Annotated in this window: 50 protein-coding genes and 1 pseudogene (2 of these 51 only partly in view); 16 read left to right on the forward strand and 35 right to left on the reverse strand. The window is 40.9% G+C overall.

Annotated elements, in window-relative coordinates; genetic code table 11:
* The 5 genes and pseudogenes from F955_RS11540 to F955_RS11560 all read right to left on the reverse strand — a co-directional run.
* Positions 1-859 carry the 5' portion of an IS30-like element ISAba125 family transposase gene (locus F955_RS11540; RefSeq protein WP_004994718.1) on the reverse strand. The gene continues 167 nt to the left of window position 1, outside the view, so the window shows 859 of its 1,026 coding nt (coding positions 1-859); its start codon is at positions 857-859; its stop codon lies off the left edge, out of view.
* Positions 860-896: 37 nt separating this feature from the next.
* Complete coding sequence (locus F955_RS11545) at positions 897-3,068, reverse strand: hypothetical protein (protein ID WP_228127686.1); 2,172 nt, start codon at positions 3,066-3,068, stop codon at positions 897-899.
* A gap of 2 nt (positions 3,069-3,070) precedes the next feature.
* Entirely contained in the window at positions 3,071-5,287 is a 2,217-nt protein-coding gene (locus tag F955_RS11550) for an McrB family protein (protein ID WP_004894687.1), read from the reverse strand.
* Positions 5,288-5,763: 476 nt separating this feature from the next.
* Positions 5,764-6,060 (reverse strand): annotated as a pseudogene (locus F955_RS11555) (Y-family DNA polymerase); the annotation flags it as partial.
* Positions 6,061-6,128: 68 nt separating this feature from the next.
* Entirely contained in the window at positions 6,129-6,758 is a 630-nt protein-coding gene (locus tag F955_RS11560) for a TetR/AcrR family transcriptional regulator (protein ID WP_004894693.1), read from the reverse strand.
* Between the two features lie 182 nt (positions 6,759-6,940).
* Here F955_RS11560 and F955_RS11565 point away from each other — a divergent pair, with 182 nt between their 5' ends.
* Genes F955_RS11565 through F955_RS11575 form a run of 3 tightly spaced genes read left to right on the forward strand, consistent with a single transcriptional unit; the run spans position 6,941 to position 10,997 of the window.
* On the forward strand, positions 6,941-8,413 hold the full coding sequence (locus F955_RS11565) for an efflux transporter outer membrane subunit (protein ID WP_004894696.1): 1,473 nt from the start codon (positions 6,941-6,943) through the stop codon (positions 8,411-8,413).
* Positions 8,410-9,942, forward strand: a complete 1,533-nt coding sequence (locus F955_RS11570; RefSeq protein WP_004894703.1) for an MFS transporter — start codon at positions 8,410-8,412, stop codon at positions 9,940-9,942. Before F955_RS11565 ends, F955_RS11570 begins: the two co-directional genes overlap by 4 nt.
* Positions 9,943-9,962: 20 nt before the next feature.
* Positions 9,963-10,997 (forward strand): HlyD family secretion protein, encoded by a 1,035-nt coding sequence (locus F955_RS11575; RefSeq protein WP_004894705.1) that lies wholly within the window; start codon positions 9,963-9,965, stop codon positions 10,995-10,997.
* An 855-nt stretch (positions 10,998-11,852) separates the two neighbouring features.
* Here the strand turns inward: F955_RS11575 and F955_RS11580 are convergent.
* Positions 11,853-13,079: a type II toxin-antitoxin system HipA family toxin gene (locus F955_RS11580; RefSeq protein ID WP_004894711.1), complete on the reverse strand. Its 1,227-nt coding sequence runs from the start codon at positions 13,077-13,079 to the stop codon at positions 11,853-11,855.
* On the reverse strand, positions 13,079-13,336 hold the full coding sequence (locus F955_RS11585; RefSeq protein WP_004894712.1) for a helix-turn-helix transcriptional regulator: 258 nt from the start codon (positions 13,334-13,336) through the stop codon (positions 13,079-13,081). Before F955_RS11585 ends, F955_RS11580 begins: the two co-directional genes overlap by 1 nt.
* Positions 13,337-13,539: 203 nt before the next feature.
* Between F955_RS11585 and F955_RS11590 the strand changes: the two genes are divergently transcribed.
* The 5 genes from F955_RS11590 (at position 13,540) to F955_RS11610 (ending at position 17,882) form a co-directional block, all read left to right on the forward strand.
* Positions 13,540-13,725 carry a hypothetical protein gene (locus F955_RS11590; protein ID WP_004894715.1) on the forward strand — a complete coding sequence of 62 codons (186 nt, stop codon included), beginning with the start codon at positions 13,540-13,542 and terminating at the stop codon, positions 13,723-13,725.
* 242 nt (positions 13,726-13,967) lie between these two features.
* Positions 13,968-14,186 carry a Sec-independent protein translocase subunit TatA gene (locus tag F955_RS11595; RefSeq protein WP_004894723.1) on the forward strand — a complete coding sequence of 73 codons (219 nt, stop codon included), beginning with the start codon at positions 13,968-13,970 and terminating at the stop codon, positions 14,184-14,186.
* Positions 14,187-14,195: 9 nt separating this feature from the next.
* The gene (tatB, locus tag F955_RS11600) at positions 14,196-14,612 is read left to right on the forward strand and encodes a Sec-independent protein translocase protein TatB (protein WP_004894727.1); all 417 of its coding nucleotides are present in this window, start codon (positions 14,196-14,198) and stop codon (positions 14,610-14,612) included.
* A complete protein-coding gene (tatC, locus tag F955_RS11605; RefSeq protein WP_004894729.1) occupies positions 14,609-15,385 on the forward strand; it encodes a twin-arginine translocase subunit TatC in 777 nt (258 codons plus the stop codon). Before tatB ends, tatC begins: the two co-directional genes overlap by 4 nt.
* 166 nt (positions 15,386-15,551) lie before the next feature.
* Positions 15,552-17,882 carry a PhoX family protein gene (locus F955_RS11610; protein WP_004894732.1) on the forward strand — a complete coding sequence of 777 codons (2,331 nt, stop codon included), beginning with the start codon at positions 15,552-15,554 and terminating at the stop codon, positions 17,880-17,882.
* Positions 17,883-18,220: 338 nt separating this feature from the next.
* On the opposite strand, the gene F955_RS11615 is transcribed toward F955_RS11610, so the two are convergent.
* Positions 18,221-19,030 (reverse strand): SDR family NAD(P)-dependent oxidoreductase, encoded by an 810-nt coding sequence (locus F955_RS11615; RefSeq protein WP_004894740.1) that lies wholly within the window; start codon positions 19,028-19,030, stop codon positions 18,221-18,223.
* Positions 19,031-19,270: 240 nt separating this feature from the next.
* Here F955_RS11615 and F955_RS11620 point away from each other — a divergent pair, with 240 nt between their 5' ends.
* Positions 19,271-19,657, forward strand: coding sequence for a diacylglycerol kinase (locus tag F955_RS11620; protein WP_004894742.1), 387 nt, complete (start codon positions 19,271-19,273; stop codon positions 19,655-19,657).
* Between the two features lie 39 nt (positions 19,658-19,696).
* A complete protein-coding gene (locus F955_RS11625; RefSeq protein WP_004894744.1) occupies positions 19,697-20,404 on the forward strand; it encodes a phosphatase PAP2 family protein in 708 nt (235 codons plus the stop codon).
* Between the two features lie 25 nt (positions 20,405-20,429).
* Here the strand turns inward: F955_RS11625 and F955_RS11630 are convergent, their stop codons facing one another.
* The 8 genes from F955_RS11630 to F955_RS11665 form a co-directional block, all read right to left on the reverse strand.
* Complete coding sequence (locus tag F955_RS11630; protein ID WP_004894747.1) at positions 20,430-21,749, reverse strand: ATP-binding protein; 1,320 nt, start codon at positions 21,747-21,749, stop codon at positions 20,430-20,432.
* 5 nt (positions 21,750-21,754) lie between these two features.
* Complete coding sequence (locus F955_RS11635) at positions 21,755-22,426, reverse strand: response regulator transcription factor (RefSeq protein WP_004894748.1); 672 nt, start codon at positions 22,424-22,426, stop codon at positions 21,755-21,757.
* Between the two features lies 1 nt (position 22,427).
* Positions 22,428-24,104, reverse strand: a complete 1,677-nt coding sequence (locus tag F955_RS11640) for a phosphoethanolamine transferase (protein ID WP_004894750.1) — start codon at positions 24,102-24,104, stop codon at positions 22,428-22,430.
* Between the two features lie 188 nt (positions 24,105-24,292).
* On the reverse strand, positions 24,293-24,994 hold the full coding sequence (locus tag F955_RS11645; RefSeq protein ID WP_004809323.1) for a VIT1/CCC1 transporter family protein: 702 nt from the start codon (positions 24,992-24,994) through the stop codon (positions 24,293-24,295).
* A gap of 235 nt (positions 24,995-25,229) precedes the next feature.
* Positions 25,230-25,901 (reverse strand): DUF1345 domain-containing protein, encoded by a 672-nt coding sequence (locus F955_RS11650; protein WP_004894751.1) that lies wholly within the window; start codon positions 25,899-25,901, stop codon positions 25,230-25,232.
* 424 nt (positions 25,902-26,325) lie between these two features.
* Positions 26,326-26,820, reverse strand: coding sequence for a flavin reductase (locus F955_RS11655; protein ID WP_004894754.1), 495 nt, complete (start codon positions 26,818-26,820; stop codon positions 26,326-26,328).
* A gap of 97 nt (positions 26,821-26,917) precedes the next feature.
* Positions 26,918-27,961 (reverse strand): methionine synthase, encoded by a 1,044-nt coding sequence (locus F955_RS11660; RefSeq protein ID WP_004894755.1) that lies wholly within the window; start codon positions 27,959-27,961, stop codon positions 26,918-26,920.
* Positions 27,962-28,003: 42 nt separating this feature from the next.
* Positions 28,004-29,002 (reverse strand): putative oxygenase MesX, encoded by a 999-nt coding sequence (locus F955_RS11665; protein ID WP_004894756.1) that lies wholly within the window; start codon positions 29,000-29,002, stop codon positions 28,004-28,006.
* Between the two features lie 259 nt (positions 29,003-29,261).
* Between F955_RS11665 and F955_RS11670 the strand changes: the two genes are divergently transcribed.
* Positions 29,262-29,960, forward strand: coding sequence for a DUF1826 domain-containing protein (locus F955_RS11670; protein ID WP_004894757.1), 699 nt, complete (start codon positions 29,262-29,264; stop codon positions 29,958-29,960).
* Positions 29,961-30,461: 501 nt separating this feature from the next.
* Here the strand turns inward: F955_RS11670 and F955_RS11675 are convergent.
* The 3 genes from F955_RS11675 to F955_RS11685 form a co-directional block, all read right to left on the reverse strand.
* A complete protein-coding gene (locus F955_RS11675) occupies positions 30,462-31,787 on the reverse strand; it encodes a PQQ-dependent sugar dehydrogenase (protein WP_004894758.1) in 1,326 nt (441 codons plus the stop codon).
* 187 nt (positions 31,788-31,974) lie between these two features.
* The gene (locus tag F955_RS11680; RefSeq protein ID WP_004894761.1) at positions 31,975-33,699 is read right to left on the reverse strand and encodes a bifunctional protein-serine/threonine kinase/phosphatase; all 1,725 of its coding nucleotides are present in this window, start codon (positions 33,697-33,699) and stop codon (positions 31,975-31,977) included.
* 50 nt (positions 33,700-33,749) lie between these two features.
* A complete protein-coding gene (locus F955_RS11685) occupies positions 33,750-34,559 on the reverse strand; it encodes a formate/nitrite transporter family protein (RefSeq protein ID WP_000323725.1) in 810 nt (269 codons plus the stop codon).
* Positions 34,560-34,843: 284 nt separating this feature from the next.
* Here F955_RS11685 and cynS point away from each other — a divergent pair, with 284 nt between their 5' ends.
* Positions 34,844-35,293 carry a cyanase gene (gene cynS, locus F955_RS11690; protein WP_004894766.1) on the forward strand — a complete coding sequence of 150 codons (450 nt, stop codon included), beginning with the start codon at positions 34,844-34,846 and terminating at the stop codon, positions 35,291-35,293.
* A gap of 79 nt (positions 35,294-35,372) precedes the next feature.
* Here cynS and F955_RS11695 read toward each other — a convergent pair whose 3' ends face one another.
* The 8 genes from F955_RS11695 to F955_RS11730 form a co-directional block, all read right to left on the reverse strand.
* Entirely contained in the window at positions 35,373-36,056 is a 684-nt protein-coding gene (locus F955_RS11695; protein ID WP_004894767.1) for a metallophosphoesterase, read from the reverse strand.
* A 119-nt stretch (positions 36,057-36,175) separates the two neighbouring features.
* Positions 36,176-37,561, reverse strand: a complete 1,386-nt coding sequence (locus F955_RS11700; protein WP_004894769.1) for an amidohydrolase family protein — start codon at positions 37,559-37,561, stop codon at positions 36,176-36,178.
* A gap of 32 nt (positions 37,562-37,593) precedes the next feature.
* On the reverse strand, positions 37,594-38,514 hold the full coding sequence (locus F955_RS11705) for an ABC transporter permease (RefSeq protein WP_004894771.1): 921 nt from the start codon (positions 38,512-38,514) through the stop codon (positions 37,594-37,596).
* A gap of 21 nt (positions 38,515-38,535) precedes the next feature.
* Positions 38,536-39,633, reverse strand: coding sequence for an ABC transporter permease (locus F955_RS11710; protein WP_004894772.1), 1,098 nt, complete (start codon positions 39,631-39,633; stop codon positions 38,536-38,538).
* Between the two features lie 41 nt (positions 39,634-39,674).
* Positions 39,675-41,279, reverse strand: coding sequence for an ABC transporter ATP-binding protein (locus F955_RS11715; RefSeq protein WP_026056750.1), 1,605 nt, complete (start codon positions 41,277-41,279; stop codon positions 39,675-39,677).
* Between the two features lie 106 nt (positions 41,280-41,385).
* Entirely contained in the window at positions 41,386-42,477 is a 1,092-nt protein-coding gene (locus tag F955_RS11720; protein ID WP_004894776.1) for a BMP family ABC transporter substrate-binding protein, read from the reverse strand.
* A 327-nt stretch (positions 42,478-42,804) separates the two neighbouring features.
* Entirely contained in the window at positions 42,805-43,290 is a 486-nt protein-coding gene (locus F955_RS11725) for a nucleoside deaminase (protein ID WP_004894778.1), read from the reverse strand.
* 121 nt (positions 43,291-43,411) lie between these two features.
* A complete protein-coding gene (locus tag F955_RS11730) occupies positions 43,412-44,467 on the reverse strand; it encodes an aromatic ring-hydroxylating oxygenase subunit alpha (protein ID WP_004894780.1) in 1,056 nt (351 codons plus the stop codon).
* A 268-nt stretch (positions 44,468-44,735) separates the two neighbouring features.
* Between F955_RS11730 and F955_RS11735 the strand changes: the two genes are divergently transcribed.
* Together F955_RS11735 and F955_RS11740 are read left to right on the forward strand one after the other, a co-directional pair.
* Positions 44,736-45,665, forward strand: a complete 930-nt coding sequence (locus F955_RS11735) for a LysR family transcriptional regulator (RefSeq protein ID WP_026056751.1) — start codon at positions 44,736-44,738, stop codon at positions 45,663-45,665.
* Between the two features lie 192 nt (positions 45,666-45,857).
* The gene (locus F955_RS11740; RefSeq protein ID WP_004894784.1) at positions 45,858-46,910 is read left to right on the forward strand and encodes an aromatic ring-hydroxylating oxygenase subunit alpha; all 1,053 of its coding nucleotides are present in this window, start codon (positions 45,858-45,860) and stop codon (positions 46,908-46,910) included.
* Between the two features lie 109 nt (positions 46,911-47,019).
* On the opposite strand, the gene F955_RS11745 is transcribed toward F955_RS11740, so the two are convergent.
* Both F955_RS11745 and F955_RS11750 read right to left on the reverse strand, forming a co-directional pair.
* A complete protein-coding gene (locus F955_RS11745; RefSeq protein WP_004894786.1) occupies positions 47,020-47,937 on the reverse strand; it encodes a LysR family transcriptional regulator in 918 nt (305 codons plus the stop codon).
* 160 nt (positions 47,938-48,097) lie between these two features.
* Positions 48,098-48,892 carry a CocE/NonD family hydrolase gene (locus F955_RS11750; protein WP_004894789.1) on the reverse strand — a complete coding sequence of 265 codons (795 nt, stop codon included), beginning with the start codon at positions 48,890-48,892 and terminating at the stop codon, positions 48,098-48,100.
* Between the two features lie 567 nt (positions 48,893-49,459).
* Here F955_RS11750 and otsB point away from each other — a divergent pair.
* Both otsB and F955_RS11760 read left to right on the forward strand, forming a co-directional pair.
* A complete protein-coding gene (otsB, locus tag F955_RS11755) occupies positions 49,460-50,311 on the forward strand; it encodes a trehalose-phosphatase (protein ID WP_228127687.1) in 852 nt (283 codons plus the stop codon).
* Complete coding sequence (locus F955_RS11760; protein WP_004894793.1) at positions 50,278-51,708, forward strand: alpha,alpha-trehalose-phosphate synthase (UDP-forming); 1,431 nt, start codon at positions 50,278-50,280, stop codon at positions 51,706-51,708. The genes otsB and F955_RS11760 overlap by 34 nt, the downstream gene beginning before the upstream one ends.
* Positions 51,709-51,739: 31 nt before the next feature.
* Here F955_RS11760 and F955_RS11765 read toward each other — a convergent pair whose 3' ends face one another.
* The 6 genes from F955_RS11765 to F955_RS11790 form a co-directional block, all read right to left on the reverse strand.
* Complete coding sequence (locus F955_RS11765; protein ID WP_017401496.1) at positions 51,740-52,972, reverse strand: MFS transporter; 1,233 nt, start codon at positions 52,970-52,972, stop codon at positions 51,740-51,742.
* A gap of 210 nt (positions 52,973-53,182) precedes the next feature.
* The gene (locus tag F955_RS11770; protein ID WP_004894797.1) at positions 53,183-53,905 is read right to left on the reverse strand and encodes a glycosyltransferase family 2 protein; all 723 of its coding nucleotides are present in this window, start codon (positions 53,903-53,905) and stop codon (positions 53,183-53,185) included.
* The gene (locus F955_RS11775; protein WP_004894799.1) at positions 53,902-54,510 is read right to left on the reverse strand and encodes a class I SAM-dependent DNA methyltransferase; all 609 of its coding nucleotides are present in this window, start codon (positions 54,508-54,510) and stop codon (positions 53,902-53,904) included. The genes F955_RS11770 and F955_RS11775 overlap by 4 nt, the downstream gene beginning before the upstream one ends.
* Entirely contained in the window at positions 54,491-55,285 is a 795-nt protein-coding gene (locus F955_RS11780) for a PIG-L deacetylase family protein (RefSeq protein WP_004894801.1), read from the reverse strand. Before F955_RS11780 ends, F955_RS11775 begins: the two co-directional genes overlap by 20 nt.
* Positions 55,273-56,271, reverse strand: a complete 999-nt coding sequence (locus tag F955_RS11785; protein WP_004894805.1) for a hypothetical protein — start codon at positions 56,269-56,271, stop codon at positions 55,273-55,275. Before F955_RS11785 ends, F955_RS11780 begins: the two co-directional genes overlap by 13 nt.
* 242 nt (positions 56,272-56,513) lie before the next feature.
* A protein-coding gene (locus F955_RS11790; protein WP_004894810.1) for an OsmC domain/YcaO domain-containing protein crosses the window boundary here: on the reverse strand, positions 56,514-57,671 show its 3' portion. It continues 1,044 nt past the right edge of the window; 1,158 of the gene's 2,202 nt are visible here — the last part of the coding sequence; its start codon lies beyond the right edge, outside the window — the gene reads right to left on this strand; its stop codon occupies positions 56,514-56,516.

Consider the following 57,671-nt stretch of genomic DNA (forward strand, 5'->3'; position numbering starts at 1 on the left):
GTAAATATTGCCTAATTAAACCATTCATATTTTCGCATGTGCCTTTTTGCCAAGGTGAATGTGGGTCACAGAAATATACATCTATGCCTAAATCTTCTTCGAGTATTTTATGTTCTGACATCTCGCGTCCACGGTCATAGGTCAACGTTTTACGCAGTTCTGCAGGTAAATATTTCAGAGCTTCAGTTAAAGCCTTGCGCACTGATTCTGCCTTTGCATCAGGTAATGTTGCCAAGATACAGAGCCGTGTATTTCGTTCAATAAGTGTTGCTATCGAACTTTTATTGTCTTTACCTTTAATTAAATCAGCTTCCCAATGACCCGGTATTTTTCTTTCTTGAACTTCGGCTGGGCGCTCATGAATAGTTTTAATATCCTGTAATATAGAATCTTTTTTAGGTTCACCGTTAGCTTTTCGCTTTTTATTTTCATGACGCAGACAGGATAATAAGTCTTTTTTCAACTCACCCTTTGGTAATGCTCGTATCGTTGAATAAATCGTTGTATGGCTTACATTCATTGTTTGATCCAAATCAGGAAATGTCTTTAAACGCTTTGCTATTTGCTGAGGAGACCATAAACAACGGATCGCTTCAACAATAAATTTCCAGAGGATTGAATCGATTTTGAGTTTTCTGTGACCACGTCTACGTCTAGCGAAGGTGTTATCAGAAGCATATCGAGCTTGATAAACGTCATTGATGCTATTTCTTTTAAGCTCACGATAGATCGTACTAGGATGTCTTTTAATGAGTTCAGCAAATTTTCTGGCTGAAAAGCCTTCTTTTCTTGACTCAAGCATTAATGCAGTACGATCTTCAAAGTTAAGATGATGGTATGACAATTTTATATACTCCATAAACCCTTTAAATTAATTAGGTGGTTTATGTCGCACTTCAAGTTTTACTCTGCCCCCATATTTGCGCAGTCCGTTGTGTATCAATTAAGTTTTGACAAGGATGAATCAAAAAAACAGGGTTGTTACCGTCTTCACTATAATTCTTCTGTTCATAGAGTTCATCAATTTTAGACATCATACCACCTGCTTTAATGAAGGTGATTTTGTCATAAAATTTTGCATCTAATACAAATCTTTTGTATTGTGGACGCTCAAAATTATAATCATTTTGATTAAACCATGTTAAATCTAGAATAAAGTCAGGTCTTTTATGATTTGGCAGTTTTTTTTCATACCATAAAGTTATATATCGTTTAGCATGATCATTTGAAAGATGAATAGAAATTTCTTCTTGATTACCTTTAATCGCCTCAATCACTTTATATTTCCAATTTTCTTGAAGAGAAAATCGAAATACACCTTTAAGTACAAGAATAATTTGCAGAAGTGTCCAACGCTCATAAAGTAAAGGCATATTTACCAAACCAATTTCTTCAATTTCTTCAAGACTGATTAAAAGGTTCTCATCATGTAAATGGGTAATATCACGTAAGGCTTTATAATGATTATGAATGCCCTGATAATTTTGATTTTGTACAAAAGTCATTGAGTTTGGAAAATAAGATGAAGCCTTAATTCCTAAACGTTTAAATTTTTGGATAATTTCTTTTAATAAGCGAAATTTTGGTTGTACTTTTTCAAATACATAGGCACAAAGTTCCTGATTTTTCGTATAATATTGAATACGGTTACGCAAAGCAGTTTTTTCTTTTTCTTGCTCATCTAATTCTTTCTTTGAGAGAGGTTTTAACCAATCATTAGCACCTAATACAATGCCTTTATTTTTCTCTTTTTCATAGTTCTCTAGTGCTTTATGTGTTTCAGGACACTCAAGTAATTCAATTGAATGAATATCATTAAAGTAAAATTGTACAGACTTTGGGGTTGTATTATATGTATATTTCCCATTCATTCTTAAGACCATTCCTGATCTGAAACAATGCACTAAATTAGAAAATTTTTTATGAAATTTTAAAATACCACTTTTATTTTCTGGTTTTATCCAATTATTTCCATCCCATACATATGTAAAGAAACCATCTGATTCATTGTTTGAAAAATTCGTTGTTGTATTCTCAAGTTTGAAATACACATCTTTATAAGGGTCTGAGCAAAATTGAACACCAGATTCAATTATTTTTTGACTAAGTTGAACTTTCCAATATTCTAAACTCGTTCTTTTCTCAATTTTTCTAAACTCCGAAACAAACAAAGCACGGTCAACTTTTACATAATCTTGAAAAGCATCATGCTGAGTCTTTAACTTTTCCATTGTGTGTTGCAGACGCTGTTTTTTATTTTCAGCAAGAATGACTATCTGTTTAATAATGCGATAACAACGTTCAAGCGCAAAAAGTACATAACGGTTTTCAGCAACATTATAAGAAGGTTCTGTTGCACGACTGGTTAAAAACCGTTGATTGGTTTTTGTTGCAAGTTCCATAAAGGTACGATTAACCGGCTTTACGGATTTTCGTGGTTTTAAGCTTTGAACTTCACGCAGTTCAACTTTAGGATTATTTAAAACTTTTTCAGCATGATCCACGAGTTTATCGATACAAGCAATGACCTCTTCACCAAACCCGATGCCTTCACCTTCTTTTGAAGCTTGAACAACATTATTATCATCTAAAATGAGTTCCCATAAGTCATTTTTAAACGAGCGTAAATATTGTTCCAATTGCTCTAAAGTAAAGTCACAACCATTAATTGCAACTTCACACACTTCCCCTCGCAAAATTAGACGTAGTGTTCCAACACTATTATGCGTTGTGCTCGACCATTGATTCTGCTCTTTTATCCATTGCTCTTTGACAATCCACCAGGTGAACCCTGTTTCAGGATCTTGGATCGAACTTAAATATTTCTTTTCACCATTCGTTATTTCAATGTATGGCTGATCCATGTGTTGATCTAAAAAACGAACAGCCAATACACCTTTAGAAATTCCAACCATTTTAGGATAAATGGTCGTTTCAATCTGAAAAAGCTGACGTTGCTCTTCATATTCCATATCGAGAGCAAGCAATGATTCCGTGACTTTGGTTAAGGTCTCTTGGTCATACCATTTGAGTTCCAAATATTTAATTTCAAAGAATGGATTCATCATCATTATGACCAGAAGTTAACAATACCATCATTTGATTTCGCATTACTGACAACATTTTCAAGTGCATGGATTGCAGAAAATATTTCACTATAATTCTCATATTTTGGTAATTGTTGCTTTAATCGTTGCACAAATACACGCTCTACAAGTTCAAGCTTTGACTGTTCGCCAACATGCTTGTTTCCATCAAAAGTTAACTTTGGCAAAACCTTATGTAATAAGAAATTGTTAATTGCCAATTCTTCATCACTATTCACATCATGGAATAACGCTAAATAGTTCAGTCCCTGACGAATCGTTCTCATACCAAATTCAATCCCTAACTTATGAAAGAACTCTTTATTAAGATCGATAAAAAGTTTACAGAATGGATTGTTGCGATCGAATTTAGGATAATTTTCTCGATAACCTAAAGCATTCACATCAAAAATAAGGGGTTTAGAAACATCATCAAATTCATATCCTGCAACTTCTTCTAAAATTTCATCCCAATCAGACAATAAAGGTGATTCAAATCGCATGATATGTGCACGATCTAATATTTTTGGAGAAAGATAATGAGTTGTTTCATCAATATTAATCGCACCAATAATATGCACATTCGCGGGCATTTTAATACTCGATGGCATGGTCATGACCGCCGAAAGCATACGGCGAATTTCGCTATGGTATTTAATGAGTGAATCCTTATCACTAAATCCAAATGCTAATCGCAATTGACTATTGAGCTTCTCATCTTTTAAAAGCTCAATAAAATTAATCACACCTTCTTGGCTATATTTTTCTTTTGTTGATTGAATAATATCAACAACAGCTTTTAGTTCAGATAATACATGTGCAGATTCATCTTCAGCATAAAGCGAAATTTCAGGATCTTCATCACGTGTTTCAAGAAGCGATAAAAAATCAGCGAAATAGTATTCAACTCGTGCAAGATTCATTTCATCTAAACAAATAAAATATGGAATTTCAGGATGTTGTTGTGCTTCGAGTAATGCTTCTAAAAAAGGCGTTGCTAAATACTTTTTTTCCAGTGGATTATAATAACCCAATAAATCTTCTGAACTCGTCCAGTTTGGTTTAACAGGCACAATAATAGATTTACCACCTACCGCCTTTGCAAATGATTTAACTAAATTGGTTTTTCCTGAACCTGAGTCACCCGCTAGAATAATCAGGTCTTTAGTGCGTAGAAGTGTTAAATAATTTTCAATAATATGACGAGGATATAAAATATCTTTTTCAACCAAATGTGCTTGAATATAAGAAACCGATTTATGATAGTCACCGTTTAGTTCATCACTAAATGAAATGCCCTCCATGCGTTGAGATTGATTTTTTGATTCTACAAGAAAAAGCTCTAAATCATCTTCATCAACAAATTCAAACGTTTTTAAAAATTGGGCCTTGTCGGCTACATAACTTTTTAGTCGTTGAATTTTATTGTTCATTTCACCCTCTATCTGTTCAAATCTTTTGGTTAGATTCTGTAGTTCATTTTGTCTAAGTTGCTTATCTTGAGATAATTTCTCATTAATATTCTCTAGCTCTTGCTTTTGAGAATTCAATTTATCAAGCAGATTTTTTGCAATATCCCGCTGCTTTTCAGTTTGCTTTAACTCAGCTATGCCATTTTCATTTAATTGCTGCAGCTCAGATTTTTTTTCAGCTATTTGAGTCTCAATGTCATCTTCTCTCTGCTTAATTTCTTTATCCATGTCTCCCATTGCTTTTTCAAAATAAAAGTCATAAATAGATTTCGAGATAAATAGTGAGCGCTCATTTTCTGCATGTGGATCAATTAAAATTTCTTGGGGAATCTCTTTAGGTAAAAAGCGTAGATTTTCCCCTGATCCTTTTTTGACACATAAACCCATAGGATTTTTATGTTTGAGTCTTTCCGATTTTGGTGATAATTCTAATTCACAACGCACGAATCGCTGTTTTGTTTTTGATCCCAAACGTGAAGCATCATTTGGGGCTACAAAAAAACTGCATGGCTCTAGTTCATGCCCTAGTATTGGGTAATAAAGCCTTTCACCAGTTTTAACTAAATAAGGATTCCTTAAAAATCCAAATGAGGTATCGCCTAAAGGAGGCAATTGGCCCCAAACCTCAAATTTACCATCATCAATACCCCAAGATTTAGCTAATATACCTAAAAGCTCTTGATCTGAATAATCATTCAGCTCATCTTCTGTATAAATTACTTCATTCATAAATTAACTTTAAAAAAATCTACTTATAGAGTTAGGAGGAAAATCTAATTAATAGGTAGGTAAATTAGTGAACCGGATAATTAAATTTTATTTTAATATATAAATTAGCTATTTATATCAAAGTTATTCGATTTTTTGTTTTTATATTAGACACTTGACGAATAAGAATGAACAACGCTCTTTAATTTTTTGTGACAAGTTCATGAACTGATAAAATTTCTCACATATAATTAATCATGATAACTATTTAATTATTATTAATAATTTTTGTATTTAAAATTGTGAAGTCAATTTTAGGTAAACATAAGTTAAATTGGTTACATGATACATTTACTTCATAACTCCCTGTGTCCATAAAAGTTAATTTTGAAATTTTCAGTAGAAATTAAAGCTAAAAATGAAATCGGCAAAAAATAAAGCTAATTATGAAATAAAACCCATTTGTGCAAAATTTCATAATTAGCTTTATAAAATGAATATGTATTTTTCTTCACAATATGGTTAGCAAGTTTTGCCTCCGTTTTGGTTCGACCAATGCCGATACATACTGCTAGATCAAGCCAAGATAAAATGCGCTGAAGCATTTGTTGCGCATATCCAGTCAAATCATATTTTTCAGCATAAGGCGTCAGATCTAAAAAACACTCATTAATGGAATACACCTCCTGTTCTTTGGGAGATACAAATTCTGAAAGTATTTTCATGAATCTGCGTTACACCTCAGCATATAAAGCATAGTTGCTAGACAGTACTTGTATGTTATTTTGTTCCACAGTGCATACGAGGACTTACTAACGCCTGTTATATAAAATAAATAAGTAGATTTTTTAGAAACAAGAAATCATTTTGACTGTTCGCACCCATAAGCACGCATAAAAGTTGTTACAGCGATATTGACCCATTGATCAACCTGTATGTCAGAGGGAGCAGCATTTGGATGAGTAAGACATTGTAGTTGGGGTTCACTTCTAACCAGATTGATAAATAAGCTAGCAGCGTTATCACAGCCCAATTCACTTAAATCGATCTCTCCTGCTGCTGCTGCATGAGTGAGTTGCTCGGCAATCATGTTAATCATGACTTGTGGACCAGCTAGATAAAATACTCGTGCAAGATTAGGGAACCGTATTCCCTCTGCGATTACCACACGAAAAACTGCAAGCCCCTCAGGTGAAAGCACAATCTTAAGATAAGCATGTGCCAATAAAGTTAGAGTTTCTCTTAATTTTCCATTTTCAAATTGAATATCACGGACAGTATCCGTAAATGTGGTACATTCAGCCTCAATAACTGCGGTGAATAGCATTTCTTTGTTAGGGAAATGCGCATACATTGTTGATTTAGAAACCCCTGCCTCTTGTTGAATCATGTCCGTGGTCGCTGCGGCAAAACCATGTGTTAAAAAAACATGACGGGCCGCCTGAAGAATTTGTAGCGCTTTACCAGTAAATTCATGATTCATCTGCTGCATCAAAGATATCCAAATATTAAAAGAACTATTTATAGCATATTGACATTATATCAAACCGATCGGTACACTTCAATCATGCCAACATTTTAACTAAGTCACCCATTCTTATGGATGTAGTGAGATTTCTGGTATTTTTCTCCACAAATTAAACCGAGCGGTACGGTACAAAACAGGATTTATAGATGTCTATGAAGTTACAGTCACTACTACAAAATGCAGGTACAGCATTTTGTATAATTTCACTGTGTGGATGTACCGTCGGTCCTGATTTTGCAAAACCCCGCAGTGAAATCACGCAGCTCCCACAGGCATCTCGCCCAGATGATATTTACAGGAACTACCTTTCATCAGTGGCGAAAACTCCTGATGAGTGGTGGTTGATATTTAATGATAAAGTTTTGATTGAGCTGCAGTCACGTGCCAAGTTAAATAATCTTGATTTGCAAATGGCAGCAGAACGTATTGAACAAAGTCGGGCTCAACTCGGCATTACCTCCTCACAGCTTTTACCTACGATTGATAGTTCAGCAAGTTATTCCCGTGAGAAGTTGAGCCAAAATGGCAAGTTTGCAGCTCTGGGGGCTCCGACAAACGCCAGCGATTTTTGGCAATTAGGCTTTGATGCCAGTTGGGAACTAGATTTATGGGGACGTACTAGACGGATGCGTGAAGGGGCAACCGCTTCTTTTGAAGCAACCCTTTATGATCGTGAAGCAGCTCAAGTGGCATTGACTGCGGAAGTGGCAAAAACTTATCTGCAGTTACGTGGTATACAGGCACAGCTTGCAATTGCCCAACAAAATCTGGACATTGCTAATCGTCTGGTCAAATTGACTGAAAGCCGTGAACGTAATGGCGTAGCAACACGGTTTGAAACTGCATCTGCTTTGGCACAACATGCTAGTATCAAGGCTATGCTGCCTGACCTAATGCAGCAGCGTAATCAATTAATGAATGCACTTGCTTTATTGATAGGTGAACAACCAAAAGCATTGGATGCACAATTAAGTCAGGCTTTGACTTTACCTGAATTACCACAGAATATTCCGGTCGGTCTGTCTTCTGAATTAGCACATCAACGTCCTGATATACAACGCGCAGAGGCAAAATTGCATGCAGCAACCGCAGCGATTGGGGTTGCCAAAGCTGATTTTTATCCTCGTATTGGTTTAAGGGGACGTATTGGTGTAGAAGCATTTGAACTGGACGATTTGGCTAGTTGGGATTCCCATTTATTTTCTGTTGGTCCAACGGTTTATTTACCTATTTTTCAGGGTGGGAAACTAACACAACGTTTAGCATTGAATGAATCCCGTCAAAAAGAAGCGGCTCTCGCCTATCGTCAAACTGTGCTACGTGCTTGGCATGAAGTAGATAATGCTATTGATACATGGTCAGCTCAACGTAGTCATCATGCTGAATTGGTAATTGCTTATCAGCAAAATAAAGAGGCTTTCCAAACAGCTAAACGAAGTTATCAGCAAGGTGTGGCGGATTATATGACGGTACTCACCGCACAACGTCAATTACTTGCTGCACAAAATCAGTTAAATACCAGTTCTACCAATGCAGCGATAAGTGTGGTTAATCTGTATAAGGCATTGGGTGGCGGTTGGGATGTCACCACGTTTCATAATTCTTTGGTGACACCATGAGTAGTACATCATCATCACCAGCTACAGGAAATCGTCCACCGAAACGTGCCATTTTGGGATTACTCGGTATTTTGATAGCTGCCATGATGGCAGGGCTGAATAATCGTGTTGGTGCGTTGGCGTTAGCTAATATTCGTGGGGCTTTGGGTTATGGCCTAGATGATGCCTCTTGGCTGACAACGGTATATAGTGCAGGTGAATTGATTGCAATGCCTTTTGCTGCATGGTTTGCAATTACTTTATCGATGCGTCGCTTTGAATTATGGATGATTAGTCTATGTGCCTTTTTGGCACTGATCCTACCCTTTATTCATCAGCTTAATTTACTGTTATTTTTCCGTTTTATACAGGGTATTGCCAGTGGAACAATGATTCCATTATTGATGATGGCAGCTCTAAAATTTCTACCACCCCATATTCGTTTGCATGGATTGGCACTGTATGCGCTGACTGCAACATTTACCCCAAATCTCTCTATTTGGTTAACCGGCTTCTGGACTGATGGCATTGTGGATTGGCGTTGGGCATATTGGCAGATTATTCCACTTGCCTTGATTTCGGGTGGATTGATTGCTTGGGGTTTGCCAAAAGATAAAATCCAAATGGAACGTTTTCCGCAGGCCAACTGGTTCGGGATGGCTTTGGGTGTTCCTGCGCTAGGTTTAATTGCCGTTGCCCTTGACCAGGGTATTCGTCTGGACTGGTTTAATTCCCCACTTATTGTGATGTCACTTGTGGCAGGTTTAACCTTATTGGCAGTTTATCTGCTAACAGAATGGTATCACCCATCGCCCTTTATCAAATTGCAAATTCTCAGTCGTCGCAATCTTGGATTAGGTTTTAGTCTATTTGTATTTCTGTTGATTGTCTTGACCTCAGGGGCATTATTACCAATGCGTTATCTTGAGGCTATACAGAATTATCGTCCACAGCAGATGGCATCTATCGGATTGATGATTGCCTTGCCACAACTGATATTAGGTTCAGTGGTTGCTATTTTCCTATATAAAAAATGGATTGATGCACGCTGGATTTTTGCAAGTGGATTATTGCTAATCGCCCTGTCCTGTTTTTTAGGCATGCATCTTAACTCTGAATGGAATAGAGACCAATTTGTGCTGATTCAAAGCCTGCAAGCCTTTGGGCAGCCGATGGCAATCGTGTCCATGTTATTCCTTTGTACTAGCGTTGTTCAACCAGCCGAAGGTCCTTATGTTTCGGGCACGATTAATACCTTGCGTGCTTTTGGAACACTTTTAGGCGGTGCGGTGGTTGGGCAGTTTATGGTGATACGAGGACAATTTCATGCAGAAATGTTATCCAGTCATGCCGCATTCACTCATCCTACACTTGCAGAACCGCTAGAACCTGCACAACTTATGGCAATCATTACTCAACAATCACTGGTTCTATCGGTGGCTGATACTTATTTGGTACTCGGTGTACTGGCATTGTTACTGATTCCATTTGTTTTACGTTTGACCTATATCCCTGCCCCAGACCTACAACAGGCTCAAAACCTCCAGTGATTTAATCAGGATACTTCATCATGTCATTACCAAAGAAAACCAAAATCATCAGTATTGTCGTGTTGCTTATTGTGGCGATTGGCTGTGTGATTTATTTAAATTCACCACAGTCCAATGCATCCAATCAATCCACGGATGATGCTTATGTACAAGCAGATTTTACTTTGGTAACCCCTCAAATTTCAGGAACCCTCCATCAGGTCTTGGCTGAAGAAAACCAACAGGTCAAAGCAGGTGATTTACTGGCAACTATCAATGATGCGGATTTTATTGTAGCTGTCGATGCTGCCAAAGCTCAGGTTGAAAGTGCAAATGCCTCTATTCAAAATGTTCAAGCACGACTGGCACAACAGCAAACTGCTATCCGTCAAGCACAGATGGCCATTGATGTAGATAATGCCGAATTAAAATTGGCTAAAGAAAATCAAACCCGTTACCGTAATCTAGCTGCGGATGGTTCAGGTACAGTACAAGCGATGCAACAAGCTGAAGCACAGTTAAGCATCCATCTGGCCAGTAAAAATAAAAGTCTGGCTGGGCTTGATGCAGCAAAACAACAAATTAATATTTTAAAAGCTGAATTGGAAAGTGCGAAAGCGACACTGGCTCAGGCGAAAGCTGCTCAAGCGGCTGCGGAATTAAAACTGTCCTATACCCAAATTACAGCACCTGTTGATGGCGTAGTAGGACAAAAATCAGTACGTGCAGGTACTTTTATTAATACAGGAAAACCTCTGATGGTGATTGTACCTTTGAATAAACTGTACATCACTGCAAATTTCCGTGAAACCCAACTTGCTCATATTAAAACTGGGCAAAATGTTGATATTAAAGTTGATGCACTACCGAAAACGGTATTAAAAGGTACTGTAGAAAGTGTTGGTCCTGCCAGTGGTGTTAGTTATTCAGCAGTAGCTCCACATAATGCGACAGGTAATTTTACTAAGATTGTGCAGCGTTTGCCTGTACGTATTCGCATTTTACCTAATCAAGATGAAGCAAATAAGTTACGTGTTGGTATGTCTGTAATCCCAACAATTTATATCAAGGATTAGCAATAAAAAAGCCCTCTATTAGAGGGCTTTTTTATTATTTACTTTGTTCTGACTTTAATTTTAAAAAGTTAAAATTTATCCAATTAACTCTGCCTACTAATAACTATCAAAACTAAAAAACCATACTCTGCCCAATGTTTAGACAATGCATCTTGATGGTTAAAAACCATCGATTTCACCAAGTTCATGAACTAGAAAAATTTCAAAATAAAAACTATATAGACAAATCCATGATTTTATTAATATTCGAATGATGTTTTGTTATGAACTAGATTTCAGGTGAACATAAGTTAACTAGGATGTTATGCAGATAGCCTATCTCTATATATGTTGTTCATAAAAATTAATTTTGAAATTTTCAGTAGAAATTAAAGCTAAAAATGAAATTGCGAAAAAATAAAGCTAATAATGAAATAAAACTCACTTAGGAAAAAATCATTACTAGTTTTATCAAATAAAATCTTCGATCTATCAAAAATTTTCATCGATTTTTATACATTAGCGACCAAAGCTTTTCGTTTGTATTCAATCGCAAAATCTTCACCTTCCTTGCGAATTGCATCTTGGTATTCAAGCTTTTTAAAAGAATTTCTACTGTAAATCTGAGAAATCCATTCTGGTGTTACTTATATCTACTAATCTCAAAACCGCAATATTACTATCTCTGATCCCGCCAAACTGCCAGGGAATACCTAAGTCAACACTTCCCTCCCTCAATAAATGTCAGCCTGTTACCGATATGACCAGTCTGTTCGGGTTTATTCTATATCATTGAATGGAAAATAAATCCCACGTCTCTGGGGGGCATCTCTCAATAATAGTAGCTACTACGGTTGTAAATTATTCTAGAATGGATTATTTGTACTTTTTCTTTTTGTCATGTCTATATACAGGCTTGATTGAATGAGTGCTCATTACCTTTGATAGATTCTGCTTAATAGATTCTCGCAATCCATCTAAGTATTCAATTTCATTGGATAACTTTAAATAGTCAGCAATTTGGTCACTGAAATACTCTATAATTTCTTTGGCATTTCTAATGCGAAATTCAGGACTTTCAGCCAATTTCAACAGCTCTGCCTTAGTCGGGAATTGCTTGCTGCCATTTATTTTAAGAGCGAGCTGATTATCAATATTTTTATATATGAGTGTATGTGTGATATCGAAAGGTGGTGATACAAAGATATCGCTCATATCTGGCGTATATTGCAGAGCAAAGTTTTTAAGGTGAGCGTCACCGTTCCCGATCAGGCAATTAAAAACAATGTACTTATACATTTTTACGACTTCTGCTTCACTTCGGGTGTATAGATAGGTGGCTTTCAGCAAGTTTTCGTAGCTCCCCTTGTACTTCTCGTTTGGGTCATTAGACCTTTTGAGAAGAGTCGTAAAATCCTCATAGCCTAATTTGGTTCCATCAGCAGCTTTATCAAAACGCTCAATAATGTAGGTTTCTAAATTGGCTGATAAATATGTTTTGGGTGGTTGCAAACCACAATAACGAGCAGCTTCCATACAGACAAATTCATTTACCGTCAGTAAATCAAAGTCTGCATCATAAGACTTAACAATCAGGTCTTTTTGTTGAACAGTACGCTCCGTTAGAGTAGTCACATTAGGAATGCTAACTTTGGGCTGAACTCCAGCTAAAGAGTTTCGTAAATAATATTTTTCTAATAATTGTGGAAAAAGTGGAACTTGGCTATTGTAGTTAAGAATTTCATCGAGGCTAACTATTTCTACTTCTGGTAATTGCAATTCACTTTTATAGGACAACATGCCAATACCATTAGCTTCTTGTAGAGCCAATAAATACATTTCATTCACATTAGCATATCGAGCAAGTTTACTGGCAATAAAATGGCGATTATGCCCCTCTGGTAAATTTTGGGAAAAAATAGGATGTAATGCCCCATGTGAATATCCCTGCATATCAGGCAAAGTCATGGTAAGAGATACAAATCTTTGTTCTTGTACTGGTTGATAGTAATAATGACCACTATGTGTCAACAAGCCTTGTTTGAAATTATCTGTAAATACTTCAATAGACTTGATTTCTGTTGGTAGTTGAAAGTTTTCCATCAATCTTCTTCACTAAATAAAGTATCGATGTCATTCCAATTTGGCAGATTTCGTTTTTTGGGCGTGACTTCAAACTGCAATCCAACCGCATCTATTAGACGTTCAAAAATATCAAATGAGCCTGTGAAACGACCATTTTCTATTTCAGAAATGGTGGATTTATTGACTCCAGATTTTTTTGCCATCATTTGTTGTGTGTAGTCTAATTTCCGCCTTGCTTCACGTATTTTTACTCCAATCTCTGCACGACTAGCCATACCCCCCCCCATCTGTTCGTCATTTAGCGAAATATTGCTAACCAGTATATATGAGTTTGCTATATGGCGAATATATTACTATATTTATCTTATATTTTCTATATGGCGAACATTAGGGTTTATGTTGTCTATATTTCGCTATATAGCGAATAATTAGCTAATAAATGCTTTCTGAATTACACGGTATATCTACAAAGATAATCATGGAAAATGGTAATTCAGATATTCTTAGTATTGATGAGCTTAAACAATTGGAAATTAAAAACCTGCAACGGGCTGTCCAGCATTGTGAAGGAAAAATTTTTGGTGAAGATGGTGCTGCCAAATTGCTTGCAATTAATCCGACGACCTTAATTTCAAAATTGAAAAAATTAGGGATTCGCTATTAATTTTTCCCGGACCTCTACTTTGACATGATAGAGGTCTGGGGATGTTTACTTTTTTTCATTTCTTAAAATATTAACTTTACTAAGTTTATAAACCAGAAAAATTTAAAAAAATAAACAGCACAACTCATTGCGAACTTCCCTCTTGCTTCCTGTCTCCAAACTGCCATTAAAACGTCATGGATTTGTCATTTATTCATGTTGAGATAAGCCCATAAATTTAAAAAAGATGTAATGAGGACAATATGGCAGGATTATCGATTTGGCACGTACTTATTTTTGCAATCGTCGTAATTTTACTTTTTGGCACGTCTAAACTCAAAAATCTGGGTAAAGATGTTGGCGGTGCAATCAAGGACTTTAAAAAATCTGTGCGTGAAGAAGAGGCTGAAGCAGCAAAAATTCAACAGCCCCGCACTATTGATGCTGAAGTTAAAGTCAGCGAGAGTTCAATCAAAAGTTAAGGTATCGTCATGCTCAATATTGGAATGACTGAGCTGCTAGCCTTTGGGGTAATTGCACTTCTAGTGCTCGGACCAGATAAGCTACCTGAGGCAGTTCGTTTTATAGGTAAATGGTCTACCAAGATAAAAAGAACCGTCAGCAATATACAAAATGATCTTGACCGTGAATTGCGTCTGTCTGAACTACGTGAGCAAATGCAATCCGAGCTGAAACGTATTCAGGAACTGGAAGCCAAAATGCAAGCACAAATGGCTGATCTCAATGCACCAATTGAGCCGGTCACAAAAATTTCAGAACAGCCGGTACTGAAAACTCAGTCAAGTTATGAACTGGTCAATCAACCGCTTTCCCCGGTTCATTTAACTCCGGCTAGGCAGGTCGCCAAGCAAGAAAAAAAATATCCTGACATGAAGGTGGCCGTATGAATATTTTACCGTCGACTCAAGCCAGCAGCGATCCCCAGAAAGTTCACCTAGAAGAAATGCCGATTACCCGGCACTTAGTGATTCTGCGCAAGCATCTTTTCAAGATTGTGGGAATACTGATCGGACTGTTTTTCTGTCTGCTACCATTTGCGACGCATACTTATCAGCTTTTATCCGAGCCCTTACGTGCCCAGTTACCGGCAAGTTCTACCATGATTGCCACCGATGTAACTGCGACATTTATGGCGCCGTTTAAGTTGAACTTTTTTGTTGCCCTGCTGATCGCCATGCCTTTTATCTTGTATCAACTTTGGGCCTTCGTTAAGCCGGCACTATATGAAAAAGAAAAAAGTCTGGCTTTGCCGCTCCTGATTGGCAGCATTGTCCTGTTTTATGCGGGTATCGCTTTTGCCTATCTGGTGGCTTTGCCGTCTATCCTGCATTTTTTTATCAGTGTATCGCCTGAAACTGTCGCGCCCATGACTGACATTAATAGTTATCTGGCCTTCTGTTTAAAACTTTTTCTGGTGTTTGGATTTACCTTTGAAATTCCGATTATTACCCTGTTATTGATTCTGATCGGTGTGGTAAGCACACAGACCTTGGTAGAAAAAAGACGCTTTATTGTGGTGGGGTGTTTTTTTGTGGCCATGTTTGTAACCCCCCCTGATGCCCTGTCCATGATCATGCTGGCTATACCCATGTGGCTGCTGTTTGAGCTAGGTTTAATGACCGGAAAATTTCTGGAAAAGCGGCATCTAAAAAATAGCTAATTAAGAAAATGCCTCCTTATTGGGGGCTTTTTTATATTAATTTATTTATATAAATTAATGTTTTATTTAATTATTTTGAAATAAAATCTTCACCTTTTAGTCATATTTAACTGCTAGTTTATTTCTGACTTTAAAACAACCAAACCTTAGTTGTGGGAATAAAACAATGACAGATTACCTACCTTATGATGAAAATCAGGAACTGGACAATAACACTTCAGATAATCATCATTTTCGGGATATTCTAGAACAATCTATGTCACGTCGTGACTTGATTGCAAAGACTGCAAGTGGGGCTGCAGCATTGGCACTGGCTTCTAGCCTGACTGCGTGTAGCGATGACAATGAAAATGGCAATATTGGGGACGATGAGAGCAATCCGAATCCGCCAACAGACAACAATGCTCGTCCAGAAAAATTAAGTTTTAGCCCAGTGAAAAAAAACCTGGATGACTGGGTTACGGTTCCTGAAGGCTATACAGCTAATGTTCTATATGCAATGGGTGACTCAATTCATCCTATCTACTCTGACTGGGACGATAACAATATTCCGAACGGCCCAAGCTTTCAGTTCCGTTCTGGTGACTGCCACGATGGTATGAGTTATTTTGGTTTAAGCACTAAGACTGGCCGTTATGACGAGAATGCATCTGAGCATGGCCTGCTGGTGATGAACCATGAATATATCAATCAAACTTTTTTACATCCTCAAGGACCAACAAAAGTTGATGGTCGTCGTCCAGAAGATGAAGTCATCCGTGAAGTGAATGCACACGGTGTATCCATTGTGCATATTAAGAAAAACACCGAAACTCAAGCGGTAGAAATCGTTAAATCATCACCATTTAACCGCCGTATTACGGCTTCAACAGTGATGGATTTTTCTGGGCCGGTAACAAACTCTCCATTAGTCCGCACTGCTTTCTCTCCTAACGGTCGTCAGACTCGTGGTACACACAATAACTGTGGTAATGGTTATACACCATGGGGCACTTATTTAACTGCCGAGGAAAACTTTATTGGTTATTTCCAGCGTTCAGGCACAGACCAATATGCAGATCGTAGTGAAGCTGAGAAAACCGCACTTAAACGTTATGGCTTAGGCTTAGATATTTCATATCAAACTGAAAAAAATGCCGATGGTACAGTTAAACGTGATGAGAAAAATAATATTGTTTATGTTCTAGATGCACAAGGACAAAAAGTTCCGGAACGCGATGATCAAGACCGTATTTTTTATTTAGATAAATCTTCACGTTATGCATGGGAAACAGCTCAGGCTGGAGTTGAATCACAAGATATGTATGACCGCTGGTCAGCTAACGTAACCAAAGCCTCTGCAAGTCAAGACTATCGTAATGCACCAAATACCTTTGGCTGGATTGTTGAAATTGACCCATTTGATAACAGTGCAAATCCGGTAAAACGTACTGCACTGGGCCGTTTTGCTCACGAAGACTGTCGTGCTAGCCGTGCGATTGAAGGTGAACAGTTTGCCTTCTATATGGGCGATGACTCACGTGGTGAATACATTTACAAATTTGTCTCTGATGCAAAATGGGATCCAAAAGATATCAATACCGGCTACCGTGCTGGTGACAAATATATGAATAACGGTAAGTTCTATGTTGCCAAGTTCAATGCAGATGGAACTGGTCAATGGATTGAACTTGCTCACGGTAAAAATGGTTTAACTGCAGAAAATGCGGTATATCCTTTTAGCTCTGATGCGGATGTTTTAACTTTTGCACGTTTGGCAGGCGATGCCGTTGGTGCGACGAAGATGGACCGTCCTGAATGGGTAGCCGTTAACCCGGAGAATGGTGAAGTCTACGTTACCCTGACTAATAACAGTAACCGTGGCAATAGTTCAACACAACCTGTTGATGCTGCCAACCCACGTAATTACTCAGATCCTGAAGGCGGTAAGGGTAATGTGAATGGCCATATTATTCGCTTTAAGGAAGAAAACACTGCATCAGAAAGCTTTGAATGGGATATCTACCTGTTCGGTGCTGAAGCATCGATGGATGCCAATATCAACCTGTCGGGCTTAAATGATAATAATGATCTGTCTTCACCAGATGGTATGTGGTTTGATCCTCGCGGCGTACTCTGGATTCAGACTGACGACGGCGCTTATACAGATACCACTAACTGTATGATGCTGGCTGCCCTGCCTGGACAAGTAGGTGATGGTGGTCCAGCAACAACCTCTAATGGTCAAGCGACGATTGCGGGTGCCCAAGTGACCGATGAAAATTTACGTCGCTTCCTGACTGGTCCAAAAGAGTGTGAAATTACAGGTGTGACCATGACACCGGACTATAAAGCCATTTTCATCAATGTACAGCATCCAGGTGAAGATTCTAAAACCTTTGATGCTCCAACCAGTAACTGGCCTGCAAGTCAATCAGATCGTTCGAATAAGACCGCACGTCCACGTTCGGCAACTGTTGTGATTACGCGCAATGATGGCGGTGTTATAGCCGGTTAAATAGCTCACTTAAATTAAAATGCTGGCTCAATGCCGGCATTTTAATTTTTGAATGTTTTTTAATTTTAAGAGTTAACTGGTCAATAAAAAGAATATTTTTGTTTAGAGTTAAATTGATATAAATATTAAAGTATGAAGTGGACTTCGGATCAATATATAAGTGAAATCCAATACAACTAATCATAGCTTCAGCTATCTTCTACTTGGAAGACTTGTAATTTGCAGCTTTAGTTTTGAGTATTTTTCTAAAAAAAAAGCAGGTATCCAAGGAGGGATTGATACCTGCCACTCTAAGGGAACTATATTAATATTCTGCTTCTTTAGTCTGTGAATCACAGTTAGAAACTAGCAACTTTTTCTGCACATTCACAAATCGTTGGTAACTCTCTATTAATCGATGCTGATATTAAGTCTGGTAAAATCTGGTTAACAGCTATCGAAATTTTTTCAGGATAGCCGACCTGATACGACTGACAATCTCGATGTAAAAACTGATACAGTTCTTCAGCAACAAATTCGGGACTGTCAATATTTTTTCCCAGTCTGATATTCATTTCTATTGCATTTGAATGATGAATATTGGTTTCGGTAACCCGTAATGAAAAGTATCTGAATCTGATTGAACTTTTGCTGTATTCACGGGCTAGTGCTTCGGTTGCACCACGCAGGGCAAATTGGCTGGCACAATAACTCGCATATCCAGGATAGCCAATACTGCCAAAGGTTGAACCTACATTAATGACCTGGCCAGGCGGACTGATAGATATCAATGGCAGGATCTTTTGTATCAGCTGCATTGGATAAACTGCATTAATCAGCATCATTTGTTCCATGATTTCTTGTGGCTGCTGTGTAAATAGCTTGAAATCACTGATACTGAGGTTGTTAATGTAGTAGTGAATGGGTTTATTCAGCGTAGCAAGAGCTTTTACCAGCTCTTCCCTGCTTTGCTGATCGGCAAAGTTGCAATGAATTAAATCCAGTTCTAGCTGTGGATAACATTGGGCTATATTGTCATGTACTCTTTGCAGAATCTGTTGATTCTGCCCAACAAGAACCAGATTGACCCCGTTTTGGCCCAGAACCTTTGCAATAGCCTGACCAATACCAGAAGTAGCATCCATAATTGTTGCAGTTAAATTAGGCATAAATACTTTCTCTTGTTCTTAACAGAATGATTCGAGATCGAATCTGCCGCAGGTCATGTGGATCACATCACGAAAAATAACTTAGTACTTAAGATAAACACCCAAACTTAAAAAATTCTTAATTCTGCACAAAAAATTAAATATTATTTTTATTAAAAAACACATAGAGGCCAGTTTTTTAAGAAAGTTTTAAGCCTGCAATCTTAAGTTAGAGTTTCCTTTTATTGACTCATGACAGCTATGTCTTCCTACCGTTCACCCTATAAAAGCACCTCGGGAATGCAGCGTATTCTGAATGCGACCCGTTATTCCGTGGCCGGCTTTAAAACAGCCTTTCAAAATGAAGCGGCCTTCCGGCAAATCCTGCTCATCAATCTGATTTTGATTCCTCTGAGCTTTGTCATGCCGGTGAGCCGGGTTGAGCAAGCACTGATGGTGGCCGTGTGTCTGTTGGCGCTAATCGTTGAACTGCTTAACTCGGCGATTGAGGCGGTGGTAGACCGTATATCCATGGAGCAACATGAACTGTCTAAAAATGCCAAGGATATGGGCAGCGCTGCCCAGTTTGTAGCACTCAGTTTAATTACCGTGACCTGGGGTCTTATTTTAGCGGGTTACTTGATTTGATCCCTCGCCTACTACAGCAAGAAAAATGGAAGATTTAAAATGATATCCGAGCATTCCCGGTTTTTACTGACACAAATATTGCTGCTGATTTTCAGTTTTCTGATGCTCTGGAATTTTTTTGATGTAGGTGGAACGATTGATTTACAGCTGATCTATCCGTTCATTGATGATCAGGGACAATTTCCCCTGCGGCAACACTGGGCACTGGCCGAGCTCAATCATCGCTATGTCAAAAATCTGCTGATTCTGGTGTACATAACATTGTTAGCCGGCTGGCTAGTTTCACTGAAATGGCAGAACTGGCATCAACGGCGCTGGGAATTTGGCTATTTCTTTAGTATGGTGGTGCTGACCACGGCCTCAATTGGTATTTTAAAATCCCAGTCGGCGCATGCCTGTCCCTGGGATATGATCATTCCTACCCATGAAGGTATTTTGTGGGATTTGAGTGCTACTGCCGGACACTGTTTTCCCGGAGGACATGCATCCAGCGGTTTTGCCTTAATGGCTGGTTATTTTGTCTATCGGATTGCTAACCGCAAGCGGGCTTATTTTTTCCTGATCGCGGCACTGATTTTAGGCTTCGCCATGGGCTGGGCGCAAATGATGCGTGGTGCGCATTTCCTGAGTCATAACCTGTGGACCGGCTGGATCACTTGGTGCATGAATGTCATGGGCTATGCGCTGTTTAGCCACAAACTGCCAATGGCAAATCATCCCATGCACATGAACATCAGACAGCCTTAACCCAATAAAATCGAAGCCTATCTACTTAGGCTTCGATCACAGGAAATTTGACCTGTACACACAGGCCACCCAGACTGTTACTTTGCGAAAATTCCAGCGTTCCGCCCAAGCGCTCGGTGGCTTTATCTACAATCGACAAACCTAAACCGCTACCAATTTCAGCATGGTTATGAATCCGGTAGAAACGCTGCCGGATCTGGGCGAATTGAGCAGGATCAATCCCGACTCCACTGTCTTCAATCTGTAAAATCGCCTGCTGGCCTTGCTGGAAAATCGATACATTAATCACGCCGCCTTTCGGACTGTATTTAATCGCGTTATCAATTAAATTATAAATAATCGAGTGCAAGGCCGAAGCTTGTCCCTGAATCAGCAGTTCCTGCTGCTGTTCTACACCCAGATCAATCTCTTTCTGTAAAGCCAGCTGGATCAGCTGCTCGATGCAGGCCACGGTCATCTGATTGAGTGAAAGCATTTGTGCCGGCTCGGTTAAGCTATCGGAAGCATCCTGTTTGGCCAGACTCAATAACTGGTTGACCAGATGCTGCATGCGCAAAACGCCCTGACTCAGATTATGGAGCGAGTCGCTCTGCGGAAACTGCTGCAATAAAATTTGCAGCTGCAAATTGAGTGCTGTCAATGGTGTACGTAATTCATGTGCAGAGTCCGCCACAAATTGACGTTGTTCCTGTTGAGCCAGGGAAATTCGACCAAACAGATGATTCATTTCCTGAATGGTCGGTTCCAGCTCCAGAGGATAATCTTTCATTTCAATTGGTTTTAATTCTTGTGCCTTACGGCTGGCCAGTTCCGTTTTAAAATCATGCAGCGGCTGAAAATTTTTCCGGATCATCCAGCCTAAACCGAACACGGCAAAAGGCAAGAAAAGCACATAAGGCAGAAACATATTGCCGGCCAGTTCCAGCGCCAGTTCCTGCCGGACATTTTGCTGCTGACTGACCTGAATCTGCAATTGGTCACCCGGAATGATATAGGTGAGCCAGGTGCCATGCGGCGTCTGATGCTTGTAAAAACCTGCTTTTTTGACCGGTGCAACCAGCACATCCTGTGGATGCAAGGGAGTAGCTGTCTCTGCATAAGACCAGATATCTACAAACAGATCTTCTTCACTGTACTGTTTTTCCAGATCAATTTGGCTTTGTAGCGGTCGCGGATGATTTTCTGCAATGCGCTCTGCCAGACTTTGCATCTGTTTATCCAGTACTTCATTAATTTCTTCGAGTGCAATCCGGTATGCTGAAAAGATCAGCACACAGCCTAATACCAGGCTAAATAATGAAATGTAAATAACCAGACGTTTTTGCAAGGAATAACGTTTTTGCATGGCGCTCATCCTAAGCGATACCCTAGCCCACGTATGGTGCGGATGAAGTCTTTTCCTAGTTTTGCCCGCAGATGATGAATATAGACCTCTACTGTATTACTGCTGACATCACTATCAAAATCATAAAGCTTGTCTTCTAAATCGTTTTTAGAAAAAATTTTGCTAGGATGCATGAGGAGTGCAGTGAGAATAGACCATTCCCGATTAGACAATTCGATCGGTTCATCATTAAAGCATGCGATGTGCTGCTCCAGATCCAGTTCCAGACCACTGTGTGATAACTTTTTATGGCTCTCTACCTCGGTATGTTTGGGACTACTACGTCGGATCAAAGCATGAATACGGGCCAGCAGTTCATCAAATTCATAGGGTTTAATCAAGTAATCATCTGCCCCCTGATTTAGCCCATCGACCCGGTTCTGTAACTGATCCCGGGCAGAGATAATCAGCACCGGTAAATTGGGAAACTTCTGCCGGATATGTTTAAGCACCTGCATGCCATCCATCATCGGCAGGCCCAAATCCAGCAGGACAATATCATAGGCCTGCTGCTGTAACTGCTTTAAACCATCCAGGCCATTATTGACCCAATGCACATCAAATTGATGCAGCTTGAGCAAGGTTTCAGTCGACTCGGCAATCATAAAGTCGTCTTCGATAATCAGTATTTTATGCATTTCAAGCTCTGTTCTTTAATGATGATGAGCATTGTGCAAGCATATCATTTTTAGCTTCAGTCACTTGCGTTTTTATATCCAGCAGACTCAATAAGCTTGGGAAAAGATGATCCTGACTGCGTGCCTGTTTGGTCTGTGCTTTAAGACAGCTCACCTGCTGGGCATTCTGCTGTGTCCAGTCCTGCGAAAACCACATTAGCATCGGAACATGGGTTTGCTGGGTCGGTGCCATACTATAAGGTGCGCCATGCAGATATAAACCATGCTCTCCAGTGGATTCTCCGTGATCAGACAGGTACCATAAACCGGTCTGATACTGGCTTTGCTGTTTTAGGGTCTCAATAACCTGAGCAAGTACATGATCAGTATAGACAATCGAATTATCATAGCTGTTCTTTAATTCTTCAGCGCTGCAGCCCTGAATGGCATTGCTGTTACAGGTGGGCTGGAATGGCTGATACGGTGCTTTAGAACGTTTGAAATATGCCGGCCCGTGACTGCCCATCTGATGTAGCACGATTAATTGCGGTTTCAAGTTATTTTTGTCCAGATGTGCCAGATAATCTTTCAGGCTATCCACCAGAATTTCATCAAAACATTCACCAGCAGCATCACACCACTTCTGTTTCAGTTGGGCAGGAATCTGATATTGCTGCACCCGGTCACAGGCGCCTTTACAGCCAGAATTATTGTCGATCCAGGTCACCTGATAACCGGCACGCTGAGCGATATCCAGTAAACCTTCACGGTGGCTAGCTAACTGTTCGTCATAATGCTGACGGGACATGCCCGAAAACATGCACGGGACTGAAACGGCGGTTGCTGTACCACAGGAACTGACCTGACTAAAATTAATCACCGCTAACTCGCCCAGTTCAGGATTGGTATTACGTGCATAGCCATTTACAGCAAAACTCTCGGCACGTGCAGTCTCCCCGACCACCAGCACCATCAATTTAGGTTGCTTCTGTATTTGAGCCTGCTGTAGCAGATGGGCATCTTCACCATAAGGAATCAAAGGCAAATTGGCTTTAGGTACTTTCTTTTTATAATAGGATACGGTGGACGCAATGCTGTTTTGCGGAGAAATCATGCCCTTCAGATCACGATGCTCGCGGAAGATGGCTGCATAATCGACATAAAAACAGAATAACAGTCCTAGGATCAATACGGCCGAAAGCAGACTGCTCAGGCTTTTATGCCACAATTGACACCCAAAAGATGCAGGCTGAATTTTTAGCGTCCAGACGATACACAGCGGCAAAACCACAAAGACCAGCGTCCAGATCAACAGTCGTACTGACCAGAGATCACGGACTTCACGGGCATCGGTCTGCAGCATATTCTGGATCTGGTCCGGTGTAATTACCACCCCCAGACTATTGACAAAATAAGCACTAAAACCGCCCAGAATGATCAGCACGCTGGCCAGTATCTTGGCATTCCATTTCCAGTTCAGCCACTGCAAGACCAGATTGTACAAGCCGATAATCACCAGGACTGTAGCCGCCAATAATGCGCCTGCCTTGAGGTTGGTATAGGGCGTCAGTTGATGGATTTTCTGATAAAAAGCAAAGTTTAAGACCAGCCCCAGCCAAATGGCGAGTAACAGGTTGAAGCGTGCAAGGCTGATGGGTTTGATCTGGTGTAGACCGGGAAAAGAAGGCAGCTTAAGCATTTTTTTAGTTCAAAGACTTTAAGATGCTTTAGCCTAAAATCTGAAGCTTAAAAATGACTTAAAATACTTTCTTTGCGAACTTCATAAAATTTTCAATGCTACTGTTCCAACCCTGTTTAGACTTATTGTTTTAAAAAGGATGTGATTCTCTGACTAGAGCGAATTTGAAAAGCACATCCTGAGTACATTTAAGCTACAGCCACATTAAATAATGAGCCGATCCAGGAGCTAAATAGCATGGCAATCACCCCCCAAAGCATGACTCGAGCCGAACCTTTCCAGATGCTCACCCCTCCTGTATAACTTGCCAGTGCGCCCATAATCCCGAGGCTAAGCACACCGATCAGCATCACGCCTTTATCCAGGTACTGTTCAGGCAAGAGCAAAATAGAAAGTAGAGGAAATAGTGAGCCTATAGTAAAAGCGATAGCGGACGAAAATGCAGCCCGAAAAGGTTGAGCCGAAGTGTTTTCTGATATACCAATTTCATCGCGGGCATGTGCATCTAAAGCATTGTGTGCGGTGAGCTGCAAGGCAACTTGCTGGGCCACCTCAGGGGTTAAGCCACGCTGGATATAAATATTTTCCAGTTCTTTCAGTTCATGTTCTGGATGACGTTTAAGCTCACGTGCCTCCATATTCAGATCATTCTTTTCAATATCCTGCTGGGATTTGACCGAGATGTATTCTCCAGCAGCCATTGACGCAGCTCCGGAAATTAATCCGGCTACACAAGTCACCAACAAGGTATGTGTAGACGCGCCACTGGCTGCCATTCCCACCACCAGACTGGTAACAGAAATAATTCCGTCATTTGCCCCGAGTACAGCTGCGCGTAACCAACCCGCCCGTTCAAAATAATGTTTTTCAAGATGATAAGAATGACGCACGGTATAGTCTCTTTTTTGTTCTCAACATCATGATCGTATATTTATTTCGCCTGAAGAAACAACTCTTTATTTAATAAACTCTTGTTCAGAACAGCTCATGAATGGGTGAGTGCTCTGATTTACCAATTTTTATTGCATGGATTGCATTTTTCCAATTGCACTCATTTGAACATCTGAGAAATTTACAAGTTACAGTCCTAGCACTACAGTTTATTTATTATTAAATGCTGTGTTTTCAAGTACTGATAAAGGTTGCTGTTACATTAATAGCGATGGCCAAAATCGTGGTATTGAATCCATACGCCAGAAGCAAATGTAAAGTATTGAGTATTCTCATGGGTTGGCGAGTAATTGATACATCGGCCGTTTGCGCTGAAGTGCCAATAATATAGCTAAAATACAGAAAATCGGGATAGGTTGGATTTGGCGTACTAGGAAAAGCCAGTCCGCCATGTTTATGCTTTTCTAGGGCTAAATAAAAGTCATGGGCATAATGAATTGCAAAAATGGTGTGCATCAGGAACCAGGCCGAAATAATAGTCAGGATGGATAGCCCTAAATGGCCGGTTCTGATGGCAGCATCTTTAGGTAAATGATGAATTTCAATAATTATGGCAATAAAACACATCACTAAAGTGATGATGACAAGCACCAGAATGACCCATTTGCTGGCATCCTGTTGTATGGCACGTTGCAAGATATGGTGATGGTCTATGTGCCAGAGCTTTTTGATAGTAAAAAGTAAGTAAGCATAAATGGTAATGTTCCAGCTCATCAAAATGCAGGTAGACCAGCTTAAATGAGTTGCTGAATAGAAAATAAAATACCAAATCAGGATAGATGGAAAGATAATAAAGAAATAAAGTCGGGACTGAAGCGCTGTTCTTATAGATTGGAGGAAACGCATGGGCTGTCCTGCATGTCATGAGATGCTTTCATCTAGCAGTATAAAGTATTTTATTAAAACAACAGTATAAAAGAGCTTTTAGTAGATAAAGGCATACTGATTCAAGATTACGATAAAATAGATATTTTAAAATCTAGTAGTAAAAGAAACTAAAAAAATTAATTCCCTATTCTTAAGGAAACTGAATCTTGAACCCTTTTAGCTAAAAAACTAAAAAAGTGTGCAGCAGACTTTAGGTAGACGTCAGTTAAATATGTAATTCCAATATTGATGTTCATCAAAGTTAATTTTGAAATTTTCCGAAGAAATTGAAGCTAAAAATCAAATTACTAAACTTTGATTAGCCTAATTTTTATGAACCAGGCTTAGGATTCTGGTCTCGACTACACACTTTAAAAGAATTCAATATTAAAGTAATGAACATTTACGCAGTTTCTAGTTGACCAACCTGATGATATGCGCGGTTGAAGTACACCAGACTTTCCTCTTGCTGACTGCGTCTAATCGCGATGACTCGACATAAGAAAATACTGTGTGTACCCACTTTTTGAATTTCTTCAATCTGGCAATCAAAGCTCACCAAAGCATCTTCTAAAATTGGAGCACCTGTCTTAAGAGTTGTCCACTCGCCTATCTTAAATCGCTCTTCTGAGCTGAATTTACTAGATGCAAATGCATTTGAGATGTATTCATGCTGCGTGCTGAGTACGTTGACTGCAAGCACTTTATTTTTAATGAAATGTTCATGTGAACGAGAGGATTGATTCATACAGACCAGTAATGTCGGTGGGGTATCCGTCACACTACAAACGGCAGATGCGGTAAAGCCATGTGTTCCTGCTATACCTTCGGTCGTAATCACATTTACAGCCGTGGTTAACAAGGACATTGCATTTCTAAAGTCAGTTGCTTCAATCATCTCTTTTGTCTCAAATGTATATGTAACCTGTCTTTACTCAAAGTCAGGTAAATAATCTATGGATCATTTACCCTCCTCTGGTGAAGACCATTTCGTGCTAAGCGCCCAGCTCTTGACGAACAATCGCTGCCCCTGTACTTAGTGCTTCGAGTTTGCCCCGAGCCACTTGACGAGACAACGGTGTCATCCCACAGTTGGTTGATGGATACAGTTTGTCTGCATCCACAAATTGCAATGCTTTACGCAGTGTATTGGCAACTGCTTCAGGCGTTTCGATTTGATTGCTTGCAACATCAATCGCACCGACCATGACTTTTTTACCCCGAATCAGCTCAATCAGATCCATCGGTACACGTGAGTTTTGACACTCAAGCGATACAATATCAATTTTTGATTGTTGCAGTTTAGGGAAGGCTGCTTCGTACTGACGCCATTCATTACCGAGGGTCTTTTTCCAATCGGTATTGGCTTTAATACCATAACCGTAGCAAATGTGTACCGCCGTTTCACACTGCAAACCTTCAAGCGCACGCTCTAAAGTCGCGACGCCCCAGTCATTCACTTCATCAAAAAACACATTGAATGCTGGCTCATCAAACTGAATGATATCAACCCCTGCTGCCTCTAACTCAAGTGCTTCTTGGTTCAGGATCTTGGCAAATTCCCATGCCAGTTTTTCACGGCTCTTGTAGTGACCATCGTACAGCGTATCAATCATGGTCATTGGGCCAGGCAGTGCCCATTTGATCGGCTGCGTGGTTTGGCTACGCAAAAATTTTGCGTCATCCACAAACACTGCTTTTTTACGGGAAACTTCACCGACTACTGAAGGTACGCTGGCATCATAACGGTTACGGATACGCATAGTTTCACGTTTTTCAAAATCCACCCCTTCAAGATGCTCGATAAACGTGGTCACAAAGTGCTGACGGGTCTGTTCACCATCACTGACAATATCAATGCCAGCATGGACTTGTTCATGCAAAGACAGTTTTAAGGCATCACGTTTCGCTTCTAGTAGTTCTTTACCTTCAAGTTTCCAAGCTGACCAGAGCTTTTCAGGTTCTGCCAGCCAGGACGGTTTTGGCAAGCTGCCTGCTGTAGAGGTCGGGAGTAACTTTTCAGGTTGTAAAAGTGCCATGTCTAATCTTCTTTCTCTAAATTCGTTTATATATGTGATCTATCAGGCAGCGTTGTCTTGCTGAGCCGTTGCTACTTTAAAATTGGCAGCCCATTCATCCAGAATGTCTTTATACGGCTTAATGAAGTTTTCCTCTGTCCATTTACCTTGTTTGACTGCCAGTTCCCCACGTTCAACACGGTCATAGACAATGCGAGTCAATGAATAGTCGCCATAGCTCAAGCTAGGCTGATACACCACACCTGCGGGTGAATTGGTGTTGTAAATTTCAGGACGATAGATTTTCTGAAAGCTTTCCATGGTGCTGATCGCACTGATCAATTCAAAATCGGTGTAATCATGCAGCAAGTCACCCGCAAAATAGAATGCCAACGGCGCATTGCCATTTTCAGGTTTAAAGTAGCGAACACTTAGCCCCATTTTTTTGAAGTATTCATCAGTACGTGAGTAATCATCGTTAGTGTATTCCACGCCTAGAACAGGATGCACATTGGCACTGCGGTAGTAGGTTTTCGTAGTTGAAACACTCAGACAAATCACAGGCTGTTTATTAAATTCAGCTTTAAAGACTGCTGAATTCACAAGATGCTGGTACAGCTTGCCGTGCAGGTCACCAAAGTCTTCAGGTTTTTCATTGGCCTTGCAACCTAGGGATGGTAATACCACACTGAAGTCATAATCACGTACATAAGATGAGAAGCTATTCCCGATCATGCCTTCAATGCGTTCATTGGTATGATGGTCGATAACAGTACTTTTCAAGGTTTCAATGAATGGGAAAGTTTGCCCATTACCTTCGATATCAATTTCAGCAGAGATGATGTCAATTTCTAGTGAATAACGATCGCCTTTAGGGTTATCGGCCGTTGCCAAGCTGTTAAAGCGGTTGTTAATCATCGCGAGTGTACGACGAAGATTCTCCTGACGGCTTTCACCACGTGCCAGATTGGCAAAGTTGGTGGTTAAACGTGTATTGTTTGCTGGTTCATAGTTCTCATCAAAACGAATACGTTTAATTGAACATTGGAATGCTGTACTCATGGAGATATGCCACCTAAATTTTTATAAAAAAAGCAAATTTCTGTATGGCTGTATTTAAACGCGAATCCAAACATGAGTAAAACGATATAAATTCAGCAAAAGATGAGTTAAATTCATCTTAATGAGTGGAGTGTATAAATAATGATCTATACTTTAATAGAAAAATTAAGATTCTAATTTATGTTGCTGATCATTATTCATTTCTAAATATCAATGTGTATTATTGAGCACGATTTATAAATAGCGACTTCATTCTGAAATGACCAATACCTTTTCTGGCAATCCTCAAGTTCGAGTGGTTTCAACTTTTTCTGAACTAATATATTCGGATTTTCTGGGCAAGGCGAATGCCATCTGCTGGTCTAGAAATTTGTCTGGTGATTTTAAAGAAATCGTTGCTAAACTTGATTTAAAAGGAAATATGACTGAAGTTTCTGTTGAAGATCTTTTGGCGCTTCAGCTTTCTGAACAGGGTCATGTGGCTAGAGAAATCATATTAAAAGATATGCAGCTATTGACTGACTACGGCGCTTCTCCTTCCCTGAATTTGCTGAAATGCTATGAACGGGATGATGAGTTTGATTTTATTTCGACGGATGTCTATTCCTACCATGTGGATCGCTCCCCTATCGAAACGGATACATTTTTATGTACCTATCACGGTGCTGCAAGTGAGATTTTGCCCAATGACCAGGTTGAGCAAAAAATCTTGATTCCTGAAGTCAGGGAACAACTCAAGCAGTTACATGACGGACCAGAAACTGAGTTTGAAGCGTTTCTGGAAGAATATTTCTTCGATCTGCATTATCGGGCCAAAGCTGATGCAAAGCCTGTTAATTTAGGCACGGGAAATCTCTGGCGACTCGCTGTTGATCATCCAGCACAGCAAGTTTTACCCTGTGTGCATAGAGCTCCTGTTGAAAATGATGGAGAATATAGATTGCTATTAATTTGTTAAACTGGTTTCTTAAAAGAGCTCAATTATGGTCATTGGGTCAAGCAATGATACCTAAAGGGTATATACCGTATTAATTATTTTTTAATAAAAAACATTAAAATACATTGGTTTAAGTGCATTAGAAGTGAATATATTTACAAGAATTTTCATATAATGTTTTATTTTGTATAAAAGTGTTATTTTTTGTAGGAAATTGCTTACACAAATTAGAGTAATTACCCTATTTTCTATCATTAAAATTTTTGACATTATATTTCACATAAAGAGTCAGCAAGGAAAGCTGATAATAATCGCATTATAACGATAATAAAGTCGCCAAGACAGCGAACTTACCGGGATAGTAAGTGATAAAAGAAGAGACTACAGCCGCTAAGCCTTATAGTTTTGGGAGAGACTATAAGGCTTTTATTTTTCTGAATATTTTCCCAAGTAAAACTATAGCATACTGGTATTTAAGTTTTTAAATATAAACATCAATATCCTTATCCCTTTTCTTGCTGGTTAACGGACCTGTTCATCTGGTGACACACGCCAAATTGTATCTCCTACATCATCAGCAACCAATATTGCGCCTGATAAATCTACTGTTACACCCACTGGCCTTCCTAATGCCTCTCCATTTTTGCTTAAAAAGCCTGTCAGGACATCTTGTGGGGTACCGGAAGGCTGACCATTACTAAATGGTACAAAAATTACTTTATAGCCACTATGTGGTTTTCTGTTCCAAGAACCATGCTGACCAATTAGTGCACCACCGCGATATTGAGGCATTAACTCAGCTTTATAAAAACTCAAACCTAATGATGCCGTGTGGTTGCCCAGTGCATAATCCGGTTTAATCGCCCGTGCTACCAGTCCGGGATTTTGCGGCTTTACCCGTTTATCTACATGCTGACCATAATAACTATAAGGCCAGCCATAAAAAGCGCCGTCTTTCACTGAGGTCATATAGTCAGGTACCAAATCATTCCCGATTTCATCCCGCTCATTGACTACAGTCCATAATGCTCCACTTTGAGGCTGCCAATCCATGCCATTAGGATTACGTAAGCCAGTTGCAAATGGCCTTGCCTTAGAACTGGCCATATCAAATTCCATGATCAGAGCTCGTCCTTTTTCTTGGTCTAAGCCATTTTCAGCTACATTGCTGTTGGAGCCAACTGTAATGTAGAGTTTGGTTCCTTCAGGATTGGCAATTACATTTTTGGTCCAATGATGGTTTAAGGGACCTGCCGGTAAAGCCAATACTTTGCGACCACTTTCTTTGATTTGAGTCATACCAGGCTGATAAGGAAAACCTACTAAAGCATCTGTATTCGCTACATATAGTGTATTTCCAACTAAGGTCATGCCAAATGGTGAGTTTAGATTCTGCAAAAATACTGTTTTCTGATCAGCAACGCCGTCATGGTTGTTATCACGAAGTAGACTAATACGGTTAGGACTTGGATGAGAAGATCCTGCCCTTTTCATCACCATTTTCATGATTTTACCCTTAATCCCCTGACTATCTTCAGGCTTGGGCGGCGCATCAGTTTCCGCCACCAATACATCTCCATTCGGCAGAACATAGAGCCAACGTGGATGCTGAAGACCTTTGGCAAAAGCCTGCACTTTTAAACCTGCAGCCGGTGTAGGCATGGTATTTACCGGCCAGCCTTTGGCTGGTGCGATATTAACGACAGGGAACAAATTGGATTTGGGTTCAGGAAGCTCAGGTTGAGGACCATAACTGTCTGTAATCGGAGACTTAGATGACGATGTACATCCAGCGAATGCCAATATTATGGCAGTACTCAGGATAGACGATAAAATTTGAGCAGACATTTTGGTTCCCTGCTTTTTTGTTGTTATCTGCTTATCTTAGAAGTCTATTCAAATGACAACTATAGGGTTCTTGTTTTATCTGGTTGTTGATTGATTGCTGCGCTTTTGACATTCAATCTTATGGTCTAGTTTGAATAAAAACTTATCTATGTACCTTCAATTTTAAGCATGGTTTGATCCTGTCTTTTCAAATAAATGGCCATGCAATACTCAGTAAAAATAATAGCCCTAATACGGCGCAACTCATTTGCCAAAAACGTAAAGGATCACGTTCAATGATTGCTGGTGGTTTAGAGTTTAATAATTCTTTGGAAGGATGCGTTAGATTATGAATGAGTTCAGACAAGGCCTCAAAACGATGTGTCGGTTCAATACTCAGCGCTTGGCCTAAAATTTTATCTAACCATATAGGTAAATCAGGCCGATATTTCCTGATGGAATGATATTGAACTTTTTTAAGCTGCTTTAAGGTCTTACAGTGAGCTAAATCTGTCCCATAAGGTAGTTGTTTGGTGAGTAAATAATAGGCCATGACCGCCAAAGAAAATTGGTCTGAATGTACAGATGGCGAATGATCAATAAAATACTCCGGTGCCATAAATGCCAAAGTACCGAGTGGTCGATTCGCATTTTTAGGATTAATTTCGACCAGACCTCTTACTGCTGTTGAACCATAATCAATCAGTTTAATTTTCATGGCATTTTCTGCATTTAAAACCATGATGTTCTTTGGCCGTATATCCTGATGCAGCATCTCCAGCCGATGCATTGCATTTAAAGCCAATGCCGTTTGTTGCAAAATTGGTAAAATATCATCGAGCTTTAAAGGCTTTTCCTGGCGATGCAGCCATTGAGCCAAGGTTTCACCCTGCAAATATTCATAACATTGGAATAAATATTTTTTCTCAGTGTTATGTGGATAACACGGCATCAGGTTGTCATGCTTCAGACGTTTTGATACCCAATCTTCGAGTTGAAACTGCTCTACGGCATTTTTATCTTGCTGTAAATCTACCCCCAAAGTTTTTATGACCAAAGGCTGCTGCTGAGTATCGTGTGCCAAATACAGGCAACTGCGATGATTTTGGTGCAAAATCTTATCAATCACATAACCTTCAAAAACTTCACCTTTACTGAGCTGTTGTGGAAATACATAATCCTGCTGAATATGAAACTGATTCAGTTCAGGCAGCTGTTCTACACGGATCACCTGGAGACTTAAGTTATCATCACTGCCCTGTTCTAAGGCTTTTTCAACTAATGCTTTGGCAAGTTGATTTAAATCTGCATCTATTAAAGTTAAATCTAATAATTGTTGATCTGTGACAAATTCATAGACCCCATCGGTCATCAGTAAAAAAATATCTTTTTCTTTGAGCTCAATATTTCGATAATCAATTTCAATACGATAATCTGCACCTAAGGCTCGGCTGAGATAATGCTCTCTGGATGACAACCAGACACGATGATCATGGGTCAGTAATTCAATTTCATGATCGCGAATGCGGTAAATACGACTATCACCAACATGAAAAACATGGGCTTGTTGCTGTTTTAAAATCAGTGCAGATAAGGTACAGACATAACCTCGGTCTTTATCAAAACGTCCTTGACTTTGTTGAGTCTGTGCATAAAGCCATGAATTGGTCGCGCGGATCACCCGTTCTGCTGAAGTCTGTGTGCTCCAAGCATCTGAAGTAGAATAATAGTCAGATAAAAAACTGCCAACGGCGGTTTCTGCTGCAAGATGACTGACATTACTGCTACCGATTCCATCCGCTATAACACAGGCAATACCTTTCTGTTTCAGCACATGTCCTTCGGGCAGATATACTCCATGGAAATCCTGGTTCTGTTGTTTAATTCCGGCAGTAGAATATTGCCCAATACTGACTTTTAATGTTTTTTTCATGCTGAAAGCTCAAAAGGGATCTATACGATCCCTTTATAAAATGGTGAATATTAAAATTCTTTTTTAACACCAGTACGGACATGGGTGGTATAAAGTGCCAGACCTGTTAATGCCAAACCACCCACCAGATTACCCAAAGCAACCGGCAATTCATTCCATAGGAAGTAGTCAGCAATCGAGAAGTCACCGCCCATCATCATGGCAAATGGAAACAGGAACATGTTCACTACAGAATGCTCAAAGCCCATGGCAAAGAACAGCATAATTGGCATCCACATGGCAATAAATTTGCCACTCACCGTAGTAGACATCATCGCGCCAATGACACCTAATGACACCATCCAGTTACACAGCATGCCACGGATAAAAATAGTCATCCAGCCGGCGAATCCGTATTCGGCATAACCCAATGTCCGCTCCTCGCCAATATGCGCAATTTTCACACCGACTGGGTTTGGATCCGCTGCAAAACCCATGGTATAAACCGCTGCCATGAGCACCGCAACAACCAAACAACCTGTAAAGTTCCCTACAAACACCAAGCCCCAGTTTTTTAGAATACGTCCCCATGTGACCCCTGGGCGTTTATCTAGCCATGCCAACGGCGTAAGTACAAATACCCCAGTTAACAGGTCATAGCCCAATAAATACAACATACAAAAACCAACTGGAAACAGGAGCGCACCAATTAGTGCTGATCCTGTTTGCACGGCTATGGTAATGGCAAATACCGCTGCCAGTGCCAAAATCGCACCTGCCATAAAGGCACGAATCAATACATCACGGGTTGCCATATGTAATTTGGATTCACCCGCATCTACCACTTTTTTTGCAAACTCTGCAGGAGCAAGATATGCCATGTCATCGTCCTCATTTTTAATATCTGGACCTGTTTTTAAACAAAAAGACGCCTAAGGTCTTTAAAACCTTAGGCGTCATTGCCTTAAATATCAGAACAGGTAATTTTGTTATGGCGCCATTGCCATGCTTGTTATAAATGAAGCAAAAGCTGTGCCATAAATTATTTAAAAATCATTCAATTTTTTAGGCTCTATTTAAAACTAGTTTCGTCCTCTAGTTGGCATGAGAACTGCATTAATGAAAATTCATATAAATGTATTTCAAAAATAATCTGGAGATTTTTATGATTACCCATCGTCAACAAGTAACTGACATGATCATTTCAGCGAAAGTTTTAAAGTCAATTAAATGGGCAGATGTCGCCAAGGAAATTGGTCTTTCTAAAGAATGGGTAACGGCTGCATGCCTGGGACAAATGGCATTTAATAAACAACAGGCAGAGAAAGTTGGTCAGATTTTTGACCTTAGTGATGAGGCAGTGGCATGGCTGCAAATTGTACCTTACAAAGGCTCTTTGCCAACCAGTGTTCCTACGGACCCTTTAATTTACCGCTGGTATGAAGTTGTAAATGTATATGGTTCGACTATTAAAGAGCTGATCCATGAAGAATTTGGTGATGGCATTATGAGCGCAATTGACTTCAGCATGGATATTCAGCGTGAGGAAAATCCAAACGGTGACCGGGTAAATGTCGTATTGTCTGGCAAGTTTTTACCTTATAAAACCTATTAATTAACCGTTTGATCAAGCCATCATATTGATGGCTTTTCATTTCTTCGTAAGGAGATCTTTTATACCACCGCCCTTATCCTCATTTAATTTTGACGATACACAGCTTCTGGGTATAAGAGGAACCGACATCGATATAGTGACAGTTATCAATCTGGGTATGTCTTTGCACAATGGTATGTCCTAAATAGATCTCATCAATGTTTTTAACGGTCCCATAGCGCTTGGAATGATGCCGGATACGGCCTCTCCCCCATAACGCATTGGTATAAGCTGAAGTTAAACCCGGAATTTTTCGTTCGCCTTTGGCAATGTTTGTCTTAAACTGATTCCAGTCATGGATATCAATATCCGCATGCAAAATGCCAATATTTTTATCTTCAAGTTGAATTTCAATGACTAATGGAAGCTTAGATAAGATTTTGCTGAGTTCATCCTGTTTTTCGGTGGATAACAGATAGAACCATTCACCACCATTTCGTGCATGCATATCCTGAATCCATACATCATCACGCCCTTTGATGCACATTTCCTCGTGATTGCCTCGGACGCTGGAGAACCAGGGTTGATCTAATAAAGAAATACATTCCAGATTTTCACTGCCTCGATCCACCAGATCGCCGGTACATATCAACAAATCTTGCTCAAAATTAAACCGGATTTTTTCCAATTCTTGCATCAGAAGGCGATAACAACCATGCAGATCTCCGACCACATAAATGGCAGCATAATCTGCTCCTCGAATATTTCTGCTTAGCGTCATCATGATATGTGGAATCTTTGAAATCACTAAAATAGGACGATGCGATTAGGATAGGTATACAGGTTTAAATTTGGGTTACTGGTTTATACAGCCTGCAATATAGCTCATTGCTAAGCTAGTATTTATTCAGTTTCCTCAGCTGAATTTCGATTTAATTCATTGATAGCTTTACCTGTGTGTGCCATCCATGCATCACGTCGTTTAAAGAGTAAAGGTGTAACCCGATTGACTTCATCGATTAAGCTTTGTAGATCTGCATTCAGCAATTGCCCACCTTCAGTGACAATTTTACCGCCAACCATGGTCATGATGACATCCTGTCCCTGAACAGCATGTACAAGATTAGTATATAAATTAAATAATCGGCCTTCATCCACCAACGGCGTCATACGTGGGGTAGCGATATCTACAGCAATAATGTCAGCTAGCTTCCCCACTTGCAGGCTACCAATCTGATCCTGCATGCCCAATGCCTTTGCACCTAAGCAGGTGGCCATCTGGCAAACAGACCATGCATCTAGGGCTGCTGCATCCAAAGAAGAAAACTTGGCCAATAAAGAAGCCGTCTTCATTTCCTCAAACATATCCAGATTGTTATTTTCTTTTTCTCCATCTGTGCCTAAACCGACAGCAATCCCCTGTTTGAGCATATCCAGTACAGGCGCAGCACCTGAGGCCAGTTTCATGTTTGAAACTGGATTATGGGCAACTCCAACATTGTGTTCTTTCAAAATTTGAATTTCATTAGAATCTGCCCACACACAATATGCAAGTAAGGTATGTGGCAAATCTAAAAGACCCAGCTGTTCCAGTGTCTGGATTGGACGTACACCATGACGGCGCAAGTTTTCCTGGACATCAAACTGGCTTTCATTGCTATGGGTGTGAAAACCGGTCTGATAATCCTGGCATAAGCTTTGAATACGTTTGAGTGCATGAGGTTCAGCATAAAACAGATGTTCTAAGCCCACCCAGACCTGAATTTGGCCATGACTTTGCTGATGCCAACGATTTATCAGGGCTTCATTCGTTTTTAAGGTTTCAAAATAGTCATGGTCAGGGTGCTCGGCGACATAAGGTACCAAGATTGCACGGATACCGAGCTGTTGTGCTGCTTCTGCACTACCATCCATGTAACGCCACATATCGACAATGGTCGTGGTACCGGATAATAATGCTTCTGCATAACACAAATACGAGGCAGCCTTGGCATCTTCAGGTTGAAGCACACGATGCATGGGATCAATAAACTGTTCCAGCCAATCCCATACTGGCAGTCCTTCAGCAGTGCCTCTTAATAGTCCGGAATGACAGTGCGTATTGATTAAGCCTGGCATTAATAGGGCTTCAGGATAATCACGCACGATGACATTGGGATATTTTTGGATAAGTTCGGTCTTGGTTCCTATGGCCTTGATTCGGTCTCCCTCAATCAATATCGCCCCATTTTTGATGCATTCATTTTGACTATTCATGGTCAGCACATAGGCTGCTGCTAATATTTTCATTTTGTTCTATATCATCTTTTTAATTGATAGGTTTAAGGCACAAACGTTTTGCCTAATGACGCTGGCAGATTCATCTTCAAAAGTTTCTTGTCTCGGGAAATTACGACTAGTACTACAATCGTCGCCAGATAAGGCAGAGCTGCTAAAAACTCATTGGGTACTTTGATCCCCAATGCCTGCGCATGAAACTGCAGGATGGTCACACCACCGAACAGATAAGCACCCAGCATCAGTCGGGATGGTTTCCAGACAGCAAAGACCACCAGAGCAATTGCAATCCAGCCCCGACCTGCGACCATATTTTCAATCCACATTGGGGTATATACAGTAGATAAGAATGCTCCCCCAATACCTGCCATCAAGCCGCCAAACAGGACGGCGCCGTAGCGAATAGCCAGTACGTGGTAACCCATGGCATGTGCACTTTCAGGTGACTCTCCTACTGCTTTTAACAGCAAGCCCAGACGGGTTTTTGCCAATACAAACCACACAGCAAAAAATGCCAGTATGGACAGATAGACCACATAGTTTTGCTGAAACAGGATTGGACCAATGAAGGGAATATCTGCCAGTACAGGTATATTCCAGCTACTTAAACCCGGTAAAGCCATGCTGACATAGTTCTGACCTAAAAATGCAGAAATACCCAGCCCAAAAATAGTTAAAGCTAAACCACAGGCCGACTGATTAGTACTAAGTGATAAGGTGAAGAAAGCAAAAATCAATGCCATCAGCATACCTGCCAGCCCACCGATCAGTAAGGCACTAAATACACTGGCTTCATATTGGGCAGCAAAGGCAAAACCGGCAATGGCACCGACCAGCATCATGCCTTCTACGCCTAAATTAATTACCCCAGTGCGTTGTGACACCAACTCACCTAAAGCTGCAAAGATTAGAGGCGTTGCTGCGGCGATTGTGCCGGCTAGAATTGCGGTCATTTCTATAGCCATATTGTTTTTCCTCCGATCTTGTTAAGCATTTGCCGAAGCAGGTTCAGCTGTAGGCACTACACGTTTTTTGGCAAAGCGGTAACGGTTTTCAATCAAGGCATCCGATCCCAACAGGAAAAACAGCAGCAAGCCTTGGAATATCCCGGTAATTGCGACCGGAAGCTGTAATTGCATTTGTGCCATTTCCCCACCGAGATAAATCAATGCCATTAACGATCCGGAAAGTACGATACCAATCGGATTCAGACGACCCAGATAAGCGACAATAATTGCGGCATAGCCATAACCCGGTGACAGGCTCGGATTCAGCTGACCGATTGGGCCTGCTACTTCACATATCCCGGCAATCCCCGCCATCATTCCGGAAATCACCAGACTCAGCCAGATCGCTTTGGAAGATGAGAAACCAGCATATTTAGCAGCTAGAGGAGCCTGTCCGCTGACTTCCAGTTTAAAAGCAGTCATGCTTTTACGCATAAAGAGCCAGAACAAAAGCACAGCCACAGCGATGATAAAGATTGAAGCATTAACCCGTGTTCCTTCCAGAATCATCGGTAAAATGGCACTTTCACCAAACATGACAGTTTGCGGAAAATTCATGCCCTCTGAATCACGCCAAGGACCATTAACCAGATAGAGCAATACAAACAGTGCGACATAGTTCATCATCAAGGTGGTCAGGGTTTCTTCGGCATTAAAATGGGTTTTTAGTAATGCAGGAATTGCGCCCCATAAGGCACCGCCAATTGCACCCATAAAAATCATAAGAGGTAAAATCCACCAACCTACCTGTTCATGGAACAGCAGTGCGATACCACCGCCAAAAATGGCACCCATGATCAGCTGACCTTCGGCACCGATATTGAACAGTTTGGCACGAAACCCAACAGCTAAACCCAGGGCAATCAGAATTAGAGGACCTGCTTTAACGGCCAACTCGCTCCAGCCATAGGAGGTCATCAGCGGTTCAACAAAAAACACATACATGGCCTGTGCAGGACTAATCCCCAGCATTAAAAATAAAATACTGCCAACGACCAGCATGGCTGCCAGGGCAATAACTGGTGACAGCCATTTCATCAGTTGTGATGGATGTTCACGTGGTTCGAGTAAATGCATGTGCTCATCCTCCCAAAATCATTTGTTGTTCTAATAAAGTCTTAAGCATGAGCGTGTTGCTCCTCTGCCGTGTTCGAGGTCGCTTCATGGCGTTGAATGCCAGACATGAGTAAGCCAATACTTTCTGCATTGGTTTGCTGGGTTGGAACTGGATTCGACAGCTCGCCATTGGCGAGTACACAGATGCGATCGCTCATCTCAAACAGTTCTTCCAGTTCTTCGGAAATCACCAAAATACCGACCCCTTGACGTGACAGATCGATCAGCGTCTGGCGCATAAACATGGAAGCACCTACATCTACGCCCCATGTGGGCTGAGCCACAATCAGGAATTTTGGATTCTGCAGAATTTCACGGCCGACAATAAATTTCTGCAAATTTCCACCCGATAAAGAACGGGCTTCTGCGTTCGCACCACTGGCCTTAACCCCAAATTTTTTGATAATTTTTTCAGCAAAAGTCTGGATATCTGAGAATTTAATCAAGCCCCAACGGGTGAATTTCTGACGATAGGCGGTCAATAGCGCATTTTGAGCCAATGTCATATTGGGAACGGCACCACGACCTAAACGTTCTTCCGGTACAAACCCAAGTCCCACATTACGCCGCTGGCCAGCAGTTAATGCAGTAATCTCCTGTTGTTCCAGATAAAGCCTGCCGGTTTTGGTCAGCGCTTCGCCGGACAATAAAGACAGCAGTTCGGCCTGTCCATTTCCGGAAATACCGGCAATACCGATAATTTCACCTGCCTGAACGCTAAGATTGATATTTTGTAAGGACACACCAAAAGGATCATCAGACTGATAGCCAAGATTTTCAACCTGAAAACAGGTTTCTGGTATGCCCTGATATTCTGCGCGTATATAAGTGGGTAAATCACGGCCAATCATCAGGCGGGCCAAATCACTGGTCGATTTTTCTCGTGGATCGACGTTTCCGGTGACTTGTCCATTACGCAAAATCGTGGCTTCATCACAGAGTTCTTTAATTTCATGCAGTTTATGACTGATATATAAAATAGAAACTCCCTGAGATGCCAGCATGCGCAGAGTTTTAAATAACTGCCGTACCGCTTGGGGCGTCAAAACTGAAGTCGGCTCATCCAGGATAATCAGCGCTGGATGTTGTAACAGGCAACGAATAATTTCTACACGCTGCCGCTCACCTACCGATAAGGAATGAACTTCCCTTCGCGGATCGACAGGTAAACCATACTGTTCAGAAACGGCAATAATTTTCTTGCTCAGGTTCGGTAAATCTACTTTTTCATCCAGTCCCAATAAAATATTTTCAGCAACAGTCAGGGTCTCAAACAGGGAAAAATGCTGATAGACCATGCCGATCCCGAGTTTTCTCGCCATTGATGGACTGTCTATTCGGACTTCTTTACCATTCCACAGAATTTGTCCCTGATTGGCTTTGACTGCACCATAAATAATTTTCATCAGGGTGCTTTTCCCAGCACCATTTTCCCCCAAGATGGCGTGGATCTGTCCAGGGTATACAGTCAAATGAATCTGGTCATTTGCCTTGAGTGAGTTGTAGCTTTTGCAGATATTGACCAGCTCCAGTCGCGGAATATCCTTGCCTGAACCTGTATTCATCTTGGGCATAGGTGTAGACAGATCATGTGTTGGATTCATCATAAGTGCCCTGTTTTATGCAGCTGGTTGATTCATCTGCCTTTTGCTAAAGGCCAGATGAATCATGAGCCTGTGTTTAGAATGATGTGATGGCTGTTATTTTGTTTTTTTATTTCGGAAGTGAACCTTCTACACCTTTTACGTAGTAGTTCATTTTGCTCAAGGTGGCATCATCCAGTGTTTTACCTTTAGCAATGACCATTGAACCATCCTGTTTATAGAGCGGGCCAGTAAATGGGTGCAAGGTACCTTTCAGGATTGCATCCCGAACAGCAAGTGCTTTCTTTTTCTCACCCGCAGTTACCATTGGTCCGAAGCTCTCAATATCGACTGCTTTCTGTTTTACCCCATACCACAGTGCACTTGGCTTCCATGTTTTATTGCTGACCTGAGTCATCACTGGGGTGTAGATTTTTTCCCAATGGAGTACCGAAGCCGCCAGATGGGCTTTAGGACCGAATTTGCTCATATCCGAGTCCCAGCCAAAGGCATAGACCCCTTTCTGTTCAGCCGCCTGAACGACTGCCGGAGAATCAGTATTTTGCATTAAGACATCGGCACCTTGAGCAATCAATGCCAATGCAGCATCCCGTTCCTTGCCGGGGTTAAACCATGAATTGACCCAGATCACTTTGGTTTTCACTTTTGGATTCACGCTTTGTGCACCCAGAGTATAAGCATTGATGTTGCGCACCACTTCAGGAATCGGGAAGGATGCCACGACACCTAAAACATTGTTTTTGGTTTTCTGTCCAGCAACTACACCGAGCATATAGGCACCCTCATAGGTACGAACGTCATATACGCCCAGGTTTTTGCCCTGCTTATAACCAGTGGCGTGCATAAATACCGTATTCGGGAACTGCTTGGAGACTTTCTCCATGGCATTCATATAGCCAAATGAGGTGGCAAAAACGACTTTATTGCCCTGCTGCGCCAGATTACGGATAACACGCTCTGCGTCGGCAGTTTCTGGAACATTTTCGATATAGGAGGTTTTATATTTGCCAGCCAGCGCCTTTTCAGTCTTGATCCGGCCCTGATCATGTGAATAGGTCCAGCCATGGTCACTGGTTGGGCCAATATATACAAATGCTGCTTTATCCTGTGCTTGAGTCATTGATGCCGCCATCAGGCCACCCGCACATAGTATCCCCATCAGTGTTTTGAATCCGGTTTTAAAGATCTTTTTTTCTTTCATTCTCTTCCGCTCTTTTTGTACTTGTGCCCCATGCACACTAATCAATAACTTTACTCAGATGAGTAAAATCGGTTCTTTTTATAATTAGCAATAACTATTCCAACTTGATTAAAAAATGATTTATTTAATTTATTTCTTTTAAAATAAAAGTAATATTTTATTATTTTAATATTTATTAATGAATTATTTTTTTAATATTAAATAAAATGAGTTAAATAAGTGCATTTGATAAAATTAAATGCTATTAAAATGGGCATTTATATTTAAAATAATTTCTGTAAAAATAAAAAATCCCATTCTTAAAATGGGATTTTCTTCTAAAAAGGCTTATCTGCTTTGCCAGAACTGCTGTTGTAAACTGACCGTTTCAGCTTCAATCTCAGGTACTGGTCCAATCAACTCAATCTCCTTTTGTCCATGGCTAAAGATATAGTGTGAGCTAACACTCATCGTTGGGTTTTCCTGATGATTACCGGTACATTCAAGTAAATATTTTTCCGAAATACCATAAACTACACGGCCTATATTGGCCCAATAGATGGTTTCAGCACACATACAGCAAGGTTCTACCGCCGTATAAAGCGTACATTGCCATAAATAATCTGCTGGATAATTGGTCGCAGCAATACGGGCTAATGTTGATTCTGCATGATTGACCGTATCAATATTACATTGGGTGAGCAGCACCGTTTCATGATCTGGCGCCACCAGTACTGCTCCAAAAGGATGATGTCCCAGCTGGGTAGCACGCCGTCCCACGTCATTGGAAAGTCTTAAAAACTTTAATATCTGCTGATGATTTGGACAGCTCATTTATTTATACCAGAATAAATTTTAAATGATTGAATATTTAAATAGATTCTTTGCATTTTAAGAAAGTGTAATTTATTTAAATATAGTCCCTGCTTGTTAAATAAAAATCTACTGGTTTATTTTAAACAATATAACGTTTACTTAATCCCCATTCTGCCAATATACGTCGATAAGTTGTTGATGAGCGATCTGCTTCAAAATGTGCTTCCATGGAAATATCCAGTGGCAGCTCTTCCGGTTTTTGACTTTCTACCAGTTCCTGGTCTTCAGCAAAGATCTGTGCATTAAAATCATAAACTGCCTGTAAATCGCCAGTGGTATCAAAATTTCGGGTTAATGGTACAAACAGTCTGGTTTGGTTGTGTGACACCGGGCAGCAGGCATTCAGGATTTTAAGAATGCCTTCATTTGGAAAATGCACAGTTAATATGGCAGAAAATGGTGGATAGACATCAAACACGCGTTTCCATAAAAAGCCTTCAGGTGCCAGATGCTGCATGCCATGAGGATAATTGCTGACATTACTGACATATTCAGTATGCAGACCATAAGGCGTACGTTCGGTATTGTATTTCGGCACCACCGGATTATCACGATCGGCAAAAGCATTGTGATGTACCCAGGCAAAATGTGCGACATCAATAAAGCCTTCTAACTGACGACCACTCGAACCGGCAATATCCACAAATGGCGGTAAAATAGATTGATGTTCTGCGGTATCCCAGGTATCTAGTACCGGGAAATTGGCAGCACTTTCATTCCGGCTAAACAGGCTGGTCCAGATCAGACCGTATTTTTCTACGACTGGAAATTTGCTGAGCGAGAAACGGTCTGAGATTTTAGTCAACTCGGGTTGCGCTGGGATTTTGATACATTTTCCCTGTTCGTTGTATTGCAGACCGTGATAGGGACAGACAATATTTTCCCCAGAAACCCAGCCCTTGCTCAGTGGTACACCACGATGCGGACAGATATCGCGTACCAGATGAATGACGCCGCTTTCAGTTTTATAAATTGCCAGTTTGACATCCAGCAAAGTGACTTGCTGTGGCTTTTCGTTCACGTCCTGAATACGTGCAACCGGATACCAATGATGCGCCAGAATCTCCCAATCCTGATCATCAAACTGGCTGTAGCATGGCTTGCTAAATACATTGATCATTGGAATAGCGTTCATATCAAACCTTTTTTCTGCAAAATCCTGAATATTTTTAATCCCCTGAAACGTGGCTTGTGCTGGCTAGCGTTCCGGTTATTTACAATTGAAATTACTCGTTTTTTTACTTTTTCGTCTATTAGAATGTTTCGTATAAATCATTCTAAAAATTAGAACATCACCTTGTAATGCTTGATTGGCTTGAGCCTTAGCTGCCTGCTTTGGCATAAAACTCGCATAAAGCTTTTATTGAATTTTGAGTACAGGTGAAACAGGCTTGAGTAAATTGATAAATACCCCGTTTTCGCGCTTTTCTGATTACTTTATTGCGGTGGCGAAAAGCGGCAGTTTACGTAAGGCTGCAGATCAGTTGTTTATTTCGATATCTGCGGTTCACCGGCAGATTGCCCTGGCTGAAGAAGAGCTAGGTATTGAGCTGTTTGAACGTTTGCCCAACGGACTGAAGTTAACTTTAGCAGGTGAAATGTTATATGCCGATATTCTAAAATGGCAAAAGGAGTTTCAGCAGACCTGTATCCGCTTTGATGAAATTCAGGGACTCAAACGTGGCAGTATTGAATTTGGATTAATTTCTGCCTTGAGCGAAGGCTTTGTAATGCAGTCACTACAGCATATGTACGCGCAGTATCCTTGGATTAATTTCAATATACGGGTGGCAGACAGTGAAGTAATTGCCCGAAAAATTATCGATACCGAACTGGATTTCGGGCTGATTCTTAATCCCAAAGCCCATCATCAGCTGGAAGTACTGCATTTTCTGGAATTGCCTTTGGGCTTTGTCATGTCCAAACAGCATCCCCTTGCTGAGGCTGAACGAATCTATTTTTCAGATACTTTGGATGACAATCATTTTATTGCAGCAGAACCGCTGATCATTCATGACTATGTACAGGCCATGTACAAACATCACAAATTCATTCCGGCACGCAAAACGGAATCCAATGATATCCGCCTGATGAACAGCATGATCAAGGCTAATACCGGTATTGGCATCTTGAGTTATCTGGATGTCTTCCCGGAACTGCAACGCGATGAACTGATCTTTAAACTGATTACGGAAAAAGGTGTACGTCCTTTGACCATTGCCCTTTGCGTGGCGCCAAAACGTCAGATATCACGAGCCTCCCAGCTGATGATCAAACATATTATTGAACAGATGGAACAATTAAAAAGTCAGATTTCTCAGCTGATACCCTAATAAATGATTTGTGATGTCTACCTTTTCCGTAAAGACGCGTTAATTCTCAAAATATGCTCACATATAAAAGAGAATGATCTTCAAATGGTAAAGAGTGTTCTAATTTTCTCAATACCTCATACAGATTTCTCTAATTTCGGTGAATAGGCTGTTGATCTATATTCAATCGAATAACACCGATTTGAGGCAATCATGAATAGTAAAACCATTCTCACGTATCAACCTGACTTACCTGTTCATATGACATTTTCAGAACATGACTGGCATCTGTTAGCGCAATACTGGTATCCGGTAGCCTTGGCACGCGAAGTCTCTGAACAGCCAATCGGGACCATGTTGCTGGATATGCCCTTGGTAATTTATAAAATCGGGGATGAAATTATTGTGGCGCGAGATACCTGTCCACATCGAGGGGTTGCTTTAAGTCTGGGAAAAAATGATGGACAAGGTGTGGTTTGTCCTTATCACGGTCTACGCTTTGGATCAGGTGGAAAATGTAATCGTATCCCGGCCCATCCGCAGCAAAAAATCTCTGAGCGTTTCAATCTAAAAACCTATGCCGCCGTAGAAAAATATGGTCTGATCTGGTGCTCACTGCTGGCAGATAAACAGGCTGAAGCAAATATTCCGCAAATGCCTTACTGGGATGAAGCAGATTACCAGCAACTGGTTTGCCCGAAAGTTGATATTCAGTGTTTTGCCGGTCGGCAGCTAGAAGGTTTTATTGATGTCGCACACTTTGCATGGGTACATCCAGATACTTTTGGCGATCCAGATAATTCAGAAGTACCCGATTATCAAACCTATGAAACCGATGATGGTTTTGCTGCTGACTATATCAGTACAGTTGGACGCTATCCGATCGGGCTGGATCAGCGCGGTGCAAAAGACTTTAAATGGCTACGCCATTTTGAAATCAGTGTACCCTTTACCGCGACCTTGACCATTCATTTTCCCAATGATGCCAAACAGGTCATTATGAATGCAGCTTCGCCTATGACAGCACGTACTACGCGGCTGTTTGCACCCATCTGCCGGAATTATGACAAAGACCTGCCAGTTGAAGATGCCTATGACTTTAACCTGAAAATTTTTGAAGAAGACCGGTTAATCGTCGAAAACCAGAAACCTGAATATCTGCCTTTGGACTTGTCTTTAGAAGCACATTTCCCGGCAGATCGCAGTTCCAGTATGTACCGGAAATTGCTGCGTAAGCATGGATTCAGTCCTTTATTTGCGGCTTGAGTTGAAATGAAAGGCTCTGGTTTTGGCTGGATTATTTTCCAGCTTTCAGTTTGAACAGTGGATCAGAGTCTTTCTTGCATTACCCATGTTTAAAAAATAATAACAAGCGTTAATCATAATATGCCTCTCTTTTCTTGGAGAACCGTTCTAGCTGCTTCAGGAATCCTTCAAAATAATCTTTCTGTTTTTCTTCAGTGCGATAGCCTGCAAATAAAGTACGGCGTAATCCTTCAGGTGCGACGCAATCCAGACGGCGTGAGCTTACCCAGCCTTTCTGTTCATATTCATTCACCACCCAGTCCGGCAGTGCGGCAATGCCGCGTCCACTTGCCACCAGCTGAATCAACATCTGGGTTAAATCAGTTGTCCGGATCTGCTTTGGTAAAATATTTGCGGGAATAAACAGGCGTGACATGATGTCTAGGCGATGTTTATCCACCGGGTAAGTCACCAGTGTTTCTTCTGCCAGTTGCTGTACGCTAATCTCTTTGGCACGTACCAATGGATGAGTATTAGAAAGTACCAAACGTGACTCATATTCAAAAATCGGAAAATACTCTATCCCTTTTAATGCGATCGGATCGGCGGTAATCAGTAAGTCAAACTCACCAGTTTGTAACAGCTCATGCGGATTGGCTTCAAAACCTGAGGCAAAGTCTAAATCTACATCTGGATATTGGATGCGATACTGATTGAGTAAAGGCATCAGCCAGTCAAAGCAGCTATGACATTCAGAGGAGAAAATAATACGTCCCGTCTGTCCATGGACAATACGAGTAATATCACTTTGGGCAATCTGTACCTGAGGCAATATTTCATCTGCCAGTTTAAGTAATCGCTGTCCAACATTGGAAAAGCTCACAGGCCGACTACGGCGATTTACGACTTCTACGCCAAACCATTGATCAATTTCACGCAATTGATGAGATAAGGCTGAAGGTGTAAGACACAAATCTCCTGCAGCGGCGACCAATGAACCATGTTCTCGTAAAGCAACTAAAGTTTTTAAATGACGAAGTTCTAACATGTCTTCCTGCAGAATTTTCATAAAGCATTTTCAATATGCTGATCATAAAGCATAAAATTTTTATCTGTTAGTTTTTTTCAGTTTTAAATAATAATAATGATATTTATTCAATTTGTATTTATAGCTACTAACATTCCCAAGAGATAATCCGACTTATATTTTAAAAGCTAATTTTGAAAACAAGAATGATTTGATGGTGAGGCTTTGCCTTCAGCAAATTCTGAATTTTATCCAGCCTTAGAGTAATACCATTCACCGGATCATTTTGAATCGCATCAACTGGTAATGCACCAAGCAAGCCAACCAGACTCATCCATAATGGGATAAAATTGGTATTAAGCTGCCCGCCATTGAATAAAATATCACGCCAACCATCACCAATTGATACCATTGGAAATGCGGCTTTTACGGCTGGATGCTGGGTAGACGCCCCTAGCAGGCTGGTAATACCTAGATAAGAAACACTATAGAGACCAATATTACCATTTGACCATGACTGTTTGCCGGCCCAGTCAATAATTTCAAAACTGTCCTGCTGTTCAATGCCATCAAATGCCTGCCATACCCCTTCTGAAGAACCGGTACCACGTATATCGGCAACTACTGTGGCATAAGCACGGCGTACAAATTCAGGATTCGGGCCGCCTGCCATATCCGCAATCTGGCCTGCAAAGCCTGTATTGTAGGCGGTCTGGATTAAAATCACTGGATGAGGTTTAGTAAAATCAGGTTGTTTATTCTGATCAGCTGGCAAGGTAACACGAATTGCGATTTTGGTACCATCACGCATTTTAATCCACTGTACAGGCAAAGTGACCATATTGGGATAATCATAATCGCGAGTGTAATTGCTCCATTTTGCATCTGCATTTGTGAGTAATGGTCGTTGAACTTGACTTTCGAACTGTCGTGTTCCTAATTTAGTATTTTTTAATGTAATGGCAGGTTGTGTCATGCCTGTAGAGTCAGTAAAAGATTGTGGTTCTAGGTAACTTAAATCTGAAGTGACTTGCTGAGGGGGGTGAAAGTTTTATTGACCACACCCACGGTCACTGCAACCACAGTGACCGTCGCTGCCATGGCAGCACAAAGTTTATTGAGCAGCTTCATTGCTTATATCCTAATTATTATGATGATGCATTCCTCGATCAATGAGCCATGCATTTTTATCTATATTCATAGTTTTTATTAAGTTTGATTTGACGAAATGATCTCCTTCTCTCTGTTTTTGTTTTTAGATCACTTCTTAACACTGCATTTATAAACTGACAATGCTTCTTGTCTGTCATATAAATTCTTATACAAAACTATGCTTATTCATATCTTGATAGATTTTTGAAATTTCTGATCAAGAGAGAATTTTATACAAATGTGATTTTCAAGACATTTTTACAAGATATTGCAACGTTACAGTAGATAGGTGAAATGTATTATTCATTATAGGAATAAGCAGATCACAGATCTTGACATGTTATAAAAATAATCAATGCATCAAGAGACTGTAATTTATTACACACTAACAATGAAAACTACAAATGCTGTTCTAGATTCTATTTATACCGAGATAGCGAAAAAGCTGGATCGGAGAGCTAAATATAATTCCTTACCCTGTATTTTATTTTTAGACATTGACGGTACACTTTCAGAATTTCATCCAGATCCTGAACAGAGTTTTATCCCCTCTTCTACCCTAAATAATATTGCACAAATCCAGCAATTTTTACCTTTATATCTGGTTACCGGACGTTCTATCGAGCAAGCACAACGACTGATTCAGCCTTATCGCTGGAATATTATCGGATCACATGGCATAGAGCTGCTACAGCAAGATGGTATAGGTCAAAAACTTGTTTATATCAATCACAAAGAACTCGAACAACTCAAATCTAGTGTGCTTGAGCAGCAGCATAAATGGCAGCCGATTCGGGTAGAACACAAAACCCATTCAGTTGCCCTGCATTTCCGTGAACATCCTGAATATGCAGATCAGGCAAAAGCCATTATTGATAATTATCTTAAACAATTTTCAAGTTTTGAATTAAAAAGCGGCAAATGTGTCTATGAACTGGTTCCCCACGGTTGCAATAAAGGTGCGGCAATCCAGCATATTTTAGAGGATCTTGAAGCTGAGCAGTTTTACCCCATTTTCATTGGGGATGATTTAACGGATGAAGCTGGTTTTCACATCATTAATGACTATGGAGGTATGTCAATCAAAGTTGGCCCAGGAGAAAGCGCAGCCAAAGCTCGTTTAGACGACGTGGCAGATGTCGGTTTTTTCTTACATGAATTTTTAACATCACTAAAAGCGTTAAAACAAGAAATGAAAGGAGAAAAAACGTGTCCCGACTCATTGTATTATCCAACCGTGTAACATTACCGAACCCGAATGCCACTCAGGCAGGTGGTCTTGCGGTTGCTCTGGAAGATGCCCTAAATGGTATAGGTGGCATCTGGATGGGATGGAATGGCAAAAAGACGGCGTATAGGCAGAATTCCTTTGACATCCTGAAAGATCAGCAGGTTGAATATCATACCTGTAGTTTCTCTGAAGCTGAATATCAGGGTTTTTACTGTGGTTTTGCGAATGGTGCACTATGGCCGCTAATGCATGACCAGAATCAATATATTGATTACTCAGATCAGGATTACCGGATCTATCAGGATGTCAATTTTAAGTTTGCCCGCCAGTTGCAGAAAATTATCGAACCGGGTGACATGATCTGGGTGCATGACTATCATTTCTTAAGTGTTGCACATTACTGCCGTCAGTTGGGCATGCGCAATCGTATCGGTTTCTTCCTGCATATTCCATTTCCAGAGACACAAAAATGGCAAGATCTAGCCTGCAGCCAGCATCTTGCAGCGCATCTGGCACAGTACGACCTGCTTGGCATGCAAACGCAGCAGGATCAGAGAAACTGTTATGATTTCCTGAAAACTACCCTATCTCTAACTGCACATACCAACAATATTCTGCGTAATGGACAGCGTCAGGTAGAAGTAAAAGCTTATCCGATCAGTGTGCATCCTACTGCAATCCAGCGTCGTGCGGGACAACTCACTCATACTGAACTGCCATTTGATTTCAGTTCATCACCTGATGTTAAACATATCATTTCAGTAGACCGAATTGACTATAGCAAGGGCTTATTACAGAAGGTGGATGCGCTGCGTCAATGTTTCCAGGAAACTCCTGAAATGTTGTCGAAGATACGCCAGTTTCAGATTGCCTGCCCTTGCCGATTGGAAGTTCCGATCTATGCCAATCTGTATCGGGATTTAAAACTAGGTGTCGATCAGCTGAATCAGGATTTCTCTCATACAGATCAACCGGTCTTTGACTGTCATTATGATGCTTTAGGACATCATGCCTTGATGCGTTTATACCGCAAGTCGGAAATCTGCTGGGTCAATTCGGTACGTGATGGCATGAATCTGGTAGCGAAAGAATATATTGCTGCTCAAGATCCAGAAAATCCGGGCATTTTGATTCTGTCCAAATATGCGGGTGCTGCTGAACAGATGCGTGAAGCTTTACTGGTCGATCCTCATGATAACAACAGCATGATCAAAGCCTTAAAGCTGGCAGTGAAAATGCCGAAGTCTGAACGTATTGCACGTTATCAGGCGCTATTTCAAGGCCTGATGGACTATGACATTGTGCATTGGCGTGATTGTTTCTTAAAAGACCTTAAACATGTAAGTAGCCAGTATATTTACCAGCCACTTAGCAAGTCACCCTCTCACGATCTTTATTTACAGCATTAAATTGCTTTGATTTAAACAAAAAACACCAGCTTTATGCTGGTGTTTGTGTTTTTTCTGCTTCTGCCGCAGTTGCTGGAGCAGAAGTCAGCTGGTTCAGTACAGTAATGCTGATCAAGCCAACTGCAATGATAAAGAATACCTGGCTTAGACCCATGATCTCGCTTCCGAATCCCACCAATGCTGGCCCAAGCAAAGAACCGGTATAAGCAAATACAGAAACATAAGATAAAGCAATATGTTTTGGTAATTCAGTTTGACGTCCTGCACGTGAGAACATCAACGGAACGATATTGGCGCTACCCAGACCCAGGATCGCATAACCAATCAAAGCCACATACCACACAGGTGCAAATACCACAGTCAGAAGACCCAAACCTGCCAAAGTGGCACTGTACAGAATCGTGTTCTTTTCACCAAAGAAGCGAATGATCAGATGGCCACTTAAACGTCCTGCAACCATTAAAGCAGCAAAGCAGCTGTAAGCTAGACCAGCTTGAGATGCTTGAACTTTAAATTGAGTATTCAGGTAAATTCCACTCCAGTCCATCGCTGCGCCTTCAGACAGGAAAGCGATAAAACAGATCAATCCCATGCAAAGAATTGCAAATGTTGGACGTGGTTTATGGGCAACTTTCTGGGTAGTATCTTCAGATTCTGTTGCTTCAGCTGCAGCTTCTGCTTTTAGACAGAATGGCACAGCAAATACCATGATTAGTAAAATGCTCATACTGATCACCAGTACACTCAAAAGCAGTGCAAGACCAAATGCCAACATACTGGTCATACCCAACACACCTGCCAAACCACCCAAGCTACATACGCCATGGAACAGTGACATCATGCTTTTACGTTGTTGACTTTCCAGTTTAATTGCCTGAAGGTTAACCGATACGCCAAGTGCGCCAGCGCTAGCACCGAAGCAGAATAAAGCGGTTGCCAATAGCAATTTAGTCGGGCTAAATGCTAATGCAGGGAGAATCATAACAAATGCAGCCAGTACCGTAGCAATAACAGAACGACAGCCGTAATGATGTGCCATACGACCTGCCAATGGCATGGCAATCATTGAACCTACGCCCGCGGCAAGCAATAACACACCGAAATCTGAATGGCTTAAATTCAGGCGCTGCTGCACCAGTGGAATCAACGGTGCCCAGGCAGCAGTACTAAAACCCAGAGCGAAAAAACATAGTGCAGTGGCAATACGTTGCCAATGACTACGTGGAAGCGCACGAAGAGAAGCAGGTAATAACGGAGCGTACATAGTAAGAACCAGTAAAAATTTCGGTGCGGTATCCCAAACCGTTGATCCATAGAAAAACCCCATGAACTTATACTTGAAATGTATTAGTTCACAGGGCTTAATTTGGATGAATTATAAGCAGTTTTATTTTAAATGGAATAGGTTTTAATCAAAAAAATCGGCCAAATTGTTAAGCCTATGATTCATTGAAAAATATAGTTTCAAAAACTTTCAAATAATTTTTCTCAGGCATTTTGTATTGGATTTGTTATCCTGATTTTGTCGTTCAATGCTCCATAAAAATTGTGAAAATCCTTCACGGACACGTGAAATCAGGCGACTGCTGGTCACCACTCTCAACTGGTTAGACCAGGTAATATGCATTCCCATTTTTTCTGCGCGTTTAACCAGATCTACATCTTCATGACATGGCATAGGTTTGAAGCCGCCAAGAACCTTATAACTCGATGCTTTAAAACAAAGGTTGGCCCCATGAATATGCCGATGCCCCATATGATCCTGATAATGGTGCAGATATTTTTTTTGGGTAGCTAAACTTAAGTGATCCCATTGCGCAATTTCAACGACTCCGCAAATCACATGTGTAGGCTGATGCAGCAGCATGGTCTTAAACCAGTCTGGATGTACTCTGGAATCTGCATCCGTACAGCAAATCCAGTCATAGCCTTGTTGGATCAAATGCTGTATACCGAGATCACGGGTTTTTCCTACACAACGATAATTACAACTTATAGCTAAAACATTATAAGTGTTTAACTTTTCTGCTGTAGCATCAGTACAGCTATCCATCACGACTAGAATTTGAATTTGTATGCCATGACTTTGAGACATGTCTTGATAAAATTTTTGGCGTGCCCGTTCCAGTGCCTGTAGACAATGTTCGATTTCTTCTTCTTCGTTACAGGCCGGAATGACAACACCAATTTTTTTCATAACAATCCTTCCTGTACGGCTATCGAATTTACCTCATGTGTCCAGACATCTAGAAAAAAATCGGCATCCTGTAACTGTGTGTGGTGATAATAATGCAATCGCTGTTTTAAGATCTTATGAACCTGTTCTCCATTCAGACTGAAGCCTTCAATCGCATGTCGCCAGTGGCAAGCCACAATACAGCCTTGTGGACTGAGATGCATATTCATCCATTCCATCAGTTGCAGCAGAGTATTTTCTTCAAGGTAATATAGCATTTCGCTGGCAACAATCAGGTCAAACTGCTGTGTTGGCAAATCCAGAGGCACAATCCCCTGCACTACTTTGACATGATTATGGATCAGGCGCTGATTCGCTAGCTGTATGGCAGTCGAATTGGCATCCATACACAGTAAAGCTTCGCATCGTTCAGCCAGCTCGGCGCTCAGCACCCCGTTACTACAGCCAATTTCAATACCATTTTTAAATTTCGGATAAGGCAGTACAGCTAAGGTCATATCGCGTTTTCGCTTCTCATACCAGCGCTGTTCATACTGCCAGGGATCGCCATTATTTATGCGATACAGCTCGGCGAAGTAGTCATGATTATAGATGGCCTTCGTCATCAATATAGACCTCCCATGGCTGTAAAAGACGTGCTAATGCGCTGCCCGATACGATAGCAGCTTTACCTGTACTGAAGTCCGGTTCAAGCTGGCTTTTAAAACATTGCATGGCTTCTATTTTACGCGCTAACTGCTTTGCGTTGAGTTCAAGTCTAAGGGCTTTATGCCAAGGAATACGACTATCTCCAGGACTGGCCCAATGCCAGGTCCAGATCAGCACCTGTACACATTTTAAAGAATGCGTTGCTGCAAGCTGTTTGCTTACCTGACCTGTAATCTCATGATCAGGATGGCCATCATGTTCAAAAGTGGTTACCAGAATATCATTTGCTTGCAAATACGGTTTTAAAGCAGCAACCAACTGGTCACGTTGTTGCGCTACTTCACCATCCTGGATATTCAGCGCAATACGCTGTATCGATTGTTTCAGATCGAGAACGCCTAAAGCATTTATTGTTTCCTGAGGTCGGATATGATCCAGCTGCTCTGGTGTATATAGTCTCGAGTCGGGATGACTGGCTGTGCCATTGGTGACTGCAAACAGAACAATCTCATAACCCGCTGCATCCAGCTGCTGAATCAGTCCGCCACAGCCAAGAATTTCATCATCCGGATGTGGAGCAACAATACAAATGCGACTATTTAGGGGAAATATTTTACTCAGTTCAAGCGCTTTTAAATGATGGAGCTGCTGACTCTGCTGCCATTCTTCTAGCGCTGTTCCTTCACCCTGAATAATACGGTCTTCAACGATTGGATGTTTTAAAGTGCCCATGTCTGTTCATTCTCCATCGTCAGTTGACCAATACACTGCAAATCAAATGCAGCATGGCTTTGCCGGATAAATACGGGCAAATCTGCTACACAGCGGGCAAAATCCGCCTCCTGGCAATATGGTGCTGCACCCAAGGCTTTACCACAAAGTTCCAGTACTGCCAGTGCAGTGTCTTCGACTTGGGCACGTAAAGCTCGGATCATTAACTCATGATTATGCCTAGGGTCGGCATCAATCAATTTTGCAGTTTCATGAAATAGTGCACGAGTTGCATACAGCTTACTACTGACCTCACCCAGATACATTTCTCTAAATGGATTAGTTTTATGATGCATGGCATGTTTTAAATAACCGGCCAGTTTGAGCGTTGCACCAAACCAGCAGGCAGCGACGCCAGCCGCACCATGCCAGAATCCATGACGATCCAGATAATAGTCTGGCTTGCTGATGGTTTTGACTTTGATCTGATTGAAGCTGACCTCAGCCGTGCGTGTATATTGCATCCCCACGGCATACCAGGCACTGGTATTGAGCTGGATCCCATACTGGGTCATATCTACCAGTAACAGTTGCGAGTGTTCTTCTTCATCCCGATAGGTCAATAAAGCCTGCTGTACCTGGCCGGCGGCTGAACACCATGGTTTAATTCCGGAAAGCAGATCATCTTCCAGCTGCAAAGGTTTAGGACCACCCTCTGCCGCCCAGATAGCAGTCAATCCGACAATCTGCTCAGGATCAGCATGTAGTTCATGCAGTATCGCCAGTACATCCAGATGCGATTCATATAGCTTGGCCAGACTCAAGTCTATGGCAGAAACCTGACTCAGGATTTGCCAGCGTTTTAAGGTCTGTCCTTCACCCGGGTATGGCACCTCCAGACTGTGTGGAATCAGCTGATGTAAAGCGTGATCAATCTGCTGCTCGGGCTCAGTCGAAGAAGAATTAAATTCTACTTTTAATTGTTCGATCAGCTGTTTGAGGTACATTCATCTTCCTCATTAAATATCATTAAGATTCTTTTATCCGGTTCTTAAAGATGAATAGCAAAGTGAGTATCTGACTATCCATTATGTAAATCACTGTTTATGAATTAATTTATGCCCAGTATTGGCGCAAAATACTGTAGCTTTTTGTCAGGAATTTGTCTGATTTGTAAATCTTAAATATTTAAAGCCATAAAAAAAAACCGCCTATCTTGAGGCGGTTTTTTGATGCAGCTATCTATGGATTACTGCTGGGCTACAAACTTGGCACGCGCTGCATGCAGTTTTTTATAGCTGTCAATCAGGCGTAAATGACGATCCAGACCTTCAAGCTTCATACTGGTTTCAGCCAGGCCATAGAAACGGACTGTGCCTTCAACTGAACCCATGACTGCATCCATACGTTCATCACCAAACATACGACGGAAGTTGTGTTCATAATCTTCCAGTTCCATGTCATCATCCAGCATGACTTCCAGAACGACATTCATGCACTGGTAGAACAGGCCACGTTCAACGGTATTGGTATTGAACTGCAGGAACTGCTCCACCAGATCTTTGGCTTCTTCAAATTGCTGCAAAGCCACATAAATCAGCAGTTTCAGTTCAAGAATAGTGAGTTGACCCCATTCAGTATTTTCATCGAACTCGATACCGATCAAGGTTTTGATCTCGGTATAGTCATCCTCATCTGCTTCTTCCAGACGCTCAACCAGTGCTTCCAGTTGTTCATCATCCAGACGGTGCAGATTCAGGATATCTTCACGGTATAAAAGCGCCTTGTTGGTATTGTCCCAAACCAGATCTTCCACCAGATAAATTTCCGAATACCCCGGCACCAGAATACGGCAAGCTGTTGCCCCTAAATGCTGATACACCGCCATATAAACTTCATGGCCCATGTCTTCCAGAATCGTAAATAATTCCTGAGCTTCATCTGCATTCGAGTTTTGACCGTTATTGGTGAAATCCCACTCGACAAAATCATAATCTGATTTCGCGCTGAAGAAACGCCACGACACCACACCACTAGAATCAATAAAATGCTCAACAAAGTTATTCGGTTCAGTCACTGCATTGCTGCTAAAAGTTGGCTTTGGCAGATCATTCAGACCTTCAAAACTACGGCCTTGCAGCAATTCAGTCAGACTGCGCTCTAATGCCACTTCAAAGTTAGGATGAGCACCGAATGAGGCAAATACACCGCCGGTACGCGGGTTCATCAGGGTGACACACATCACCGGGAACTGGCCGCCTAATGACGCATCTTTGACCAGAACCGGAAAGCCCTGTTCTTCCAGACCTTTAATGCCTTCAACAATTTTTGGATATTTTGCCAGAACATGTTCAGGCACATCTGGAAGTGCGAGTTCACCTTCCAGAATTTCACGTTTGACCGCACG

The organism is Acinetobacter schindleri CIP 107287 (assembly GCF_000368625.1).
GTDB lineage: Bacteria > Pseudomonadota > Gammaproteobacteria > Pseudomonadales > Moraxellaceae > Acinetobacter > Acinetobacter schindleri.

Excerpts from the sequence above, each read along its gene's own strand:
- F955_RS11570 (WP_004894703.1), top strand. The coding sequence starts at position 8,410 with ATGAGTAGTACATCATCATCACCAGCTACAGGAAATCGTCCACCGAAA.
- tatC (WP_004894729.1), top strand. The coding sequence starts at position 14,609 with ATGAATATTTTACCGTCGACTCAAGCCAGCAGCGATCCCCAGAAAGTT.
- F955_RS11585 (WP_004894712.1), bottom strand. The coding sequence starts at position 13,336 with ATGGCTAGTCGTGCAGAGATTGGAGTAAAAATACGTGAAGCAAGGCGG.
- F955_RS11640 (WP_004894750.1), bottom strand. The coding sequence starts at position 24,104 with ATGCTTAAGCTGCCTTCTTTTCCCGGTCTACACCAGATCAAACCCATC.
- F955_RS11770 (WP_004894797.1), bottom strand. The coding sequence starts at position 53,905 with ATGAAAAAAATTGGTGTTGTCATTCCGGCCTGTAACGAAGAAGAAGAA.
- F955_RS11560 (WP_004894693.1), bottom strand. The coding sequence starts at position 6,758 with ATGCAGCAGATGAATCATGAATTTACTGGTAAAGCGCTACAAATTCTT.
- F955_RS11670 (WP_004894757.1), top strand. The coding sequence starts at position 29,262 with ATGACCAATACCTTTTCTGGCAATCCTCAAGTTCGAGTGGTTTCAACT.
- F955_RS11695 (WP_004894767.1), bottom strand. The coding sequence starts at position 36,056 with ATGATGACGCTAAGCAGAAATATTCGAGGAGCAGATTATGCTGCCATT.
- F955_RS11710 (WP_004894772.1), bottom strand. The coding sequence starts at position 39,633 with ATGCATTTACTCGAACCACGTGAACATCCATCACAACTGATGAAATGG.
- cynS (WP_004894766.1), top strand. The coding sequence starts at position 34,844 with ATGATTACCCATCGTCAACAAGTAACTGACATGATCATTTCAGCGAAA.
- F955_RS11635 (WP_004894748.1), bottom strand. The coding sequence starts at position 22,426 with ATGCATAAAATACTGATTATCGAAGACGACTTTATGATTGCCGAGTCG.
- F955_RS11630 (WP_004894747.1), bottom strand. The coding sequence starts at position 21,749 with ATGCAAAAACGTTATTCCTTGCAAAAACGTCTGGTTATTTACATTTCA.
- F955_RS11615 (WP_004894740.1), bottom strand. The coding sequence starts at position 19,030 with ATGCCTAATTTAACTGCAACAATTATGGATGCTACTTCTGGTATTGGT.
- F955_RS11775 (WP_004894799.1), bottom strand. The coding sequence starts at position 54,510 with ATGACGAAGGCCATCTATAATCATGACTACTTCGCCGAGCTGTATCGC.
- F955_RS11745 (WP_004894786.1), bottom strand. The coding sequence starts at position 47,937 with ATGTTAGAACTTCGTCATTTAAAAACTTTAGTTGCTTTACGAGAACAT.
- F955_RS11780 (WP_004894801.1), bottom strand. The coding sequence starts at position 55,285 with ATGGGCACTTTAAAACATCCAATCGTTGAAGACCGTATTATTCAGGGT.
- F955_RS11725 (WP_004894778.1), bottom strand. The coding sequence starts at position 43,290 with ATGAGCTGTCCAAATCATCAGCAGATATTAAAGTTTTTAAGACTTTCC.
- F955_RS11580 (WP_004894711.1), bottom strand. The coding sequence starts at position 13,079 with ATGGAAAACTTTCAACTACCAACAGAAATCAAGTCTATTGAAGTATTT.
- F955_RS11705 (WP_004894771.1), bottom strand. The coding sequence starts at position 38,514 with ATGGCTATAGAAATGACCGCAATTCTAGCCGGCACAATCGCCGCAGCA.
- tatB (WP_004894727.1), top strand. The coding sequence starts at position 14,196 with ATGCTCAATATTGGAATGACTGAGCTGCTAGCCTTTGGGGTAATTGCA.
- F955_RS11545 (WP_228127686.1), bottom strand. The coding sequence starts at position 3,068 with ATGATGAATCCATTCTTTGAAATTAAATATTTGGAACTCAAATGGTAT.
- F955_RS11590 (WP_004894715.1), top strand. The coding sequence starts at position 13,540 with ATGGAAAATGGTAATTCAGATATTCTTAGTATTGATGAGCTTAAACAA.
- F955_RS11675 (WP_004894758.1), bottom strand. The coding sequence starts at position 31,787 with ATGTCTGCTCAAATTTTATCGTCTATCCTGAGTACTGCCATAATATTG.
- F955_RS11550 (WP_004894687.1), bottom strand. The coding sequence starts at position 5,287 with ATGAATGAAGTAATTTATACAGAAGATGAGCTGAATGATTATTCAGAT.
- F955_RS11685 (WP_000323725.1), bottom strand. The coding sequence starts at position 34,559 with ATGGCATATCTTGCTCCTGCAGAGTTTGCAAAAAAAGTGGTAGATGCG.
- F955_RS11665 (WP_004894756.1), bottom strand. The coding sequence starts at position 29,002 with ATGAGTACAGCATTCCAATGTTCAATTAAACGTATTCGTTTTGATGAG.
- F955_RS11785 (WP_004894805.1), bottom strand. The coding sequence starts at position 56,271 with ATGTACCTCAAACAGCTGATCGAACAATTAAAAGTAGAATTTAATTCT.
- F955_RS11625 (WP_004894744.1), top strand. The coding sequence starts at position 19,697 with ATGATATCCGAGCATTCCCGGTTTTTACTGACACAAATATTGCTGCTG.
- F955_RS11610 (WP_004894732.1), top strand. The coding sequence starts at position 15,552 with ATGACAGATTACCTACCTTATGATGAAAATCAGGAACTGGACAATAAC.
- F955_RS11720 (WP_004894776.1), bottom strand. The coding sequence starts at position 42,477 with ATGAAAGAAAAAAAGATCTTTAAAACCGGATTCAAAACACTGATGGGG.
- F955_RS11680 (WP_004894761.1), bottom strand. The coding sequence starts at position 33,699 with ATGAAAAAAACATTAAAAGTCAGTATTGGGCAATATTCTACTGCCGGA.
- F955_RS11730 (WP_004894780.1), bottom strand. The coding sequence starts at position 44,467 with ATGAACGCTATTCCAATGATCAATGTATTTAGCAAGCCATGCTACAGC.
- F955_RS11700 (WP_004894769.1), bottom strand. The coding sequence starts at position 37,561 with ATGAAAATATTAGCAGCAGCCTATGTGCTGACCATGAATAGTCAAAAT.
- F955_RS11620 (WP_004894742.1), top strand. The coding sequence starts at position 19,271 with ATGTCTTCCTACCGTTCACCCTATAAAAGCACCTCGGGAATGCAGCGT.
- F955_RS11595 (WP_004894723.1), top strand. The coding sequence starts at position 13,968 with ATGGCAGGATTATCGATTTGGCACGTACTTATTTTTGCAATCGTCGTA.
- F955_RS11565 (WP_004894696.1), top strand. The coding sequence starts at position 6,941 with ATGTCTATGAAGTTACAGTCACTACTACAAAATGCAGGTACAGCATTT.
- F955_RS11660 (WP_004894755.1), bottom strand. The coding sequence starts at position 27,961 with ATGGCACTTTTACAACCTGAAAAGTTACTCCCGACCTCTACAGCAGGC.
- otsB (WP_228127687.1), top strand. The coding sequence starts at position 49,460 with ATGAAAACTACAAATGCTGTTCTAGATTCTATTTATACCGAGATAGCG.
- F955_RS11575 (WP_004894705.1), top strand. The coding sequence starts at position 9,963 with ATGTCATTACCAAAGAAAACCAAAATCATCAGTATTGTCGTGTTGCTT.
- F955_RS11750 (WP_004894789.1), bottom strand. The coding sequence starts at position 48,892 with ATGACACAACCTGCCATTACATTAAAAAATACTAAATTAGGAACACGA.
- F955_RS11650 (WP_004894751.1), bottom strand. The coding sequence starts at position 25,901 with ATGCGTTTCCTCCAATCTATAAGAACAGCGCTTCAGTCCCGACTTTAT.
- F955_RS11715 (WP_026056750.1), bottom strand. The coding sequence starts at position 41,279 with ATGATGAATCCAACACATGATCTGTCTACACCTATGCCCAAGATGAAT.
- F955_RS11765 (WP_017401496.1), bottom strand. The coding sequence starts at position 52,972 with ATGTACGCTCCGTTATTACCTGCTTCTCTTCGTGCGCTTCCACGTAGT.
- F955_RS11655 (WP_004894754.1), bottom strand. The coding sequence starts at position 26,820 with ATGATTGAAGCAACTGACTTTAGAAATGCAATGTCCTTGTTAACCACG.
- F955_RS11740 (WP_004894784.1), top strand. The coding sequence starts at position 45,858 with ATGAATAGTAAAACCATTCTCACGTATCAACCTGACTTACCTGTTCAT.